This window comes from Sanguibacter sp. 25GB23B1, from assembly GCF_040012415.1.
Classification (GTDB): Bacteria; Actinomycetota; Actinomycetes; order Actinomycetales; family Cellulomonadaceae; genus Sanguibacter.
Window position 1 is genome coordinate 111,192 of sequence record NZ_JBDYKL010000001.1, and the last position, 56,093, is coordinate 167,284.

The 56,093-nt window shown below is 71.5% G+C and carries 52 protein-coding genes (2 of these 52 cut by a window edge); 23 read left to right on the forward strand and 29 right to left on the reverse strand.

The features are described from left to right. Positions 1-119: the final stretch of a hypothetical protein gene (locus ABKW26_RS00545; RefSeq protein ID WP_348590437.1), read on the forward strand. It extends 361 nt beyond the left edge of the window; 119 of the gene's 480 nt are visible here — the last part of the coding sequence; its start codon lies off the left edge, out of view; the stop codon is at positions 117-119. Positions 120-169: 50 nt separating this feature from the next. Here ABKW26_RS00545 and ABKW26_RS00550 read toward each other — a convergent pair whose 3' ends face one another. Beyond that, positions 170-394: a DUF6458 family protein gene (locus tag ABKW26_RS00550; protein WP_348590438.1), complete on the reverse strand. Its 225-nt coding sequence runs from the start codon at positions 392-394 to the stop codon at positions 170-172. A gap of 158 nt (positions 395-552) precedes the next feature. On the opposite strand from ABKW26_RS00550, the gene ABKW26_RS00555 reads away from it, so the two are divergent. Beyond that, positions 553-1,479 carry an aminoglycoside phosphotransferase family protein gene (locus ABKW26_RS00555; protein ID WP_348590439.1) on the forward strand — a complete coding sequence of 309 codons (927 nt, stop codon included), beginning with the start codon at positions 553-555 and terminating at the stop codon, positions 1,477-1,479. Positions 1,480-1,488: 9 nt separating this feature from the next. Here ABKW26_RS00555 and ABKW26_RS00560 read toward each other — a convergent pair whose 3' ends face one another. Next, complete coding sequence (locus ABKW26_RS00560) at positions 1,489-3,558, reverse strand: cytochrome c oxidase assembly protein (RefSeq protein WP_348590440.1); 2,070 nt, start codon at positions 3,556-3,558, stop codon at positions 1,489-1,491. Positions 3,559-3,678: 120 nt separating this feature from the next. On the opposite strand from ABKW26_RS00560, the gene ABKW26_RS00565 reads away from it, so the two are divergent. The 7 genes from ABKW26_RS00565 (at position 3,679) to ABKW26_RS00595 (ending at position 10,671) form a co-directional block, all read left to right on the forward strand. Next, positions 3,679-4,677, forward strand: coding sequence for a MoxR family ATPase (locus tag ABKW26_RS00565; protein ID WP_348590441.1), 999 nt, complete (start codon positions 3,679-3,681; stop codon positions 4,675-4,677). A gap of 11 nt (positions 4,678-4,688) precedes the next feature. Then, positions 4,689-5,588 (forward strand): DUF58 domain-containing protein, encoded by a 900-nt coding sequence (locus tag ABKW26_RS00570; RefSeq protein ID WP_348590442.1) that lies wholly within the window; start codon positions 4,689-4,691, stop codon positions 5,586-5,588. After that, positions 5,575-6,063: a hypothetical protein gene (locus ABKW26_RS00575; RefSeq protein WP_348590443.1), complete on the forward strand. Its 489-nt coding sequence runs from the start codon at positions 5,575-5,577 to the stop codon at positions 6,061-6,063. Before ABKW26_RS00570 ends, ABKW26_RS00575 begins: the two co-directional genes overlap by 14 nt. Beyond that, positions 6,057-7,109, forward strand: a complete 1,053-nt coding sequence (locus ABKW26_RS00580) for a VWA domain-containing protein (RefSeq protein ID WP_348590444.1) — start codon at positions 6,057-6,059, stop codon at positions 7,107-7,109. The genes ABKW26_RS00575 and ABKW26_RS00580 overlap by 7 nt, the downstream gene beginning before the upstream one ends. Next, a complete protein-coding gene (locus tag ABKW26_RS00585; RefSeq protein WP_348590445.1) occupies positions 7,106-8,134 on the forward strand; it encodes a vWA domain-containing protein in 1,029 nt (342 codons plus the stop codon). Before ABKW26_RS00580 ends, ABKW26_RS00585 begins: the two co-directional genes overlap by 4 nt. Next, positions 8,127-9,233 (forward strand): hypothetical protein, encoded by a 1,107-nt coding sequence (locus ABKW26_RS00590; protein WP_348590447.1) that lies wholly within the window; start codon positions 8,127-8,129, stop codon positions 9,231-9,233. The genes ABKW26_RS00585 and ABKW26_RS00590 overlap by 8 nt, the downstream gene beginning before the upstream one ends. A gap of 103 nt (positions 9,234-9,336) precedes the next feature. Further along, positions 9,337-10,671, forward strand: coding sequence for a D-arabinono-1,4-lactone oxidase (locus ABKW26_RS00595; RefSeq protein ID WP_348590450.1), 1,335 nt, complete (start codon positions 9,337-9,339; stop codon positions 10,669-10,671). Here the strand turns inward: ABKW26_RS00595 and ABKW26_RS00600 are convergent. Genes ABKW26_RS00600 through nirB form a run of 3 tightly spaced genes read right to left on the reverse strand, consistent with a single transcriptional unit; the run spans position 10,612 to position 14,386 of the window. Continuing rightward, positions 10,612-11,406, reverse strand: coding sequence for a CbiX/SirB N-terminal domain-containing protein (locus ABKW26_RS00600; protein WP_348590451.1), 795 nt, complete (start codon positions 11,404-11,406; stop codon positions 10,612-10,614). The genes ABKW26_RS00595 and ABKW26_RS00600 overlap by 60 nt on opposite strands. Then, positions 11,403-11,798, reverse strand: coding sequence for a nitrite reductase small subunit NirD (gene nirD / locus ABKW26_RS00605; protein WP_348590452.1), 396 nt, complete (start codon positions 11,796-11,798; stop codon positions 11,403-11,405). Before nirD ends, ABKW26_RS00600 begins: the two co-directional genes overlap by 4 nt. After that, a complete protein-coding gene (nirB, locus tag ABKW26_RS00610; RefSeq protein ID WP_348590453.1) occupies positions 11,795-14,386 on the reverse strand; it encodes a nitrite reductase large subunit NirB in 2,592 nt (863 codons plus the stop codon). The genes nirD and nirB overlap by 4 nt, the downstream gene beginning before the upstream one ends. A 159-nt stretch (positions 14,387-14,545) precedes the next feature. On the opposite strand from nirB, the gene ABKW26_RS00615 reads away from it, so the two are divergent. Beyond that, complete coding sequence (locus ABKW26_RS00615; RefSeq protein ID WP_348590454.1) at positions 14,546-15,061, forward strand: hypothetical protein; 516 nt, start codon at positions 14,546-14,548, stop codon at positions 15,059-15,061. A gap of 6 nt (positions 15,062-15,067) precedes the next feature. Here the strand turns inward: ABKW26_RS00615 and ABKW26_RS00620 are convergent, their stop codons facing one another. The 7 genes from ABKW26_RS00620 to ABKW26_RS00650 all read right to left on the reverse strand — a co-directional run bounded on the left by ABKW26_RS00620 (position 15,068) and on the right by ABKW26_RS00650 (position 24,768). Then, on the reverse strand, positions 15,068-16,312 hold the full coding sequence (locus ABKW26_RS00620; RefSeq protein ID WP_348590455.1) for an endonuclease: 1,245 nt from the start codon (positions 16,310-16,312) through the stop codon (positions 15,068-15,070). Between the two features lie 157 nt (positions 16,313-16,469). Continuing rightward, positions 16,470-18,284, reverse strand: coding sequence for an FAD-dependent oxidoreductase (locus tag ABKW26_RS00625; RefSeq protein ID WP_348590456.1), 1,815 nt, complete (start codon positions 18,282-18,284; stop codon positions 16,470-16,472). Continuing rightward, a complete protein-coding gene (locus ABKW26_RS00630; RefSeq protein WP_348590457.1) occupies positions 18,281-20,752 on the reverse strand; it encodes a molybdopterin oxidoreductase family protein in 2,472 nt (823 codons plus the stop codon). Before ABKW26_RS00630 ends, ABKW26_RS00625 begins: the two co-directional genes overlap by 4 nt. An 8-nt stretch (positions 20,753-20,760) precedes the next feature. Beyond that, positions 20,761-22,155: a nitrate/nitrite transporter gene (locus ABKW26_RS00635; protein ID WP_348590458.1), complete on the reverse strand. Its 1,395-nt coding sequence runs from the start codon at positions 22,153-22,155 to the stop codon at positions 20,761-20,763. Positions 22,156-22,338: 183 nt separating this feature from the next. Further along, positions 22,339-22,608: a hypothetical protein gene (locus ABKW26_RS00640; protein WP_348590459.1), complete on the reverse strand. Its 270-nt coding sequence runs from the start codon at positions 22,606-22,608 to the stop codon at positions 22,339-22,341. A 579-nt stretch (positions 22,609-23,187) separates the two neighbouring features. Then, positions 23,188-24,168: a hypothetical protein gene (locus ABKW26_RS00645; RefSeq protein ID WP_348590460.1), complete on the reverse strand. Its 981-nt coding sequence runs from the start codon at positions 24,166-24,168 to the stop codon at positions 23,188-23,190. A gap of 333 nt (positions 24,169-24,501) precedes the next feature. After that, positions 24,502-24,768, reverse strand: a complete 267-nt coding sequence (locus ABKW26_RS00650) for a hypothetical protein (protein WP_348590461.1) — start codon at positions 24,766-24,768, stop codon at positions 24,502-24,504. Here ABKW26_RS00650 and ABKW26_RS00655 point away from each other — a divergent pair. Beyond that, positions 24,758-25,411: a hypothetical protein gene (locus ABKW26_RS00655; protein WP_348590462.1), complete on the forward strand. Its 654-nt coding sequence runs from the start codon at positions 24,758-24,760 to the stop codon at positions 25,409-25,411. The two genes, ABKW26_RS00650 and ABKW26_RS00655, sit on opposite strands and share 11 nt — an antisense overlap. Here ABKW26_RS00655 and ABKW26_RS00660 read toward each other — a convergent pair. Further along, the gene (locus ABKW26_RS00660) at positions 25,380-26,192 is read right to left on the reverse strand and encodes a hydrolase (protein ID WP_348590463.1); all 813 of its coding nucleotides are present in this window, start codon (positions 26,190-26,192) and stop codon (positions 25,380-25,382) included. The genes ABKW26_RS00655 and ABKW26_RS00660 overlap by 32 nt on opposite strands. A gap of 46 nt (positions 26,193-26,238) precedes the next feature. After that, positions 26,239-26,688 (reverse strand): hypothetical protein, encoded by a 450-nt coding sequence (locus ABKW26_RS00665; protein WP_348590464.1) that lies wholly within the window; start codon positions 26,686-26,688, stop codon positions 26,239-26,241. A 285-nt stretch (positions 26,689-26,973) separates the two neighbouring features. Between ABKW26_RS00665 and ABKW26_RS00670 the strand changes: the two genes are divergently transcribed. Together ABKW26_RS00670 and ABKW26_RS00675 are read left to right on the forward strand one after the other, a co-directional pair. Next, the gene (locus ABKW26_RS00670) at positions 26,974-27,564 is read left to right on the forward strand and encodes a TetR/AcrR family transcriptional regulator (RefSeq protein ID WP_348590465.1); all 591 of its coding nucleotides are present in this window, start codon (positions 26,974-26,976) and stop codon (positions 27,562-27,564) included. A gap of 73 nt (positions 27,565-27,637) precedes the next feature. Further along, positions 27,638-28,597 (forward strand): DUF5692 family protein, encoded by a 960-nt coding sequence (locus tag ABKW26_RS00675; RefSeq protein WP_348590466.1) that lies wholly within the window; start codon positions 27,638-27,640, stop codon positions 28,595-28,597. A 42-nt stretch (positions 28,598-28,639) separates the two neighbouring features. Here the strand turns inward: ABKW26_RS00675 and rsgA are convergent, their stop codons facing one another. From rsgA to ABKW26_RS00700, 5 genes are all read right to left on the reverse strand, one after another. After that, complete coding sequence (gene rsgA / locus ABKW26_RS00680) at positions 28,640-29,677, reverse strand: ribosome small subunit-dependent GTPase A (RefSeq protein ID WP_348590467.1); 1,038 nt, start codon at positions 29,675-29,677, stop codon at positions 28,640-28,642. Between the two features lie 155 nt (positions 29,678-29,832). Beyond that, positions 29,833-31,398: a dihydrolipoamide acetyltransferase family protein gene (locus ABKW26_RS00685; RefSeq protein WP_348590468.1), complete on the reverse strand. Its 1,566-nt coding sequence runs from the start codon at positions 31,396-31,398 to the stop codon at positions 29,833-29,835. Positions 31,399-31,456: 58 nt separating this feature from the next. Further along, the gene (locus ABKW26_RS00690; protein ID WP_348590469.1) at positions 31,457-32,515 is read right to left on the reverse strand and encodes an alpha-ketoacid dehydrogenase subunit beta; all 1,059 of its coding nucleotides are present in this window, start codon (positions 32,513-32,515) and stop codon (positions 31,457-31,459) included. Further along, the gene (gene pdhA, locus ABKW26_RS00695; RefSeq protein ID WP_348590470.1) at positions 32,512-33,669 is read right to left on the reverse strand and encodes a pyruvate dehydrogenase (acetyl-transferring) E1 component subunit alpha; all 1,158 of its coding nucleotides are present in this window, start codon (positions 33,667-33,669) and stop codon (positions 32,512-32,514) included. Before pdhA ends, ABKW26_RS00690 begins: the two co-directional genes overlap by 4 nt. A gap of 202 nt (positions 33,670-33,871) precedes the next feature. After that, complete coding sequence (locus tag ABKW26_RS00700) at positions 33,872-34,369, reverse strand: hypothetical protein (RefSeq protein ID WP_348590471.1); 498 nt, start codon at positions 34,367-34,369, stop codon at positions 33,872-33,874. A 182-nt stretch (positions 34,370-34,551) separates the two neighbouring features. On the opposite strand from ABKW26_RS00700, the gene ABKW26_RS00705 reads away from it, so the two are divergent. The 4 genes from ABKW26_RS00705 to ABKW26_RS00720 are packed head-to-tail and all read left to right on the forward strand — an operon-like array spanning position 34,552 to position 39,183. Beyond that, entirely contained in the window at positions 34,552-35,856 is a 1,305-nt protein-coding gene (locus ABKW26_RS00705) for a sensor domain-containing protein (RefSeq protein WP_348590473.1), read from the forward strand. Next, a complete protein-coding gene (locus ABKW26_RS00710) occupies positions 35,844-36,533 on the forward strand; it encodes a response regulator transcription factor (RefSeq protein ID WP_348590474.1) in 690 nt (229 codons plus the stop codon). The genes ABKW26_RS00705 and ABKW26_RS00710 overlap by 13 nt, the downstream gene beginning before the upstream one ends. After that, positions 36,530-37,543: a DUF4097 family beta strand repeat-containing protein gene (locus tag ABKW26_RS00715; RefSeq protein ID WP_348590475.1), complete on the forward strand. Its 1,014-nt coding sequence runs from the start codon at positions 36,530-36,532 to the stop codon at positions 37,541-37,543. Before ABKW26_RS00710 ends, ABKW26_RS00715 begins: the two co-directional genes overlap by 4 nt. A 32-nt stretch (positions 37,544-37,575) precedes the next feature. Further along, positions 37,576-39,183: an LLM class flavin-dependent oxidoreductase gene (locus ABKW26_RS00720; protein WP_348590476.1), complete on the forward strand. Its 1,608-nt coding sequence runs from the start codon at positions 37,576-37,578 to the stop codon at positions 39,181-39,183. Between the two features lie 6 nt (positions 39,184-39,189). On the opposite strand, the gene hisC is transcribed toward ABKW26_RS00720, so the two are convergent. Further along, complete coding sequence (gene hisC / locus ABKW26_RS00725; RefSeq protein WP_348590477.1) at positions 39,190-40,296, reverse strand: histidinol-phosphate transaminase; 1,107 nt, start codon at positions 40,294-40,296, stop codon at positions 39,190-39,192. Positions 40,297-40,407: 111 nt separating this feature from the next. On the opposite strand from hisC, the gene ABKW26_RS00730 reads away from it, so the two are divergent. Then, positions 40,408-40,797 carry a phage holin family protein gene (locus tag ABKW26_RS00730; RefSeq protein ID WP_348590478.1) on the forward strand — a complete coding sequence of 130 codons (390 nt, stop codon included), beginning with the start codon at positions 40,408-40,410 and terminating at the stop codon, positions 40,795-40,797. A gap of 46 nt (positions 40,798-40,843) precedes the next feature. Here ABKW26_RS00730 and ABKW26_RS00735 read toward each other — a convergent pair whose 3' ends face one another. The 3 genes from ABKW26_RS00735 to ABKW26_RS00745 are packed head-to-tail and all read right to left on the reverse strand — an operon-like array spanning position 40,844 to position 43,598. Then, positions 40,844-41,614 carry an enoyl-CoA hydratase-related protein gene (locus ABKW26_RS00735; protein WP_348590479.1) on the reverse strand — a complete coding sequence of 257 codons (771 nt, stop codon included), beginning with the start codon at positions 41,612-41,614 and terminating at the stop codon, positions 40,844-40,846. A 59-nt stretch (positions 41,615-41,673) separates the two neighbouring features. After that, positions 41,674-43,368 carry a hypothetical protein gene (locus ABKW26_RS00740; protein WP_348590480.1) on the reverse strand — a complete coding sequence of 565 codons (1,695 nt, stop codon included), beginning with the start codon at positions 43,366-43,368 and terminating at the stop codon, positions 41,674-41,676. After that, positions 43,365-43,598, reverse strand: coding sequence for a hypothetical protein (locus ABKW26_RS00745; protein ID WP_348590481.1), 234 nt, complete (start codon positions 43,596-43,598; stop codon positions 43,365-43,367). Before ABKW26_RS00745 ends, ABKW26_RS00740 begins: the two co-directional genes overlap by 4 nt. A gap of 141 nt (positions 43,599-43,739) precedes the next feature. Here ABKW26_RS00745 and purB point away from each other — a divergent pair, with 141 nt between their 5' ends. Next, positions 43,740-45,206: an adenylosuccinate lyase gene (gene purB / locus ABKW26_RS00750; protein WP_348590482.1), complete on the forward strand. Its 1,467-nt coding sequence runs from the start codon at positions 43,740-43,742 to the stop codon at positions 45,204-45,206. Positions 45,207-45,261: 55 nt separating this feature from the next. Here purB and ABKW26_RS00755 read toward each other — a convergent pair whose 3' ends face one another. Then, positions 45,262-46,557 (reverse strand): FAD-dependent oxidoreductase, encoded by a 1,296-nt coding sequence (locus ABKW26_RS00755; protein ID WP_348590483.1) that lies wholly within the window; start codon positions 46,555-46,557, stop codon positions 45,262-45,264. Positions 46,558-46,622: 65 nt separating this feature from the next. After that, positions 46,623-46,826 (reverse strand): hypothetical protein, encoded by a 204-nt coding sequence (locus ABKW26_RS00760; protein ID WP_348590484.1) that lies wholly within the window; start codon positions 46,824-46,826, stop codon positions 46,623-46,625. Positions 46,827-47,029: 203 nt separating this feature from the next. Here ABKW26_RS00760 and ABKW26_RS00765 point away from each other — a divergent pair, with 203 nt between their 5' ends. Genes ABKW26_RS00765 through ABKW26_RS00775 form a run of 3 tightly spaced genes read left to right on the forward strand, consistent with a single transcriptional unit; the run spans position 47,030 to position 49,679 of the window. After that, a complete protein-coding gene (locus ABKW26_RS00765; protein ID WP_348590485.1) occupies positions 47,030-48,142 on the forward strand; it encodes a hypothetical protein in 1,113 nt (370 codons plus the stop codon). Next, positions 48,142-49,089, forward strand: a complete 948-nt coding sequence (locus tag ABKW26_RS00770) for a hypothetical protein (protein WP_348590486.1) — start codon at positions 48,142-48,144, stop codon at positions 49,087-49,089. The genes ABKW26_RS00765 and ABKW26_RS00770 overlap by 1 nt, the downstream gene beginning before the upstream one ends. Beyond that, on the forward strand, positions 49,086-49,679 hold the full coding sequence (locus ABKW26_RS00775) for a DUF4333 domain-containing protein (RefSeq protein WP_348590487.1): 594 nt from the start codon (positions 49,086-49,088) through the stop codon (positions 49,677-49,679). Before ABKW26_RS00770 ends, ABKW26_RS00775 begins: the two co-directional genes overlap by 4 nt. 92 nt (positions 49,680-49,771) lie before the next feature. Here the strand turns inward: ABKW26_RS00775 and ABKW26_RS00780 are convergent, their stop codons facing one another. The 3 genes from ABKW26_RS00780 to ABKW26_RS00790 form a co-directional block, all read right to left on the reverse strand. Next, complete coding sequence (locus ABKW26_RS00780) at positions 49,772-50,695, reverse strand: Ppx/GppA phosphatase family protein (RefSeq protein ID WP_348590488.1); 924 nt, start codon at positions 50,693-50,695, stop codon at positions 49,772-49,774. 49 nt (positions 50,696-50,744) lie between these two features. Then, on the reverse strand, positions 50,745-51,512 hold the full coding sequence (locus tag ABKW26_RS00785) for a DeoR/GlpR family DNA-binding transcription regulator (protein ID WP_348590489.1): 768 nt from the start codon (positions 51,510-51,512) through the stop codon (positions 50,745-50,747). A gap of 76 nt (positions 51,513-51,588) precedes the next feature. Continuing rightward, positions 51,589-52,647, reverse strand: a complete 1,059-nt coding sequence (locus ABKW26_RS00790; protein WP_348590490.1) for a zinc-dependent dehydrogenase — start codon at positions 52,645-52,647, stop codon at positions 51,589-51,591. Positions 52,648-52,841: 194 nt separating this feature from the next. Between ABKW26_RS00790 and ABKW26_RS00795 the strand changes: the two genes are divergently transcribed. Next, positions 52,842-54,854 (forward strand): PTS mannitol transporter subunit IICBA, encoded by a 2,013-nt coding sequence (locus tag ABKW26_RS00795; protein WP_348590491.1) that lies wholly within the window; start codon positions 52,842-52,844, stop codon positions 54,852-54,854. Positions 54,855-54,972: 118 nt separating this feature from the next. Here ABKW26_RS00795 and ABKW26_RS00800 read toward each other — a convergent pair whose 3' ends face one another. After that, positions 54,973-56,093, reverse strand: partial view of a glutamyl-tRNA reductase gene (locus ABKW26_RS00800; protein ID WP_348590492.1) — the 3' portion only. Its footprint extends 403 nt past the window's final position; the window shows 1,121 of its 1,524 coding nt (coding positions 404-1,524); its start codon lies off the right edge, out of view — the gene reads right to left on this strand; it ends in the stop codon at positions 54,973-54,975.

Here is a 56,093-nt window from a genome sequence, read left to right on the forward strand (position 1 = left end):
ACCAGGGAGTGCCCGACGACTCGCGCCTCGGGATCGACGTCACCGTCGACTACCTCAACCCCGACGGCCCCCACCTCGACATGCAGGCCGACGACGCGATCAGCCCGCCGGAGGACTGAGACGGGCGGCGCCCGGAGACGCCGCCCGCGGTGTCGGGCTGCGGGTCGTGTCAGACCGCCGGCGGGAGGCGGTCGTCGCGGCGCTCGATGACCTCGCGGTGCGTGGTGTTCGTGCGCTGCTGGTTCATGGCGAACGCGATGATGAGCGACAGGACGCCCGCGCCGAGGCAGATGTAGCCGATGACCACGAGGTTGACGCCGCTGATCGCGTCCTGGACCGCGAACGCGAGGATCGCCCCCAGGACCATGAGGAAGATACCGATTCCGAAACCCATGAGAACTCCTTCGTAGACGACGACTGATGACAGCTGGTGCTGTGACCCCCGGGGGAAACCCTTGCGCAGATCGGTGCACCGCGCGCGCTGGGAGCCCCGAGCGCGCACCCCTGGGCCGCCAGGACGGCGCACGAAACCGGACGTACCGTAGAAAGACCGTGAACACGCTCCCCGACACCGACACCCGCCACAGCACCCGCGATCTCGACCCCAGGGCGCTCGATCCAGACTCGTTCGTCGCCCGCTGGAACCTCGTCGTCGACGGCGACGGCTTCTCGACGCACAGCAGCCATCTCCTGCCGGTCCTCCACGAGGGCGTCCCGGCGATGCTCAAGGTCGCGCTCAGCGACGAGGAGCGCCGCGGAAACAGCCTCATGACCCGCTGGGGCGGCCGGGCCGCAGCCCGGGTCCTGGAGCATGACGGGCCTGCCGTCGTCCTCGAGCGCGCGACCGGGCCGCGCTCCCTCACGGCGCAGGCGACGAACGGTGCCGGTTCGCCGCGCTGGATCCTGGCGGACGCCCGCGCGACGCGCGTCCTCTGCGCCGTGGTGCACGACCTTCATGCCGTCGGTGCAGGCGACGGTCCCCGGTCGTCCGACCTCGTCCCGCTCGACCGGTGGTTCCGGGACCTCCTCGCCGGCGCCGGTTCGCACCGCGGCTTCGTGCGCCGCGCCGCGACGACCGCGCGCGACCTGCTCGACCAGCGCCGCGACGAGGTGATCCTCCACGGCGACGTCCACCATGCGAACGTCCTCGACTTCGGCGACGCGGCGGCACCGCGCTGGAAGGCCATCGACCCGAAAGGTCTCGTGGGCGACCGGGCGTTCGACTACGCGAACATGCTCTGCAACCCGACCCACGGCGTCGCGCTGATCCCGGGCCGGCTCGAGCGCCAGGTGGACGTCGTCGCCGACGCGGCAGGGCTCGCCACCGTGCGTGTTCTCCGCTGGGTGGTCGCCTGGGCGGGGCTCTCCGCGGTCTGGTTCAGCGCCGCAGGGCCGGGGTGGATGTCGTCGGCTGCGCGGGACGCCTCCGCGGCGAGCGCGCTCGCGATCGGGCGGACCGCCGAGGACCTCCTGCGCTGAGCGCAGCCGTCAGCGAGCCGTCCGGTCCCGGTCGGAGAGCTTCTTGAGCATGTCGTTGTACTCGTCCATCTCGATGTCGCCGTCGCGGTCGACCTTGCGGTCCCGGCGCGTGGCGAGCCGGGTGTCGTCCCGCGCCCACGAGACCGCGACGATGACGGCCAGGCTGATGGTCGGGAGCTCTCCGACGCCCCATGCGATGCCGCCGCCCTTCTGCTGGTCCTCGAGCGCGGGCAGCCCCCACTCGCGGCCCATGAGGCCGAACCACTCGGGCACGAGGAGGATCTCGCCGGACATGAGGGTCACGCCGAAGAACGCGTGGAAGGCCATGGTCGCGAGGAGGAGCAGCAGACGTTGCGCGTGCGGGGGACGCGACGGGCCGGGGTCGATGCCGATGAGGGCGTTCGCGAAGAAGTACCCGGCCATGACGAAGTGCACGGTCATGAGGATGTGACCGATGTGGGTGGAGAGGGCGTACTCGAACGCGGGCGTGTAGTAGAAGACGATCATCGACCCGGCGAAGTTCATGGCCGCGACGATCGGGTGGGCGAAGAAGCGCCCGTAGCGCGAGTGGATGATGACGAGCAGCCACTCGCGGGGGCCGCGGGTGCCGTCCTTGCGGATGACCAGCCCGCGCAGCGCGAGGGTCATGGGCGCACCGGAGACGAGGAAGATCGGGACGACCATGGCCAGGATCATGTGCTGGAGCATGTGGGCGCTGAAGAGGACGGAGCCGTAGACCGCCGGTCCGCCGTTGGTCACCCAGAACAGCAGGACGGTCCCGACCACCCAGGACGCGGTGCGCAGGGGCGACCAGGCGTCGCCGCGCCGGTGCAGCCGCCACACCCAGCGGAGGTAGACGACGAGCGCCGCGACGCAGGCGAAGCCGAGGAGGACGTCCCACCGCCACTCCGTGAACCACCGGGTGAACGTCAGCTCGGGCGGGAGCGCCCGGCCGGTGACGATGAACGCCGGGGTGGGGTCGACCGGTGGCGAGTTGTCGTCGGGCGGCTGCGTGCCTCCGAGGGCGACCGCGACGCCGGAGACCGCGCCCATGACGAGGAGCTCGGCGCCGGCGAGGCGCCAGAAGAGGGCGGTCGGGCTCGCGCCTGCGCGCGGACCGGCGGCCTCGGCCGTCCCGACGGCCCCGAGCTTCCCGACCACCCAGGTCCGGTGCGCCCACCCGAAGCCGCCGAGCACCACGAAGAGGCCGGTCTTGGCGAGGATGAGCACCCCGTACTCGGTCGAGAGCCCTGCGGCCCCACCGAGGCGGATGAGCGCGTTGACCGCTCCGGAGAGGGCGACGACGACGAAGCACCACGACGCGATCGGCGAGAAGCGGGCGACGAGGACGGCGAGCCCGTCGTCCGTGAGCGCGCGGCACGTGCGGAGCACGCCGATGACGAGGAGGGCACCGATCCAGACCGCCGCCCCGACGAGGTGCATGAAGAGGGACGAGACTGCGAGCTCGTGGCTCGTCGAGCCCGCCGCGTGGCCCATGAGCGACTGCAGCACGAGCGGGAGGAGGGTCAGGACGCCCGTCCACAGCGCGCCCGTCGCCGTGCGGGTGAGCATGGCCGACAGGCACACGAGCGCCGCCGTCACCGTGATGGCGAGGTAGGCGCGACCGGCGGGGATCTGCGTGAGGTACACCCCGAGCTGCTCCCCGAACGCTGGGTCGTCGAGCGAGACGCCGACCGCGTTGGAGCCGGAGAGGACCATGCGCGCGAGGGACGCGACCGTCCAGACCCCGGCGCCGACCGCGACCGTGGTCAGGGTCCGCTCGAGCGCCACGCCCGGCGGCACGACGAAGGCCGCGAGCACGAGACCGCCGAGCGTCGCGGCCACCGCGAGCTCGCCGAGGACGGTCGTGACGGGCAGGCCCCACCGCACGACGGCACCCGGGTCGAGGAGGAGCTGCGTCTCGAACGCGCCCGAGAACGCCCCGCCCACGACGACCGCGAGGAGGGCGAGCACCACCACGCCGACGAGGACCGCGACCCAGGACCTCGGCGCGTCGAGAAGGACCCGAGCAGGCCTGCGTGGGGCCGCCACGGCCCCGTCCTGCTGGCGTGTCTTCACCCCTCCAGGGTACGGGGAGGGGAGTTGTGCATGGGTACCCGGCCCCATCGCCGCAAGGGTCGAAGGACCGGGTCCGCTGGCATACTGAACCCCGACCCCGCGATGAAAGGTACGTCCCCCATGAGCTCAGGCCACGGCGGCATCACGCCCGCAGACCTCCAGAGGGCCAAAGAGCTCCTGGGCACCGTCACCCACGTGTTCGAGCAGCGGGTCGTCGGGCAGGAGTCCCTGCGGACCGCCCTCGTCAGCTCCCTCATCGCCGGCGGGCACATCCTCCTCGAGAGCGTCCCCGGCCTCGCGAAGACGACGGCTGCCGAGACCCTGGCCGCAGCGGTCGGCGGCACGTTCCACCGCATCCAGTGCACGCCGGACCTCATGCCGAACGACATCGTCGGCACGCAGATCTACAACTACGGCACCGGCTCGTTCACCACGCAGCTCGGTCCCGTGCACGCCAACCTCGTGCTGCTCGACGAGGTCAACCGCTCGAGCGCGAAGACGCAGTCGGCGATGCTCGAGGCGATGCAGGAGCGCCAGACGTCCATCGGTGGCGTCGAGTACCCGCTCCCCGACCCCTTCATGGTGCTCGCGACGCAGAACCCCATCGAGGAAGAGGGCACCTACGTGCTGCCCGAGGCCCAGATGGACCGGTTCCTCATGAAGGAGGTCCTCACGTACCCGGGGGCGATCCACGAGGTCGAGATCCTCGAGCGCGTCTCCTCCGGTCGGCAGACCGCACCGATCGACGTCGCGCCCATCTCGCTCGACGACGTCCGCTTCCTCCAGCGGCTCGTCGACGACGTCTACGTCGACGCGTCCATCAAGCGGTACATCGTCGACATCATCAACACGAGCCGCTTCTCCGGGCCCCGCCCGATCCAGGGACTGTCCAACCACATCCGCGTCGGCGCGAGCCCCCGCGGGTCGATCGCGCTCATGCGCGTGGCACAGTCGCTCGCGATCCAGGCCGGCCGCGGGTTCGTCATCCCCGACGACATCAAGGCGATCCGCTACGCCGTCCTGCGGCACCGCATCGTCCGCACGTTCGACGCGCTCGCCAACAACGTGCAGCCCGAGCAGCTCATCGACGCGATCTTCGACGCCGTACCCACACCGTAGGGTCTGCACCGATGAACGAGATCTCACGGCTCGCCCAGGTCAGGGCTCGGCTCGAGCTCCCTGTGGCCCGCCGTGCGGCAGGCCTGCTCGAGGGCCGGCACCGGTCGATCTTCAAGGGCCACGGCCAGGACTTCGACGACCTCTCCCTCTACTCCCCCGGTGACGACGTCGGCGACGTCGACTGGAAGTCGAGCGCGCGCGCCGGCATCCCCATCATCCGCAGGTTCGTGCGGCAGTCGAACCTCAACCTCGTGCTCGTCGTCGACACCGGCCGCAACATGGCGGCCGTCTCGGCCGGCGGCGAGGAGAAGTCGACCGTCGCCGTCTTCATGGCGTCGCTCGTCGCCTACCTGGCGCGGGACCGCGGCGACCGGGTCGCGCTCGTCGCCGGCGACGCCGAGCGGCTCGTCCAGCGCCCGCCGCGCGCGAGCACGCAGGACCTCGAGGTCATGCTCCACCAGCTCGCGAACACGTTCGACATCGACGCACCGGCGAGCAACCTCGACCGACCGCTCGAGCGCGCGATGAACGCGTTCCAGCGTCGATCGCTCATGATCATCATCACCGACGAGGCGCGCCCGGAGCCCCAGCACGAGCGGCTCCTGCGCCAGCTCCGTGTCCGCCACGAAGTCATGGTCCTCGCCGTCGCCGACGCCTCGGCCCTGACGATCACCGGCGGTCCCACGAAGAAGCCGGTGCGCGACGTCGACGACGACCTCCACCTCCCCCCGTACCTCCAGCAGCGGCGCGGGCTCCAGAACTCCGCCGACCAGGTGGTCCACGCACGCCGCCAGCTCGTCGCGGACCTCCTGAGGCGCCAGCAGATCCAAGGGATGATCGCGGACAGCAGCACCGACGTGGTCGACCGCTTCATCGATCTCCTGGGGAGGCAGAAACGTGCCCATCGATGACATCGTCGACCCCGTCGCGTTCAGTGCGTGGTGGGCCTGGACCGCGGTCCTGCTCATCGTCGCGGTCACCGTCTGGCTCATCGTCCTCTTCGTCATCACCCGCCGGCGCAGCGACGAGGACCGCGTGCTCGAGTCACCGCCGCCCGCGACGTACGCGGCCGGCAGCGACCCCTTCGTCGACATGCGCGTGCTCTACCTCGCGAAGGTCGACGAGGTGGAGCGCGCCTTCCACGCCGAGGAGATCGACGTGCGCGAGCTGCACCTGCGGCTCAGCTCGATCGTCCGCGAGTTCGCTGCCAAGCGGCGCGGCGTCGACACGTCCGTGATGACGCTCACCGAGCTCGAGCACCTCACCGGTGCGGGCCGACTCGCCAACCTCATCGCCCGCTACTACCAGCCGGCGTTCGCCCGCACCACGGAGGAGACCGGCATCGAAGGGCTCGACGGCGCACGGACGGTGATCTCCTCATGGTGATCCTCGCAGCGGAGCAGGTCTCCTCCTCCATCCGGTGGCCGTGGCTCGTCGCGGTCGTCCTCGTCCTCGTCGCCGCCGCGGCGGTCCTCGCCTGGTACTTCGCCCGGAACCCGCGGAGCGCCCGGCCGGAGGAGGCCGTGTGGGTCGCCAACTCCGAGTACCTCGAGCAGATCCCGGAGTTCCGCACCTGGGTCAGGCGCTACCGGGCGCTGCAGTGGCTCGGCGTGACGGGGCTCGTCGTCGCGGCGGTCGGTGCCGCGGTCATGGCCGCGCGACCCGTCGACGTCTCCGTCGTCAACCAGAAGCTCGGTACCCGCGACATCGTCCTGTGCCTCGACGTCTCGGGCTCCATGCTCGAGTACGACCTCGAGATGGTCCAGGTGTTCTCCGAGCTCGTCGACAGCTTCGAGGGGGAGCGCATCGCCCTGTCGATCTTCAACTCCACCTCCCGGACCGTGTTCCCGCTGACAGACGACTACACGCTCGTCCAGGACCAGCTCACCGAGGCCGCGGAGGCGCTCGACCCGGCGGTCACGTACTCGGACGACGAGCAGGCGCTCGACCGGTACATGCTCTTCACCGCCGGGACCACCGGCACGATGGAGGGCTCCTCGCTCATCGGCGACGGCCTCGCGAGCTGCGCCCTGCAGTTCGACGAGTCCGAGACCGAGCGGTCGCGCTCGATCATCCTCGCGACCGACAACGACCTCATGGGAGCCCCCATCTACTCTCTCCAGGAGGCGGTGGACCTCACCGTCGAGCGCGGCATCTCCCTCAACGGCCTCTACGGAGCGTCCGAGTGGGGCGGCAGCGAGGGCCTCGAGCGTGAGTACCGCGAAGCCATCGAGGGTGCGGGCGGCATGTACTTCTACAGCGACGACGCCCAGGCCGTCGAGCAGATGGTCCGCGACGTCCAGGCCCAGCAGGCGGTCGACCTCGACGCCGCCCCGGAGGTCACGTCCGCCGACAAGGCCGGGCCGTGGTTCCTCTGGGCGGTCCTCGGCGTGACGCTGCTCGTCGCCGTGCAGTGGAGGTTGCGCGAATGATCCTCCAGCCGCTCCTTCCCGTCCCTGCCCTCCTCGCGATCTTCCTCCCGCTGCTCGGGTTCACGGCGTTCCTCGCCGTCCGCGCAGCCCGTCGACCGTCCGGCACGGGACACCGCGAGGCGTGGGCCTGGCTCCGACGCTTCGGCATCGTCCTCACCGTCGCGCTCATCGGGCTCGCGCCGAGCCTGCCGAGAACCGGGACCGACACCTCGATCACGGCGGTCGACGTCTTCTTCGTCGTCGACCGCACCGGCTCCATGGCCGCCGAGGACTACGACGGCACCTCGCAGCGGCTCGACGGCGTGCGCGCCGACATGCAGAGCATCGCTGCCGACATCCCCGGGGCGCGCTACTCGATCATCTCGTTCGACTCCCAGGCGAGCCGGCAGCTGCCCCTGACGACGGACGCCCGCTCGGTGACCGCGTGGACGCAGACCCTCGAGCGCGAGGTGACCATCTACTCCCAGGGCTCGCTCGTCGACCGCCCCCTGAGCGAGCTCACCCGTGCCCTCACCGGCGCGTCCGAGCAGGACCCGTCGAACGTGCGTCTCGTGTTCTTCATGACCGACGGCGAGAACACGGCCGAGGGCGACCGCCGGTCCTTCGCCGACCTCGCCCCGCTCATCGACGGGGGCGCCGTGCTCGGCTACGGCACCGAGGAGGGCGGGCGCATGAAGGAGTACGACCCCATCTTCAACAACGGCGGAGACGTCGAGGGCGACTACATCAAGGACACGACGAAGGACGGCGCCCCTGACGCCCTCTCGATCATCGATTCCGCCCAGCTCCAGGCGATCGCCGACGAGATGGGCATCCCGTACGTCCAGCGCACCGCACCGACCGAGACCGCCCAGCTCGTCGCGGACATCGACCCGCAGCAGATCGCGGCGGACGGTCGCCGCACGCTCACGTCCTACCAGATGCTCCTCTGGCCGTTCGCGCTCGTCCTCGCCGCCCTGCTCGCGCTCGAGGCGTGGGACGCCGGACGGCGGCTCGGCCATACCGTGGGGGTCCACCATGCCTGACAGGTCCGACCAGTACGCACCCCAGCTGCCGACCAAGGTCTCGACGCGCATCACCACGCGCCCGGACCGCAAGGCGGCTCGTCGCGCCGAGCTCGAGCACCAGGCCGAGGAACGCCGCAGGGTCCTCGAGTACGACCGCGTCGCCCGCATCCGGTCCACGCGGCTGCGCAAGCGCAAGCGCCTGTTCTGGTGGACGTTCCCTCTCGTGCTCGTCGCCCTCCTCGCAGCGGGCAAGGCGCTGTCCGTCCCGATGATCGCGAACGCGGCGGACGACCGCTACGACGAGGAGGACTTCGAGGGCGCAGCGTCCCGCTACCACTGGTTGCAGACGTTCAACGTGGCCGAGCAGTGGAAGGTGCACTTCGACGAGGGCACCTCGCTCCTGCGCGACGACAACCTCCAGGGCGGCATCGACGAGCTCTTCACCGCGCACGACCTCGCTCCGGAACCGCCTGCCGACCTCGCCGACCTCCCCGCCGGCTCGTTCGTGCCCGTGTGCGCCGTCCAGACGAACCTCGCCGTGGGCCACGAGCTCCAGGGCGACGTCACCCAGGCTGTCGCCGACGGCCACGTCGAGCGGATGAAGCGTGAGCAGGGAGCGCTCGACGCTCTCGGCACCGACGTCCCCACCGACGGCACGGCACCGGACCCCGAGCTCTACAAGGACCTCGCCATCGAGTCCTACCTCGAGGCCGAGGAGCTCTACCAGGACGCCAACGAGATCCGGATCTGGAACGAGTGCCCGGACGACGACGAGGCGCGCGAGCGCAACGTCGAGAAGGAGACGGCAGCCCGCGAGAAGCGCGAGGCGCTCGAGAACCCGCCCCCGCCCGAGGGCGGTGGCGAGGGTGACCCGCAGGAGCCCGAGGAGCCGGAGGACCCGCAAGATCCCGAGGACCCTCAGGACCCGCAGACGGGTGAGCCCGAGGACCCTCAGACCGGTGAGCCCGAGGATCCGCAGACCGGTGAGCCGCTGACCCCCGAGGAGCAGCGCCGGGAGGACCTCGAGCAGCGCAACCAGCAGGGCGAGGAGGAGCGCCGCGACACCGAGGGGTGGCTCAACGACGGCGAGGGCGGCGGCACCGAGCAGAACTGGTGAGCGGCACGGCGCGCGCGGCCGCACCAGGCAGGGCACGCTGGAGCATGGCACGCCCAGGCGCGGCACGGCTCAGGCACGGCGACGACGGACAGGCAGGAAAGCGATGACGCAGGCGGTATCCGGGACCAACTGGGCGAGGAACCTCACGTACGCGGCGACGGACGTGCGCCGGCCGACGACCCTCGAGGAGGTCCAGGGGACGGTCACGTCGGGCGGTCCCGTGCGCACGCTGGGCTCTCGGCACTGCTTCAACGACATCGCCGACACGACCGGCACGCACCTCCTGCTCGACCGCTTCGAGCCGCTGGGTGCCGCGCCGCTCACGGTCGACCAGGACACAGCGGGAGCCACCACGGTCACGGTGAGCGGCGGGACGCGCTACGGAGACCTCGCGACCGCTCTCGCGGCGAGCGGCTACGCGATCCACAACCTCGCCTCGCTCCCCCACATCTCCGTCGCGGGGGCGATCGCCACCGCCACCCACGGCTCCGGCGACAGCAACCGTGGCCTCGGCGGAGCGGTCCGCAGGATGGACCTCGTGACCGGGACCGGCGAGCTCGTCCACGTCGGCACCGGCACCGGCACCGGCACCGCTGACGGCAGCATCCCGCTCGAGGCCGCCGTCGTGCACCTCGGCGCGCTCGGTGTCGTCGCGCGCGTGACGCTCGCCGTCGAGCCGGCGTTCGAGGTCCGCCAGGACGTCTTCGAGGGACTCTCCTGGGATGCGCTCGCCGAGGACCTCGACGCGATCACCGGGGCCGCCTACTCCGTGAGCCTCTTCACGCGCTGGGCGGACTCGGGCATCGACCAGGTCTGGCTCAAGAGCCGCACCGACGCGCCAGCGCCGGCTCCGGCCGGAGGCGTGCCGGCGTACGCCACGGACATCTTCCACGGGGCACGGCGCTCGCTCGTCCCGCTGCACCCCCTGCCGGGCATCTCGGCGGTGAGCTGCACCGAGCAGCTCGGCGTCGCCGGCCCGTCGCACGAGCGGCTCCCGCACTTCAAGATGAACTTCACCCCGTCGAACGGCGAGGAGCTGCAGACCGAGTACCTCGTGCCGCGTCAGCACGCCCTCGCGGCCATCGACGCCGTCCGCAGCCTCCGCGAGCACGTGGTGCCGCTCCTCCAGATCACCGAGATCCGGACGATGGCGGCCGACGGGCTCTGGCTCTCCCCGAGCGGCGACCACGACTGCATCGGTCTGCACTTCACGTGGCTGCCCCGCCAGCGTGAGGTCGAGGCGGTGCTGCCGCTCCTCGAGGAGGCGCTCGCGCCCTTCGACGCGCGCCCGCACTGGGGGAAGCTCTTCACCACCGGTGCCGACCGGCTGGCCGAGCTCTACCCGCGGCTCGGCGACTTCCAGGAGCTGGCGAGCCGGCTAGACCCGCACGGCGTCTTCCGCAACGCGTACCTCGACCGCCTGCTGCCGCGCGACTGAGCACGCGCAGTCATACCGGTCGAGGACGATCTCCGCGAGCACGGGCTCCGGCGCGAGCGGGGCACTGACGAGGTCGGCACCCGCACCGAGGAGCCGGTCGTAGAAGAAGCCGGGTGCGAGGAGGTAGGACGCGACGACGACCGACGCCCCGGTCCCAGCCACCGCCGCCCGTGCGTGGGACGCGGCGTCCTGGACGCTCGGCCAGGCGATCGATCCGTAGCCGATCGTCACCGGAGCGGCGCGTCGGGCGCGCAGGGCAGAGGCGACGTCCTCGACGTCGCGCGTGGCACCGGCGTCGCTCGAGCCGGCCGCGGCGAGCACGACCCAGTCGTGGTCGGTCGCGCCCGCCTCGTCGAGGCGTCGGCACAGGAGGTCGACGAGCCGGGCGTCCGGCCCGAGGTGCCGCGCTGCGACGGCCGGCGTCCCGGCGACGGCCGCCGCGATGTCGACGTTCACGTGGAAGCCGCCGGACAGCAGGAGCGGGACCACGACGGCCCCCATCGTGCCGTCGTCCGGACGGTCTGCGAGCGCCCGCGCGAGGACCTCCTCGACCTGCGGGTGCTGGACGTCGACGAAGGTCTCGTGCACCTCGAGGCCGGGCCGGAGCGTGCGCACGTCCGCGAGGATCGACGCGATCGCCGCCCGTCCGTGCGGGTTGTCCGTCCCGTGGGAGCACCCCACGAGCGCGGGCGCGGTCAGGAGCGTCGGTGCGCTCACGAGCATCGGCGCGCTCACGCGGTGCGCCCGATGTAGACGACACCGTCCCCCACGAGGACCGGCCACGTCCGCAGGTCCTGCGGCTCGGCGCCTATGGGCTCGAGGCAGCGGCCGTCGCGCAGGTCGAAGATCTGCTTGTACATCGGCGACGCGACCGTCGGGGCGTCCCCGCGGGTGCCGACGAGACCCCTCGCCATGACGTACGCACCGGAGAAGGGATCGAGCTGCTGGACGGCGTGGACCGTGTCGTCAGCAAGACGGAAGACCGCGACCTGCTCGCCGTCGACGAGTGCGGCCGCGCCGCGCTCACGGACGAGGTCGTCGACCTGGCACACCGCCAGCCAGCGGGCTGGCTCGAGGTGGACAGCGGTGCCGAGGTGCGGCTGGTCGAGCTGGGCATCGAGCGTCATGACCGGACCTCCAGGGTGGTTCCTGCGATGAGAACTGCGCCGGCCTCGCGCTCGGCGGGCGTCGCCGGTCGCGGCTGACCGCGCTCGGCCACGTACGCGAAGGACGGGTCGGGGGTCTCGGGGGCGTTGATGAAGGACCCGAAGCGGCGGAGCTTCTCAGGGTCGTCGAGCGTCGCCTTCCACTCGTCCTGGTACGTACCGACGTGCGAGGCCATCGCGGCGTCGAGGTCGGCGCAGATGCCGAGCGAGTCCTCCATGACGACCTGGCGGACGCCCTCGAGGCCACCCTCCACCTCTTCCATCCACGGCGCGGTGCGCTGCAGTCGGTCGGCGGTGCGCACGTAGTACATGAGGTAGCGGTCGATGGTCTGCACGAGCGTCTCGGTGTCGAGGTCCTCCGCGAGGAGCTGGGCGTGGCGCGGGGTGAAGCCGCCGTTGCCGCCGACGTAGACGTTCCAGCCCTTGTCGGTCGCGATGACGCCGACGTCCTTGCCGCGCGCCTCCGCGCACTCACGGGCGCAACCGGAGACACCGAGCTTGATCTTGTGCGGCGAGCGCAGCCCGCGGTAGCGGTTCTCGAGCTCGATCGCGAGCCCGACGGAGTCCTGGACGCCGAAGCGGCACCACGTGGACCCGACGCAGGACTTCACGGTGCGCAGCGACTTGCCGTACGCCTGGCCGGACTCGAAGCCGGCGTCGACGAGCTTGGTCCAGATGGCCGGCAGCTGGTCCATGCGTGCACCGAACATGTCGATCCGCTGACCGCCGGTGATCTTCGTGTAGAGCCCGAACTCCTTGGCGACCGCACCGATGGCGATGAGGCCCTCGGGCGTGATCTCTCCGCCGGCGATGCGCGGGACGACGGAGTACGAGCCGTCCTTCTGCATGTTCGCCATGACGTGGTCGTTCGTGTCCTGCAGCGTCGCCATCTCGCCGGCGAGGACGTGCTCCGGGCCGGTCGAGCCGAGGATGTTCGCGATGACGGGCTTGCAGATGTCGCAGCCGCGCCCGCCCCGTCCGTGCCGGGCGATGATCTCGCTGAAGGTCCGCAGCCCGGTGACCCGGACCGCGTCGAAGAGCTGTGCGCGGGAGAGGTCGAAGTGCTCGCAGAGCGCCTTGCTCACCTCGACGCCGGTCTTCTCGAGCTCGGTCGTGACGATCTTCTTCACGAGCGGCAGGCAGGACCCGCAGCTCGTGCCCGCCTTGGTGCACGCCTTGACGGACGGCAGGTCCGTGCAGCCGTGCTCGGTGATCGCGCCGCGGATGGTGCCTGCGGAGACGTTGTTGCACGAGCAGACGTTCGCGTCGTCGGGGAGGTCTCCGCCCGGGGCCGGGGCCGACCCCTCGGGCAGGAGGTAGGCGCCCGGGTCGCCGGAGAGCTCGCGGCCGACGAGCGGTCGCAGCCCGGCGAAGGCCGAGGCGTCGCCGACGAACACGCCGCCGAGGAGGGTGCGGGCGTCGTCGGACAGCACGAGCTTCTTGTAGACGCCGGCGACCGGGTCGGCGTAGACGAGCTCCATCGCGCCCTCGGCGCGGGCGAACGCGTCGCCGAAGCTCGCGACGTCGACCCCCTGGAGCTTGAGCTTCGTCGCGGTGTCCGCTCCCGGGAAGGTGGCCGCGCCACCGAGCAGACGGTCCACGACGACCTCGGCCATGGCGTAGCCGGGTGCGACGAGGCCGATGCAGCGACCCTCGATGCACGCGACCTCGCCGACCGCCCAGATGTGCGGGTCCGCCGTGTGGCAGGAGAGGTCGACGACAGCACCGCCGCGGGGGCCGATCTCCAGCCCGGCGTCGCGGGCGAGGTTGTCGCGAGGACGCACACCCGCAGCGACGACGACGACATCGACGTCGAGGCGGCCACCGTCGACGAAGTCGAGCCTGCCGATGTTCCCCGTGCCGCGCGCCGGCTTCATCTCCTTCGTGGCGGTGCTCGCCCGGACCGCGATGCCCATGCCGTTGATGAGGCGCTTGAGCGCCTGGCCTCCGCCGAGGTCGATCTGCGCGTCCATGAGGTGGGTGCCGAACTGGATGACCGTGGCCTGGGCATCGAGCGCCTTGAGGGCGCCAGCGGCCTCGAGGCCGAGGAGCCCTCCACCGATGACGGCACCGCGGACGGGGCGCGCGAAACGGCTGCGCTGGTCCTCGACCCAGCCGCGCAGCGCGGCGACGTCGTCGATCGTCCGGTACACGAACACGCCGGCGAGGTCGTTGCCCGGGATCGGCGGCATCGCGGCGTCGGAGCCTGTCGCGAGCACGAGCTCGTCGTAGTCCCACGTGCGGCCGAGACGGTCGGTGACCTGCTTCGCCTCGCGGTCGATCGCGTCGATGCGGCAGTCCCGCACCAGCGTGACGTGCTCGTCCTTCCACAGCTCCGGGTCGCCGAGGTTGAGCTCGTCGGCGTCCCGCGCGGAGAAGTAGGACGTGAGGGCGACGCGGTCGTAGGGGTAGCGCGGCTCTTCGGCGAAGACGGTGACCCGCCACGCGCCGGCCTCGTCCCGGGCGCGCAGGGCCTCGACGAGGCGCTGCGCGACCATGCCGCCGCCGACGACGATCACGTGCTTGCTGGGTGCGAGGTTCTCTGCCATGACGAGAACGCTACGAAGACGGGGTTTCTCCCGAGCACGCGGGGAGTTTCTCTGCCGTAACACTCTTCTCACTCGTCACACCGGGTCCCCGTGAGGTGTGAGCGCGCCACACTGTGGATAGCGCTTTCCACAGTGTGGGGAAGTCCGTAGCATGACGGCATGCCAGACTCCCTCGACCTCGCCCGCTGGATCACGCACCCCGCCTGGGCGGCCCACGCCACCGCCGAGCGCCACGCGGCGGACACCGGCACCCCCGAGCCCCTGGCACCCGCCGGGCTGCCGACCCTCTTCCACTCCCTGTCCGTCCCCACCGACGCGGTCGCCGTGACGATCGACGTCCGAGCGACCCTGGCTCACCGCGTCACCGTCGACGGGCTCCCGGTCCCCGGCCCGTCGATGGGAACCCTCGATCTCACGCACCACGTCCGCGGCGGCGCCCTGCACGTCGTCATCGAGCTCGAGAGGCACGCTCCGAGCACCGGTGCGCCCGCCGTCCGCGCGTGCGTCTCGGTCCTCCACGCCGACGGCTCCCGCGAGCACCACCCCACCGACCAGGCCTGGGGCGCCCGCCTCACGACCCCGTGGGGCACGTCCGCCTCCGCCGCCGTCCTGCCGTCGCCCGCCGGTGACACGCCCGCACGGAACGGTCACCGGCAGGCCGTGCTCACCAGGTGAGCACCTTCACCAGATGGCGTCGGCCCACTCCGGGTGGTCGATGAACGGGTTGCGGTTGCCCTGGTAGGTCTCGAAGATGATGTCGTTGCGACGCTTCTCGAACGCGTCCGGCGGGTCCTCGGCGTTCCACTCCAGGAGCACGGAGAGCCGCCCGACGTTCGGAGCCGAACCGTTGGACACGGCGTCGTTGACCTCGAGGTCCGACCAGCCGTCCCCACCCTCGTACCGCACCGACATGTAGAGGATCATGCGTGCGACGTCGCCCTTGACCGCGTCGCGCGGCTCCCACGAGTTCGAGTCGGAGTAGTTGCCCGGCGCCTCGCTGTTCTGCGTCCCACCCTCGTCGAAGTCGAGGTTGCCGCGGGCGGAGTTCACGGTGACGTCTGTCGGTCGCAGGTGGTGCAGGTCCGTCCCCGGACCGGCCGCCGTGCCGAAGCCGCCGTGGGACTGCGGCCACACGTGCTCGCGGTTCCACTGGTTCGCGCCACCACCGTTGTTCGTCTTGCTCATGGAGAACCCGCCGTAGAGGGTGCGGACGTTCGCCGGGTTCGACGGGTCCTGGTCGGTCACCCGCAGCGCGGTCCACACCGTCGCGTACGAGACGGTCCGCGTGCCCGTCGAGATGATCTCGTGCAGCTCGGCCTCGAGCCGGGAGCCGGACAAGCCCATCGCTGACGCGTAGTACGTCGCGTCGTGCTCGGTCGACCCACCCGCGCCGCCACCAGGCTCGCCGCCGTCACCATCCCCGTCGCCACCCCCGTCGTCCCCGCCGCCCGTGCCCACGGCCGCGAACGCGCTCGTGCCCGTCACGCCCGGCCGGGAGAAGTAGGCAGAGAGAGCGCCGGTGACGTCGATCTGCGTGCCGAGGAGGCCGGGGTTGCTCTTGAGCCCCCACGCTGCCCGCGACGCGCTGGGAACCTGGACGTAGATCATCCTCGTCGTGTCCGTCTGGGACGGCGAGTCCGCGAGCGCGAGCGCGTAGTCGGACGGGAAGCCGCTGCGCACGACCGTCGTAGAGGCGGTGGGCTGGCCGACGACGTACCCGCGGACCGTCGCCGTCGATCCGTTCTGGCTCGCGCGGGCCGTCGCGACGGTGACCGGGGTCGCTGCCTGCGCGACGCTCGGTCCGCCGAGCGCCGCGCCGAACGGGGACGGGGCGAGTGCGACGGGCGACAGCGTGAGGAGCGCGACGAGGAGGGTGAACGGGACGAGGAGCGCTCGGTGGCGCTGCTGGCGGGTCGGTGCGAGCATCGGTGCTCCGGTCTGTCGTGGGACCGGCACGCTCAGGCGCCGGTGCTCCGCGGGAGACCCGACCGCTGTCCGGTCCCGCGACCACCTTCCCGGGCCGGAGGCCCTCCGTCCAGGGGCGAAACGCACTGTTTGCCTGCTGGTAACCGCGGCGACGCCCTCAGGACGTCGCCGCGGCCTCGCTCAGGCGGCCGGGCACGCGGTCGGTCTCCGAGCCCGCACCGGTTCCGGGCCGATCCGCGTCGATCGGGGAGGGCTCGCGCCGGTCGGCACCGCGCTCGTCGGCACCGCGCTCGTCGGCACTGGACTCTCCGGTGCCCGGTGTGCTCGCCGAGAGCCAGTCGACGAGGCCGCACACCACCTGGGTGCACCCGCCGCACCCGGTGGTGGCGCGCGTGGCCTTCGCGACGTCGGCCACGGTGGTGGCGCCGCCGTGGAAGCACGCGACGATGTCGCCCTTGCTCACGCCGTTGCACCGGCAGACGGTGGTGCGGTCGGGCATGTGCGTGGGGTCCGTCGCGGTCGCGGCGGCGGAGGCCACGGGCTGGAGGAGCAGGTACGCCGGGTCTGCGGGGACAGGGGTGCGCCGCGTGTACGCGGCCGTGAGGTCGGCACCGATCTGGGGTGCGCCGACGCACGTCGCGCCGACGACGAGCCCGCCCGCGACGGTCACCTCGACGTGCCGGCCGGCGTCCGGGTCGGAGAGGCGGACGGTGCGCTCCCCGGGCGACGGGGTGCGACGGGCACCGCAGGTGCCCATGCTCACGACGTCGAGCCCCGCGGCCTTGAGGCGGACGACGTCGGTACCGCGTGTCGTGTCCCCGGAGCCGGGAGTGCCGTCGACCCGTCGGGACAGGACGCTGGGGCCGTCGGGACGGCCCGGGTCGAGGCTGAGCCGCAGCGCGAGGCTCGGCCGGTGCGGGGCGAGCCGGGCACCGCCGAGGCGCACGCGGCCGAACTGGCTCTCGTCGACGACACGGGCGGCAAGATGGGTCGCGAGACGGCGGGACTGGTCCCAGCCCTGGGCGATGAGCCCGCTCGCGCCCTCGGGAGGCTGCGCGCAGTCACCGATGGCGAAGATCCGCGGGTCCGCCGGGCTGCTCAGGGCGTCGGTGACGACGATGCCTCGGTCGACCGGGAGGCCGGCCGCTGTGGCGATGCCGGTCTCGGGGACGGTCCCGCACGCGAGGACCACGAGGTCCGCGGGGAGCGTCTCGCTCGCCAGGTCGTCCGGCCTGCTCGTGACCCCGACACGGATGCCGGTGACCCGCCCGTCGGAGGTGAGGACCTCGTCGGTGCGCGCGTCGACCCGGTGGTCGACGCCGAGCTGCGCGAGCGTGCGCGCGGCGACGAGCGCCGCGTCGACGCCGAGCTGACGGTCCATGAGGCTCGTCCCGCCGTGCACGACCGTCACGGCGAGACCGCGCCGCGCGAGGCCGCAGGCGGCCTCGAGGCCGAGCACGCCGGCCCCGATGACCACGGCGCGTCGCGCGTTGACGGTCGCGGCGACGATCTCGCGCGCGTCATCGAGGGTCCGCAGGGCGTGCACGCCGGCGGGCAGGCCCTCGCTCAGCCCGCGGACGGCCGGGATGCGCGCCGCCGAACCGGTGGCCAGCACGAGCACGTCGTACCGGTAGGTGGTGCCGTCGTCCGCCAGGACCTGCTGCGTGCGACGGTCGACGTGCAGCACCTGCGCCCCGCGCCGGACGGTCGCCCGCTCGTGCGTGAGCGCCGGGAGCGCGAGGGACGCGACATCCACCTTGCCTGCGACGACCTCGCTGAGGAGCACCCTGTTGTAGGGCTCGTAGCCCTCGGTGCCGAGCACGGTGACCTCGAAGCTCGCGTCGCCGTCCCGCGAGAGGAGGTCGTCGATGAAGCGCGACCCCACCATCCCGTTGCCGACGACCACGACGCGGGTGCGGCGCGCGGGGGTGTCGGTGGCGGGGCTGCCACCAGTGCTGCGTTCGGCGCTCATGTGCGGACCTCCGCGGGGTCAGAGGGGACGAGGGAGGCAAGGGCGGCGAGGGCTGGCACAGGGTCCGGGGGCGGGACGAGGGTGCCCGCGAGGCTGACCTCGACGGCGCAGACCTTGAACTCGGGCATCCCGGAGATCGGGTCCGTCGCGTCGGTCGTGATCCGGTTGACGCTGCCGGTGCCCGCCCAGTGGAAGGGCATGAACACGGTGTCCGGCCGGGCGGTCGTCGTCAGGCGGGCCGGTGCGACGACCGCTCCGCGGCGCGACGCGACCCGGACGGTCGCACCCTCGTCGATGCCGAGGCGCTGGGCGAGAACAGGATGGATCTCGACGAAGGGCTCCGGTGCGGCTGCGGCGAGCTCGGCGACCCGTCGGGTCTGCGCGCCCGACTGGTAGTGCTGGAGCACCCGCCCGGTGACGAGGTAGATCGGCGCGTCCGGACGCACGTCGTCGCTCGGTCCCACGTGGTCGACAGCGACCATCCGTGCGCGACCGTCCGGGGTCGGGAAGCCGTCGAGGAACAGTCGCGGCGTCCCGGGGTGCAGCGGCCCCGGAGCGGAGCCATCGGGGCCGCTGGCCCCCTCTCCGCTGATCACACCCGTGCGCGCAACGCTCCCACCGTCCGCCGAGCTCGGGCTCTGAACTCGACCTCGGGCGCTCGAGGGCCCGAGATCGAGACGGATGCCCGAGCTCGGCGAGCCTGCTGGAGCGGGAGCGGGAGCGGGAGCAGGATGCAGCGCAGCAGGCAGTGGGGGTGGCAGCGCTGGTACCGGCCAGAAGAGGTCCGGGTCGGCGTCGAGGCGCTCGTGGCTGAGGCCGGAGTAGTCGGCGACGCCCCCGGCGCTGGCACGGGCGAGCTCGTCGAACACCTCGGCCGGGTCGGTACCGAAGTGGACCGGCGACCCGAGGCGCTCCGCGAGCGCGGCGAAGATCTCGAGCTCGGAGCGGACCCCGTCCGGGGCGGCGACGGCCCGGCGACGGCGGATGATCCGGCCCTCGAGCGACGTCATGGTCCCTTCCTCCTCGGCCCACTGGGTGACGGGCAGCACCACGTCGGCGAGCCGGGCGGTCTCGGAGGGCACGAAGTCGCACACGACGAGGAAGTCGAGGTCGTCGAGGTTCGCCGAGACCTTCCGGGAGTTGGGTGCGCTGACGACGATGTTCGAGCCGTGCACCATGAGCATCCGGGGGCCGGCGGGCTTCGCCACCCGCCCCGGGCCGGCGGGCTCGGCGGGCTGACCGAGCCGGCGCAGGAGCTCGACGGCGGGCAGGCCCGGCCCGGGGAGCGACTCGGGATCGACTCCCCACACGCCGGCGACGTGCGCCCGCGCGGCCGGGTCGTCGATCTTGCGGTAGCCGGGGAGCTGGTCGGCCTTCTGCCCGTGCTCGCGACCGCCCTGGCCGTTGCCCTGACCGGTGACGGCACCGTAGCCGCTGCCGGGACGCCCCGGGAGGCCGAGGGCGAGGGAGAGGTTGATGGCGGCCGTGACGGTCGCGGTCCCCTGGGTCGACTGCTCCACGCCGCGGCCCGTGAGGACGTAGGCGCCTGCGCCGCCGTGCAGCGGGCTGGCTCCGGCGAGCAGCCGTGCGACGCGGCGCAGGTCGTCGGCGGCGATCCCGCAGACCTGCTCGGCGCGCTCGGGCCACCACGCGGCGACGGACCGCCGCACCGCGTCGGCTCCGGTCGTGCGCTCAGCGAGGAACCCGTCGTCCGCGAGACCCTCTGCCCAGACGACGTGGAGGAGAGCGAGGAGCACCACGAGGTCGGTGCCGGGAACAACCTGGAGGTGCACGCCCGAGCCGTCCTCGGTGAGGCTCGCGGTCGCGCTGCGCCGCGGGTCGACGACGACGAGGCCGCCGTTCTCCCGCGCCCCGGCGAGGTGCTGGACGGACGGCGGCATCGTCTCGGCGAGGTTGGAGCCGAGAAGAAGGACAGCCTCGGCGCCGCCGAGGTCGGCGAGCGGGAACGGCAGCCCGCGGTCGATGCCGAACGCCCGGTTGGCGCCCGCAGCCGCGCTGGCCATGCAGAACCGGCCGTTGTAGTCGATGTTGGCGGTCCGCAGCACGGTCCGCGCGAACTTGCCGAGGGCGTAGGCCTTCTCGTTCGTCAGCCCTCCGCCACCGAACACGGCGACGGCGTCCGGCCCGTGCTCGGCGGCGGTCTGCCGGGCACGGGCCGCGACGAGGTCGAGCGCCTCGTCCCACGTCGCGGTGTGCAGCTCGCCGTCCGCTCCCCGCACGAGCGGGGTGGTGATGCGGTCCGGCGTGCCGAGCACGCTCGCGCTGGTCCAGCCCTTCTGGCACAGCCCACCCCGGTTGGTCGGGAACTCCCTGCCCTGGACGGTGACGCTCGGCAGGCCGAGGTCCACCGGCCCGGCCCCTGCTGCTGCGGGGGCCGGCTCCAGCGTCATCGCGCACTGCAGCGCGCAGTACGGGCAGTGGGTCGGGGTTGCTGTGGTGACTGTCATGGACCTGCTCAGATGCTCTCTGCGGCCATCGCCGAGCCGCGTCGCTGGTACACGGCCCACGTGGTGAGGGCCATGACGAGGTAGACACCGATGAATCCCCACAGGGCGGGGACGAGGGTGCCGGCGACCTCGTTGGAGAGCGCGAACCCGCGCGGGATGAGGAACCCGCCGAAGGCACCGATGGCGCCGGCGATGCCGATGCACCCGGCGGCAGACTTGCGGGCCTTCGCCTTGGCCTCGAGGTCGACGACGCCCGCCTGGAAGACGGCCGGGATCATCCGGTACGTCGAGCCGTTGCCGATGCCCGTCGCGATGAAGAGCAGGAGGAAGGAGCCGAGGAAGATCGGGAAGCTGTGGCTGCCGAGCGCCTGGATGGCACCGAACGCGCCGATCACCATGACGAAGAACGACGCGATCGTCACGCGTGCACCGCCGATCTTGTCGGCGAGGATGCCGCCGTAGGGCCGGGCGAGCGAGCCGACGAGCGCTCCGAGGAACGCGATCGAGAGCGTGACCTCGGGGAACTGGTTCTTGAGGAGCGTCGGGAACGCACCGGCGTAGCCGATGAAGGAGCCGAACGTGCCGATGTAGAGGAAGGAGATGATCCACGTGTGCCGGTTGCGGGTCGCTGCCGCGAAGGTGCGGTAGTCGGCCCGGGCCGAGGTGAGGTTGTCCATGTAGCGCCACGCGAGGAACGCCGCGAGGAGGATGAACGGGATCATCATGAGGCCCGCGCGCTCGAGCGCGATGCCTGCGCCGGCGACGATGACGAGCGGGACCGCGAACTGCACGGCGGCGGTGCCGAGGTTGCCGCCTGCGGCGTTGAAGCCGAGCGCCTTGCCCTTCTCCTTCTCCGGGTAGAAGAACGAGATGTTCGCCATGGAGGAGGCGAAGTTGCCGCCGCCGACGCCCGCGAGCATCGCGATGACGAGCAGCACGCCGAAGGACGTCTCGGGCCGCTGCACGGCCCAGGCGAGCGCCACGGTCGGCAGCAGGAGCAGGAGCGCGGAGACGATCGTCCAGTTGCGCCCGCCGAACATCGGGACGGCGAAGGTGTACGGGATGCGCAGGGTGGCACCGACGAGGCTGGGGACGGCGATGAGCCAGAACTGCTCGTCGACCGTGAGGACGAACCCGGCGTTGCCGAGCTGCGGGACGACGATGCTCCACGTGGCCCACACGGCGAAGCCGAGGAACTCGGCGAACACGGAGATCCACAGGTTCCGCTTGGCGATCTTCTTGCCGCCGTCGTGCCAGAACGTCGGGTCCTCCGGGTCCCAGTGGTCGATCCACCGTCCGGTGCGCGGGGTGCGCGCCGGGGGCGCGGCAACAGCGCTGGTGGAGCTGGGAGCCTCGGTGTCAGTGGACGTCTGGGGCGAGACTGTCGACGGCGGAACGGTCATTGCGGCCTCCTCGGTAGCCGGCCCGGACGGTCGGGCACTATCCAGAAGGCTAGGGATCGCGTGTTTCGCCCGGATGCGTCGGGGAGTTAATCGACCGTAACCGTCTCCGCACACGTCGTCGGCGGCGTCTGTGAGAACAGGACGGGCGTGCCACACCGGTCTCGTGTCACAAACGACGGTCTGTCACCTCTTTATCGGGTGACGAGGTGCTTCGGCGGTCGTCCTCGCGGCGCAGGGGGCCGGGAGGACGCCGCGGCCGACGGTCCTGTCCTTGCTCGCGCGCAGGACCGCGAGCGCCGTCGCTGCGGACGCGTCGAGCGAACCTGTGTCGCTGGGTGATGCGCTGCCTGCTAGTCGGGCTTCGTTGTCGGCGAAGACCAGCGCCTCGGCGAGCGGGTTCACAGGTGCGACCTCCCCGTAATTGAGGGCCTCCCACTCAAAGTGCCCAGTCATGGACGCTGGGGGTCTGGCGCAGGCGCGGCCGAGCGGGCAATCGCGCTGTGGCCTGTCGGTGCAGCGCCGACGTGCGCGAGGGAGATCCGCTGACCAGGACCCGCTGCTCGAGGGGGTGGTGGCTCGGTAGAGAGCGGTGTGCGACAAGCTGATCTTCGGTGAAGTGGGACCGGCGGCCACCGAGGGCCCGTTGTCGCCGTTGGTGGAGCCAAGGGACTTGGAGGCGGCCTACCGAGGCCCGCACGAATGCGCCGATTCTGGCGGTGGGTCCGGGGCCCCCGGGCTCACAGCCAGAGTCCCGCGTCAGGGGTCACAGACGCCCATTGGGGCATCAGATGTGTTCTTCATCCGTTCCTCGGTCCAGTACTCCGACAGGTCAGCGTCTGGGCTCGGGTTCTCCGTGGATTGCGAGCCTGAGGAGGGTGGCCGAGCGGACGAGTGAGAAGTCGGCGAGGCTGGGTCGCATGAACGTTCACACCCTGTGGTTGCGACGATCGATGCGGCGGCTAGGACCGTCACGCAGACCTTTATCTGGAGCGGGTGCAGCTTCGACATCTCGGGCCCTCCAAGCGCGTTGGGTCAGGTCATCTCGTAGTACATCGCCCTGGTTTCCATCGTAAACGGAGTCGCGACGAGGTATCGCGGCGATCCTGAGAGGGTTTTGCGCGAAGTCACAGCGGACACGTAGCCGAGGTCATCGTTGATGATCTGACGGAGCCAGGGGCCACCTGACGCACCTTCGTTCATGAGACACGCGATCTTCGCGTCGGAGTTGAGGGGGGAGAAATCGGTCGTGGGTCCTTCACAGTAATAAGGCAGCTCTCCGTCGTAGGGCGCCTGAGCGGGCCAGCCGAAGACTCTCATCTCTGGCTCAGTCGTGCTGTACCCGTACGAGACCCCATTCCCGCCCACCTTCTCGACGAGCTCGACCCCGTTGCGCGGGAAGAAGGTGATGAACGCCTGGTCGTAGCTCCAGTTTTCGTCCTGAATCCACGCGTTGTGTGTGCGTCCGCCCTTCCAGTTCCACAGCCCGTGGGGCTGGGACCCATTGTAGTAGGCAGGGATGAACACGATCTTGCTGTGCCAGCCTTTACCGGGAGTGTAAAGGCAGTGCGCTGCCGTGACGATCATGTTCTTGTTTGCGTGGTTGACCGTCGCGCCGGAGCAGACGTAGTCTTTGCCATCGAGATGGTAGAAGATCTTGCCAGCAGTCTTGGGGACGTGCTTGACGGGAGGGAAGGCCCGGGAATCGTAGGACTCGACGGTGGGAGCTACCGGGTCGACAATCGTGCCGGGCTCCTCGACCAGGGGTTCTGTTGTTTGCCCGCTGCGGGCTTCTGCTCCATCCTCGTCGGTGGCGATCAGATCCATGGGGATCGCGTTCGCGAGTTTCTCCGGCGTCCAGTAGCCAGCGGGATCAATGCTGGTTGGTGCCACGCGGCTACTACTGATGTCCGGCGCGAGGATCTCCTGGCTCCCCGCATAATCATCGGCTGGCACAGGAGGAGGTGAGGCCCCGGCCGGTGCTGTACTGACTGCCAGAATGGCTGACGACAGCATGACGAGGGCGAATGTACTTCTGGTTCTCACAAGCGCGATCCTGACTATTTGGCCCAGGATCTGAGCGTGCGGCTGAGCCGTTCACAATGGATCACGTCCGTCGCCCCTGCCCTGAGTGCGGAATCTGGCACGTGAAGGCTATCGCCTCGAGGACGTCGAGGCTAGTGCCTTCGCAAGTGCTGTTTGGCGGACCGGGCACAGCGAATTGACTCCATGGTGCAGCGAGAGCAAGAACCAACCTGGGCGCTTCTTCACGAAGCGCTGGAGCGGCCTCAGGGTGGATCGCGCGCTGATCGTAAATTAGCGGTGCGACACGACCGTGCGCTGGCGCGCCTAGACCTCTCGAATGATTGCGAGGTCGGCAGGATCGGCCGTGCGGACGTTGTTCAGCGCGCGACTCACCGGGTACGTGCGCATGGAGGCAGCCACCTCCGCGGAGACGCCGTCAACCATCGAGACGAGCGCGTCCGTCGAGGAGACCTTCTCCGGTGCGGCTGCGCGTTCTAGGCCCGCGCACAGGTTGGTATCGTCAGGGCTCTCGGCATCGGTGCCGGGCCCGGCCCACGGCCGTGACCTGAAGGACCAGTGCATGACGCTCATCGACCTCGTCGGCTGGGTCGGTTCCGCCATCCTCGTGTGGTCGTTGCTGCAGTCGCGCATCCTGCGCCTGCGGCTCCTCAACCTCGTCGGGTCGGCGATCCTGCTGACGTTCAACGCGATCATCGACGTGTGGCCCATGGTGGGTCTCAACGCCGTCCTCTGCCTCATCAACCTCGTGTACCTGCAGCGGATGCTCGGCTCGCGCCACTCCGCCGCGTCGTACTCCGTCGTCGAGGTGCGCCCCGACGACGCCTACCTGCAGCACCTGCTCGCCCAGCACGCCACGGACATCGAGAAGTTCAACTCGGGCCTCGATGTCGCCCGGCTCCTCGCCGAGCAGGCGGAGACCGGCGAGGCGTACCTCGTGCTGCACGGTGACGAGACCGTCGGGTACGTCCTCCTGCACGACATCGGCGGCGGCGTCGCGCAGATCGACCTCGACTACGTGACCGAGCGCTACCGCGACTTCACCCCGGGCGAGTTCGTCTTCCGCCGCTCCCACCTGCTCGCGGAGCACGGGTACACGTCCGTCGTCACGCGGCGCGGCGTCTCGGCACCGTACTACGAGAAGATCGGCTTCACGGCGATGGGCGACGTGTTCGAGCTCGCGCTCACTCCGGTTCCTCCCCGCGCAGCCACCTGATGTAGCGCTCGAGCGACCGCTCGACGACGGCGTGACCGTCGGCCTCGACAGTGCGGAACGCCCCGTAGACGCGCTCGAACGCGAGCGGCAGGACCACGTCGAGGATGCGCCGGACCATGCGCTCGGGCAGCGGGATGAAGTTGGGGAAGCTCCGCATGACGTGGACGGAACGGTCGGCACCGACGGCGATGGTGTCGCCGGTGAGGAGCGCCCCTCGCCCGTCGGCGCCCGCCACCCAGTGCACGAGCCCGCTGCCGGCGAAGTGCCCACCCGTCTGGTGCATCCGCACGCCCGGGAGAAGCTCGACCTCGCCCTGCCACAGGCGCACGACCGGGTCCGGTCGTCGGACCCACTGCTCGTCCGCGGCGGCCACGTAGACCGGGGCGTCGTCGAAGGCGTGGCTCCACTGCACCGACGAGCCGGTGAGGTGCGGGTGGCTCGCGGTGACGACGTGGACGCCACCGAGGGCGGCGACCGCCGCGACGCCTTCGGGGTCGATGAACCCCGGCGGCTCCCAGAGGAGGTTCCCGGCGGGCGTCCGCAGGAGCAGGCCACGCTGACCGATACCGAGCCGTGGCGTGCACTCGACCGCATAGAGGTCGGTCTCGAGCTCTCGGACCTCGATGCGATGACCGGCTCGGGCGAGCTCGTCGCGGGTGGTCCACCGCTGGCCGCCCGGCGGGACCCACTGGCGCTCGTCCTCGCAGATCGCGCAGGACTGCGGCGGCTCCGGTGTGTCGGCGTGCTCGATCGCGCACGTCGCGCAGGTCCAGATCGTCATCGCAGGATCCTCCCCGGGGAGCAAGGGACGCCTCCCTCCCCCGAGCCTAGCCGCCGTAGGGTGCCCAGTCGGCGAGCTGCGCCGTGAGGTCGTCGTATGCCGCGACTGCGGCGACGGCGTCGCTCGTACATGTTGCCGCGGCAGCCGCACAGGTGGACCCAGCTGTTGTCGCTGCCTCCGAGAGCGTGGTCGCCGCCGTCTCCGTCTGCGTGACGAGCTCTGCGAGCTCGGCGGGCGGCTCCCCGACGTACCCGTTCGTGCCGAGGGTTCTCCCGTCGTGAATCGACGCGGCGAGCGCATCCGCCGAGAACCCCATCGAGTCCAGCACCATCGCACACGTCGTCTCTACGCTGGCGGGCTCGCAGGCCCAGTCCTCCCACGACAGGAACGCGCGCTCGACGCCCGACGTCGTCCGAGACACGAGCATCACCCACTCGTCCTCGGGCGAGCCCGGCAGGACCTCACCGGGGGACGGCACCTCAGATGCGCTGCTCACCGGCGTACCGCCGCTCTCGTCAGCACCGGCACAGCCGGACAGAGCACTCGCCGAACCCAGTGACACCACTGCGATCAGAGCCGTGCAGATCCGTTTCATCAGCCCACCATAGCGACGGAACGCGCCCCCGTACCGTGGCGACGGCGCCGGGTGCGGCCCGAGCAGGCGAGCCTCGGGACTGGTGACCAAGGTCCCGTTGACGGTCTGTCAACGAGGTCTAGCGTCGAGGACAGGCGCTGGTCAGCGCCGCGACCGGAGGGTCGCTCACCGTCGAGACGAGGGCAGATGTCGAAGCACCCCGACGAGCGCAAGGACGAGATCCTCGCCGCCACCCGCTCGCTCTTCGCCGAGCGTGGCATCGCCCGCACCTCCATCTCGGACGTCGCCGAACGGGTCGGCATCACGCGCGGTCTCGTCTACCACTACTTCACGGACAAGGACACGCTCGTCGACGTGGTGCTCGAGCAGCACATCGACGAGTTCGTCGCGAGCATCCAGGAGTGGGACGCCCAGCGCGAGGTCGGCAACATCGAGCTGGCTCTCGCCGACTGCATCACCATGTTCCGCAAGCACGTCCGAGGGGCCACGAACCCCGTCGGCGGTCTCCCCCGCATCGAGGACGCCCGCCTCTACAACCGCTTCATCGACCGCGCCGTCGGCGCGATGGTCGACTGCTTCCGCACGACGACCGTCGAGGCGTACGCCCAACGGCACAAGATCGAGATCGAGAACGTCTACGAGACGTTCTACGTCCTCATCTACGGGCTCATCGGGCTCACGCGGTCCCACCCGACGATCACGGACGAGCGGCTCAAGGACATCGTGCGCCAGACCCTGCGACTCGACCAGGGAGGCGACGAGAGCACCCCCACCTGACCCACCCCGTCCCGGGGACACCGCAGCAGGGGGAATCCGCTCAACCGCTCGTTCACGTCAAGGGAGACATCCGATGTTCCTGTTCGACACCATCCCGTGGTACTCCGCACTCATGTGGGTCGCGGTCGTCGCCGCGCTCATGCTCGCCAACGAGATCGCCCGCCAGAGCAAGTGGGCCGGCCTGTGCCTGTTCGTCGCCCTGCCGCTCATGCTCACCGTCTTCGTCTGGCCCAACACCGCCGGAGCAGGGTCCAGCACCGGGACGTGGTTCCACTGGGTCAAGGTGTACTCGGCGCTCGCCGGGTGCCTCGGCTTCATGGCGCTGCGCTACATCCCCCGCGTCGCGAAGAACAAGTACGCGCTCATGTTCCCCGCCGCGATCCTCGCGCTGAACATCTTCGAGGCCGTCATCCGTGACTTCCAGGTCTACTCGATGAACGGCCTCATCGACGGCGTCATGATGGTCGGCGGCCCGTGGAACATCATGAACGGCATCGCCGGCATCCTCAACCTCGTGACCATCTGCGGCTGGGCCGGGATCTACATCACGCGGGACAAGAACAAGGACATGATCTGGCCCGACATGCTGTGGTTCTGGATCATCGCGTACGACCTGTGGAACTTCGCGTACGTGTACAACTGCGTCGGCGACCACTCCTTCTACGCCGGTGCCGCGCTCCTCGTCTCGTGCACCATCCCCGCGTTCTTCCTCCGCAAGGGTGCCTGGCTCCAGCACCGGGCCCAGACCCTCGCGTTCTGGATGATGTTCACGATGGCGTTCCCGGCGTTCGTCTCGAGCTCGAAGTTCGCGGTCGACTCGTCCCACAACACGACCGCTCTGTTCCTCGTGAGCTTCGTCGCCCTCGTCGCGAACATCGCCGTGGCCGTCTACCAGGTGTACCGGATCGTCAAGAACAAGAAGAACCCGCTCACCGACGAGCTGTACACCGACCTCGCCGCCTACAGGAAGCTCGACGCAGAGCGCCCCGTGGAGGACGCATCGTCGAGCAGCGCCCCGGTAGCCGTCGCCTGACGGGAACCATCACCGGGACGGTCACGGGTCAGGGTCCCTGGCTCAGCGTCCCTTGGCGCTCATCGCCTCGCGCGCGGTGCGCGACCGCTGGCGCCCCTGGGCGCGCAGGGCACTCCTGTCCTGCGCGCCCTTGCGGGCGCTCTGGTGGGCGATCTCCCGCAGCAGGTGGCGGTAGGACGTCAGCCGTGCGGCAGGGAGCTCACCGCCCTCGACGGCCTCGAGCACGGCGCACCCTGGCTCGGTGACGTGGGAGCAGTCGGCGAAGCGGCACTGCTCGGCGACCGTCGTGACGTCGTCGAAGGCCCGGTCGAGGCCCTCCTCGTCGGCGACGAGGCCGACGCCGCGGATCCCGGGGGTGTCGACGAGCACGGCGACACCGGGGACGACGACGAGCTCGCGGTGCGTCGTCGTGTGCCGGCCGCGACCGTCGCCACGCACGGCGGCCGTCACGAGGACGTCGTGCCCCGCGAGCGCGTTGACGAGCGTCGACTTGCCGGCGCCCGACGGGCCGAGGAGCACGAACGTCTGCCCGGGGCTCAACCGGGTGCGCAGGTCGTCGAGACCAGCTCCCGACTCCGCGCTGACAGCGAGGACATCGACACCGTGGGCGACCGCCTGCACGTCAGCGACCTCGTTCCCGTGACCGAGGTCGGCCTTCGTGAGGACGACGAGCGGTGTGGCGCCGGACGCCCACGCGAGCGTGACCATCCGTTCGACCCGGCGGACGGAGGGCTTCGGGTCCATGGGCTCGACGACCACGACGACGTCCACGTTGGCGGCGAGGACCTGCTCGGCGGACGTCTGCCCGGCGTCCTTGCGCAGCAGCTCCGTGCGGCGGGCGAGCGTCGCGACGACGGCGTGGCCGTCCGTGAGCACCCAGTCGCCGACCGCCGGCGTCTGGCCCGCGGCGGTGACGGCCAGGGTCTCGGTCTCGGTGGCGATCCGCACGAGCCCCCGCTCGACGCGGACGACCCGGCCCGGGGTGGCGGACTCGCCGAGGTCGGCGAGCTCGGGATGGTCGCGCAGCTCGGCGGTGCGACGGTCGTCCCACCCGAGGGTGGAGAGCAGGGTGTCGGTCATATCGACGATTCTGGGCCTGCCTCCCCCTGTGCCGCCACGTATTTCCCGTGAGCGCCGACGGAACCGAGCTCGGGCACCTGACGCGACCTCGGGCACTCAAATGCCCGAGGTCGCGTCGAGTGCCCGAGGTCGCTGCCCGTCGTGCAGGCGGACGCTCAGCCCCAGACGAGTCCTTGCGCCGGGTCGTGGAGCACGGCGGCGACGTCGGCGAGCAGGCGTGCGCCGAGCGCGCCGTCGACGAGCCGGTGGTCGACGCTCAGGGCGAGCTGCGTGACGAAGCGCTTCTTGATCTTGCCCTTGTGCACCCACGGCTGCTCACGGATCGCGCCGAACGCGAGGATCGCAGCCTCCCCGGGGTTGAGGATCGGGGTCCCGGTGTCGATGCCGAAGACGCCGACGTTCGTGATCGTGATGGTGCCGTCGGACATGTCGGAGGGGCTCGTCTTCCCGGCGCGCGCCGTCGCGGTCAGGGCGGCGATCCCCTGCGCGAGGCCCTTGAGGCCGAGGCGGTGCGCGTCCTTGATGTTCGGCACCACGAGGCCCCGCGGGGTCGACGCCGCGATGCCGAGGTTGATGTAGTGCTTGTAGACGATCTCCTGCGTGGCGTCGTCCCAGCTCGCGTTGACCTCGGGGTGCCGGTTGACCGCGACGAGCAGAGCCTTGGCCGTGATGAGGAGCGGCGTGACGCGCACGTCGGCGAACTCGCGGTCCTCGCGCAGCCGGGCGACGAGGCGCATCGTCTTCGTGACGTCGACCGTCTGGAACACCGTGACGTGCGGGGCGGTGAACGCGCTCGAGACCATCGCCTCGGCGGTGCGCTTGCGCACGCTCTTCACCGGCACGCGGGTCTGGCGACCGTCGGAGGACACCTGGCCGGACGCGAGCCACGGTGTGTCGTCGTCGATGTACGTGGCGAGGGTGCGGGGCTGCGCCTGGGCGCTGTAGGCGAGTACGTCCTCTCGGGTGACGATCCCGCCGGGGCCGGTCGCGTGGACGCTCGAGAGGTCCACACCCATGTCCCGGGCCAGCTTGCGGACCGGAGGCTTGGCCCGGACGGCGAGCGTGCCGGGGCGCGGCGCCACCTGGGTGACGGACTGCACCACGGGAGTCTTCGCGGCACCGCTCGGGGCACCGACGGTCGGGACGGGTGCGAGCGGCGGCGCGGACGTCTTCGCGGGCGCGGGCTCGGTCTCGGCGGCGACCTGCAGGGGCGAGTGCCCGGCCGGAGCGCTGGGCGCCGCGGGTGCGCCGGGAGCGGGCTCCTGCGCACGGCGCGCCCGACGGGTGGTGCTGCCGGCGGCGATCCCGTACCCGACGAGGACCGCACCGCCCTCGGCGTCTGCACCGCCTGCGGTGTCTGCTGCTCCTCCGGCCACGGCCGCGCCGTCCGTCGGGGCAGCATCGCCGGTCAGGGCTGTGTCGTCGGTCGCGGGGCGCGAGCCTCCCGGAGCGCTCGGCTCGGTCGCGACTCCATCGGGGTCGGTGTCGATGACGATGATGGGCACGCCCACCTCCACCATGGTCCCGACCGGCTGGAGGATCTCGGTGACGACGCCCGCGTACGGGGACGGCAGCTCGACGAGGGACTTGGCCGTCTCGATCTCGACGATCGCATGGTTCACCGCGACCGTGTCGCCCACGCCGACGTGCCACGTGACGATCTCGGCCTCCGTGAGGCCCTCACCGGCGTCCGGCAGGTTGAAGCGCTCATAGGTGGGCATGGGGCTCCTTCGGCAAAGCAGTGTGGTCGGGTCGGGTCGGGTGTGCGGACGGTCTTCGCTAGAACGCTAGTGCGCGATCCACCGCGTCGAGCACCCTGTCCAGCCCGGGGAGGTACTCGTGCTCGATCTTCGCGACCGGGTACGGCGTGTGGAAGCCGCCGACGCGCAGGACCGGCGCCTCGAGGTCGTAGAAGCACTGCTCGGTGACGCGGGCCGCGATCTCGGCACCGGAGCCGAGGAAGGTCGGTGCCTCGTGGACGACGACGCAGCGGTGCGTCTTGCGCACCGACTCGACGACCGTGCTCGTGTCCAGGGGCGAGATCGACCGGAGGTCGACGACCTCGATGCTCGTGCCCTCCGACGCGGCGGAGGCCGCGACCTTGAGGGCGGTGGCGACCGTCGGGCCGTAGGCGACGAGCGTGAGGTCCGTGCCGACCCGTGCGACGACGGCCTTGTTGAGCGTGTCGAAGGCGTCCGCCTCGGCGGGGACGCTCACGCCGCTGCCGCCGGAGGCGTAGGGACCGGCCGACAGGTCGACCGCGCCCTTCTCCCAGTAGCGCCCCTTGGGCTCGAAGAAGAGCACGGGGTCGGGTGAGGCGATGGCCTCCTGGATCATGACGAACGCGTCCTGCGGCGAGCCGGGAGACACGACGCGCAGACCGGGGGTGTGCGCGAAGAGCGCCTCGGGGCTCTCGCTGTGGTGCTCGACGGCACCGATCCCGCCGCCGTAGGGCACGCGGACGACCACGGGAACGGTCAGCCGTCCGCGCGACCGGTAGTGCATCTTCGCGAGCTGCGTGGTGATCTGGTCGAAGCCGGGGAAGATGAAGCCGTCGAACTGGATCTCGCACACGGGACGGTAGCCGCGCAGCGCGAGGCCGATCGCCGTGCCGATGATGCCGGACTCGGCGAGCGGCGTGTCGACCACGCGGTCCTCGCCGAACTCCTTCTGCAGGCCGTCCGTCACGCGGAAGACGCCGCCGAGCGGGCCGATGTCCTCGCCCATGAGGAGGACCTTCGGGTCCCCTGCGAGCGCGGCGTTCAGTCCGGCGTTGATGGCCTTGGCGAACGGCAGCTGGGTGGTCGACGGCGCGTGCGTGGTGCTCTGGGCGGTCATCGGGCGCCTCCCTGGTCGGTGAAGGACGCCTCGTAGTCGGCGAACCAGGCGCGGTCCTCCGTGACGAGGGAGTTCTCTGTGGCGTAGACGTGGTCGAACATCGACGACGCTGCAGGGCGTCCGAGCCCGCGGACGTAGGTGCGGATGCGCGCACCGAGCTCGTCCGCCTCGACGGCGAGGGCTGCCTCGGCCTCGTCGTCCCAGATGCCCTCCGTGCGGAGCAGAGCGCGGAGGCGGTCGATCGGGTCGCGCTCGCGCCAGTAGTCCTCCTCGGCGGAGGTGCGGTAGCGGGTGGGGTCGTCGGACGTGGTGTGCGCGCCCATCCGGTAGGTGACGGCCTCGATGAAGGTGGGGCCGCCGCCGGAGCGGGCGCGCTCGAGCGCCTCGTTCGTCGCGGCGTAGCAGGCGAGGACGTCGTTGCCGTCGACGCGGATGCTCGGCACGCCGAAGCCGTGGCCGCGACGGTAGAGCGGGACGCGGGACTGCTTCGAGGTCGGTACGGAGATCGCCCACTGGTTGTTCTGGCAGAACAGGACCACCGGCGCGTTGTTCACTGCGGCAAAACCGAGGGCCTCGCTCACGTCGCCCTGCGACGTGGCGCCGTCGCCGAAGTAGGCGATGACGGCCGTGTCCTTGGCGGGGTCGCCGGTGCCGACGAGCCCGTCGCGCTGGACGCCCATGGCGTAGCCGGTCGCGTGGAGGGTGTGGGAACCGATGACGAGCGTGTAGAGGTGGAACTGGTGCTCCTCGGAGTCCCAGCCGCCGTGGTCCACGCCGCGGAAGAGCTGGAGGAGGTGCGGGAGGTCGACGCCGCGGGTGTACGCCACCCCGTGCTCGCGGTACGAGGGGAACGCCATGTCCTGCGGGGCGAGCGCGCGGCCGGAGCCGATCTGCGCGGCCTCCTGGCCGAGGAGCGGGGCGTAGAGGGCGAGCTCGCCCTGGCGCTGGAGCGCCGTGGCCTCGGTGTCGAAGCGGCGGACGAGCATCATGTCGCGGTAGAAGCCGCGGAGGTCGTCGTCACCGAGGCCTGCGACCCGCGCCCGGTAGGGCGCGTTCTGCTCGGACGTCACGCGGCTCCCGTCGGGTGCCACGAGCTGCACCGGGGTGTCGTCGGTCGTCTCCGGCGCCTGCGTCGGATGCATCAGATCGGTCACACGCTCTCCTGACGGTCACGGCGCCCGTGGGGGGCGTCCTGCGACGGTACCTGCGGTGCCGGGCCGCCCGGCACCACTAACCTACGTCTCCGTAGGCTACGCCAGCGTAGGCTACGGAACCGTAGGTTGAACACCTCCGATCACCGCGAAACGCCCGTCGCTCTTTGGAGGAACCCTCCAAAGAGCTCCGCGCGGGTGCCGATCAGTACTTCGGGCCGTACGGGTTGCCCGACGGCGGCTGCTGGCGGTACCCACCCTGGTCGAAGCCACCCTGGTCGAAGCCACCCTGATCGAACCCGTTGCCGGACCCCGGGTTGTACCCGCCCGAGAACCCACCGTGGTCGTACATCCCCGGCTGCGCCGAGTACGAGCCACCGAGCTGACCTCCGCCGAACTGTCCCCCGCCGAACTGAGGCACCGGGTACGGGCTGCCGGTCGCCGCCTGCAGTGCGGCGCGCGTCGCGGCGAGCTCGCGCTCGATCGGCCACTGCTTGAACGCGAAGAGACACAGGAACACGATGTTCGCGATCGGCACGAACATGATGAAGATCCACGGCCACGGGTGACCCGACTTCGCGACGATCCGCGCGTAGACCCAGAGCATGAGCCCGAGGATCGCCACGTAGAACAGGACGATCAGGAGAAGGGCGGCGCCGGGCAGGTCGCTGCTCTGCGTGGCTGCGGTGTAGATCGTGTCCATCGAACCTCTATCGTCGAACGGGCTGGGGTGTCGGCACACGCTACCGAGGAGGCGCCCTGACAGCCAGCCCCTCCGAGCGCCGGAGCAGGCTCGGAGCCCGCCGCCACCGTGGGTTGTCCCTACCCTCGTCCCGTGGGACGGCAGGCTGGGGGGCGTGCGCCGCCGTCACCTACGGTTGCCGCATGGACCACACCGCACCGGCGCTCACCAACGGTCGGGCCCTCCTCTCAGCGCCCGTCGCACCCGCCACGTGGGCTGCCGTGTCCCAGGCGACCATCGGGTTCCCGTTCCTCCTGGCTGCCGGGATCCCCCTGATCGTCCTCGCGCCGCTCGGCCTGGCACTCGTGCCCGTGCTCGGTGTCGGGGTCCCCGTCCTGCTCGTGGCTCTCGTCGCCGCCCGCGGGTTCGCCGGCGTCGAGCGGGCCCGGCTGCGCTCAGTCCTCGGCATCGCGATCGAGCGCGGCAGCGCTCCCCGCCCACGCAGCCTGCGCTCGTGGGCGGGCCTGTGGTCTGCTCTCACCGAGCCGGCCGCCTGGTCGGCCGTCCTCTACGCGGCCCTCGGGCTGGCACTCGTGAGCGTCGAGGTGACGGTCGCGTGGGGCCTGGGTCTCGTGCTCGCGCTCATCGCCTCACCCCTCGTCGCCTGGGACGGCGGACTGAGCCCCTGGCAGGTCGGGCTCTTCGTCCTGGGGCTCGTCGGTCCGTGGCTGTGGGCGGCCGCCTGCCAAGGGCTGGCGCTCGTCCACGTCCGGCTCGCACGGGCCCTCCTCGTCCGGTCGACCACCGACGTCGAGCGCGCCGAGGCCGCAGCCTCCGCCGCCCGGGAGGACGCCGACCGCGCGCAGCAGCGCGCGGAGCACCTCGACCAGACCCGCACGCGTGCGGTCGGGGCGGCCGACGACGACCGGCGGCGCATCGAGCGCGACCTCCACGACGGCGCTCAGCAACGCCTCGTCGCGCTCGGGGTCGAGCTCGGGACGGCGAGACGCGCCGCCGCCTCCGACCCCGCCGTCGCGACTGCCGCGCTCGACCACGCGCACCAGGAGATCAAGGAGACGCTCACCGAGCTGCGGGATCTCGTCCGGGGCATCCACCCGGCGGTGCTCACCGACCGCGGCCTCGACGCGGCTCTCTCCGCGATCGCTGCCCGGCACCCCGTCCCGGTGACCGTCGACGTCCCGGACGCCGCTGCGCTGGCGGCAGCGAGCCCTGGCGCCCAGGCAGCCGCGTACTTCGTCACCGCCGAGGCGCTCACCAACTCCGCACGGCACGCCGCCGCGGCGCGCGTCCTCGTGCGCGCCGAGGTCGACGGCGACGTCCTGCGCCTCGAGGTCGCCGACGACGGTCGCGGCGGCGCGCTCGCGGCGCCAGGAGGCGGGCTCGACGGTCTCCGCAGCCGGGTCGAGGCGCTCGACGGCACGTTCCTGCTCGACAGTCCCGAGGACCGCGGGACGCGCATCACCGTGGAGGTACCGTGCGCATCGTGATCACTGAGGACTCGGTCCTCCTGCTCGACGGGCTCACGCGTCTGCTCGTCGCCGAGGGGCACGAGGTCACGGGGTACCGGTCGGCGGACGAGCTCGTCGCCGCGTTCGCGCACCTCACCCCGGACGCGCTGCCCGACATCCTCGTCACCGACGTCCGCATGCCCCCGACGCACACCGACGAGGGCCTGCGTGCCGCCGTCCACCTCCGGAGCCTGCACCCCGGGCTGCCCGTGCTCGTGCTCTCCCAGTACGTCGAGCAGCGCTACGCGAGCGAGCTGTTCGCGCGCGACGTCCGGGCGCTGGGCTATGTCCTCAAGGACCGGGTGGCCGACGTCGACGACTTCCTCGACGCGCTCGGCCGCGTCGCGGCAGGCGGCACGGTGCTCGACCCGGAGGTCGTCTCGCAGCTGCTGGCTCGCACCACCGGCACCGGTGTCGACCGGCTCACCGCACGCGAACGGGACGTGCTCGGGCTCATGGCCGAAGGACGCTCCAACGGGGCGATCGCCGAGCACCTCGTCGTCGGGACCGCAGCCGTCGAGAAGCACGTGACGTCCATCCTCACCAAGCTCGACCTCGCACCCGACGCCGACGACCACCGCCGCGTGCTCGCCGTGCTCCGCTGGCTCGAGCACGCACCCACCCAGCACGACCCAGGTCAAGGAGACCGCTCATGAGCGCGCCCGTCGTGGATGCCCAGCCCACCCCGCCCGCGGGCCCGGACGTCCCCGGCGATCCGCGCGATCCGCGTTCCCGGCCGACACCGCACGACCCGCGGGGCCCCGGCGCTCGCGTCCTCCTGTGGGTCGGGCTGACCCTAGGTGTGCTGGCCATCGCACAGGTCGGGTACCAGGCGATCGACTGGATGTCGTCGGGAACCCGCGTCACGACCCAGGTCTACACAGCGGCCGCGGTCGTCGAGCTGACGACCGACGGAGACGTGACCGTCATGGTCGGTGACCCGGGCAGCGTGACGGTCGAGGCACGGACGCGGACCGGGTTCCAGCGCGCGAGCCACGATGCCGTCGAGTCCGCCGACCGGCTCGCCGTGGAGCACGACTGCCCGCAGTGGTGGAACAACGGCGTCTGCCGGATCGACCTCACCGTCCGGGTGCCACGGGACACGGACGTCGTGGTGCGGTCCAGCAGCGGAGCCGTCCGAGCCGAGGGGGTCGACGGTCATCTCGACCTGCGGACGTCGGACGGTGACGTGCGGGTGCTCCGGGCCGGCGGCTCGGTCGACGCGGAGTCGAGCAGCGGTCGCGTGCAGGTCGACGACGCCGGCGGTCACGTCGTGGCTGTGTCGGGTGACGGTGACGTGACCGTGCGCAACGTGGGCGGTCACGTCACCGCGACGTCCAGCAGCGGTCGTGTCGTCGTCGCCGGGGCGGACGGCGACGTGAGCGCGGTGAGCGGTGACGGCGACGTCGAGACGCGAAGGATCGGCGGCTCCGCCGTCGTCACGACGTCCTCCGGCGAGATCGAGGTCGGCGGGGTCATGGGCGACGTCGAGGCGATGTCCGGTGACGGTGACGTGGTCGTGCGTGGCACCGGCTCGCCGGTGGCCCTGAAGATCAGCACGGGCGACGGGCGGTCGACGGTCGAGGCGCCGACGGACCCGACGTCGTCCCAGACGGTGTCGATCCGCTCGAGCAGCGGTGACGTCTCCTACCTCGACGCGAGCTAGCACCGCATCCTCCCGCAAGGGAGACTGCACTCATGGCGGACTACGGGCACGACCTCCTCTTCGGCTCCTTCATCACCCCGACGAACGCCCAGCCCCAGGTGCCGGTCGAGCTGGCCGAGGTGTCGGAGGACGCCGGGCTGGACCTCGTGACCTTCCAGGACCACCCGTACCAGCCGGCGTTCCTCGACACGTGGACCCTGCTGGCCTACGTCGCCGCTCGCACGGAGCGCATCCGGCTCAGCCCCAACGTCGTCAACCTGCCGCTGCGACCGCCGGCAGTGCTCGCGCGCGCGGCCGCGAGCCTCGACCTGCTCAGCGGAGGCCGGGTCGAGCTGGGGCTGGGAGCCGGCGCGTTCTGGGACGCCATCGAGGCGATGGGGGCGCGACGGCTGACCGCCGGGCAGGGCGTGCGCGCCCTCGACGAGGCGATCCAGATCATCCGTGGGATCTGGGCGCCCGAGGAGCGCGGCGGCGTCCGGGTCGACGGCGAGTTCCACCACGTCACCGGAGCGAAGCGCGGGCCCGCGCCGGCCCACGAGATCGGCATCTGGCTCGGTGCGTACAAGCCGAAGATGCTCGCCCTCACCGGCCGCTCCGCCGACGGGTGGCTGCCGTCGCTCGGCTACCTCCAGCCTGGAGACCTGTCGGCCGGCAACGCCGCGATCGACGACGCGGCGACCTCCGCGGGCCGGTCGCCGCACGACGTCCGACGCCTCCTCAACATCACCGGCTCCTTCGGCGGGGCGTCTCGCGGACCGCTCCAGGGCCCGGTCGACCAGTGGGTCGAGGAGCTCACCGAGATGGTCCTCGCGGAGGGCATGAGCGCGTTCCTCCTCGGCACCGACGACGCCACCGACCTCCGCCGGTTCGGCGAGGAGGTCGCACCGCAGGTGCGTGCTGCCGTCGAGGCCGAGCGCGTGTCGCCCTCCGCGTCGTCGCCCGTGCCGGACGTCACGGAAGCGGGCGGGCGGGCGGACGCTCCGACGGGCGCGCGCCCCACAGGGACGTCAATCATCGGGCAGACCTCGACGGTCCTGGGCGTGACGCCCACACCCGACGACGGGACACGGCTCGCCGCCACACGCCCCTGGGACGAGTCGACGCGACCGCACCGGTCTCCGGCGCCTGCCCGGACGGAGTACTCGGAGACGGGCCGGGCCGCCGGCCAGCACCTCGTGGACGTCCACGACCACCTGCGCTCCGAGCTCGCGGCCGTCCAGGACGTCGTCGGCCAGGTCCGCGCCGGCCTACGGTCGATCGGCAGTGCCCGCTCGGAGATCAACACGATGACGATGCGCCAGAACAGCTGGGCCCTCGGCGCCTACTGCGCCGCGTACTGCACCGTCGTCACGCAGCATCATTCGCTCGAGGACCGTTCTGTGTTCCCGCACCTGCGCTCCGCCGATGCCGAGCTCGCCCCCGTGATCGACCGGCTCACCGAGGAGCACCTCACCATCCACGAGGTGCTCGAGGGCGTCGACCGGGCGCTCGTCGCGCTCGCAGCGGACCCGGACGCCCTCGACGCGCTGCAGGAGGCGGTCAACCTCCTCAGCGACACGCTGCTCTCGCACCTCGCGTACGAGGAGGCCGAGCTCGTCGAGCCGCTCGCCCGGGTCGGCTTCTACCCCGGGCAGCTGTGACGGGCCTCAGCGCCACCCGGCGGTGACGGCGAGGAGGATCTCCGTCGCCTCGGCCTCTCCGACGCTCACGCGGATCCCCTCGCCGGCGAAGGGGCGCACGATGACGCCCGCGCCGGCCGCCTCGGCGGCGCACGCGGCGGTCCGCTCACCGAGCGGGAGCCACACGAAGTTGGCCTGGGTCTCCGGGAGGTCCCAGCCCTGGGCGCGCAGGCCCGTGAGCATCCGGGACCGCTCCTCCACGAGCGAGTCGACGCGGCCCAACAGCTCGTCCTTCGCCAGGATCGACGCGAGCGCAGCCCGCTGCGCGACGTGCGAGACGCCGAACGGCGTCGATGCGGACCGGATGCCGGCGGCGAGCCGAGGACGCGCCACGGCGTACCCGACGCGGAGCCCAGCGAGCCCGTAGGCCTTGGAGAAGGTCCGCAGCACGACGACGTTGGAGTGCGCGGCGAGAGCGGCCAGGCCGTCGACCGCGTCGTCCATCCGGACGAACTCGAGGTAGGCCTCGTCGACGATGACGAGCACGTCGGACGGGACCACGGCGAGGAACGCGAGGAGCTCGGTCTGCGTGACCGCGGAACCCGTGGGGTTGTTGGGCGTGCACACCATGACCACACGGGTCCGCTCGGTGATGGCCGCGGCCATGGCGTCGAGGTCGAGGCGTCCGTGCTCGGCGAGCGGGACCTGCACCGAGGTGCCGCCCGCGACGCTCACGACGATGGGGTACGCCTCGAAGGACCGCCACGGGTAGACGACCTCGTCGCCGGCGTCGACGACCGCCTCGATGACGTGGGCGAGCACGGCGACCGAGCCGTTGCCGACGACGACCTGCGCGGGGGTGATGTCGCCCTTCGCGTCGCGGGCCTCTGGGCTGAGGGTGCGCGTGAGCTCGGCGGCGACGGCCTCGGTGAGCTCGGTGGCGAACATGTCCGGGTACCGGTTGATGTCCGAGGCCGCGTCGATGATCGCGGCCTGCACGGAGGGCAGCGGCGGGTACGGGTTCTCGTTCGAGGAGAGCTTGTACGCCGCGGCTCCCACCTGGGGTCGGGCGCCGGGCACGTAGGCCGGGAGTGCGCTGATGGCAGGACGGAGGGGGACGCGTCGCGAGCTCACGCCGCAAGTCTTGCACCTCCCGCGTGCGGGGCGACGACCGCGCGCTCACGGGCCACGCCCGAGATGCCCAGAAAGAGGACAAGTGCACGGAGGCGATGGGAGGATTCGGAGATGAGCTTCTTCGTGCGCGTCCTCGTCAATGCCGTGGCCATCTGGTTGGCGACGCTCCTGCTGGGCAGCCACTTCGAGGTCGTCGGTGGTGACGGCACGGGCGGTCGTGTGGTCGTCTTCCTCGCGGTCGCCCTCGTCTTCGGTCTGGTGAACGCCGTCGTCAAGCCGATCGTGGCGCTCTTGTCCTTGCCGCTCTACATCCTCACGCTGGGTCTGTTCACGCTCGTCGTCAACGCCCTGATGATCCTGCTCACCGCGTGGATCACCGAGCAGACCGACTGGGGGCTGCGGGTGGACGGTTTCTGGTGGGCGGTCCTCGGGGCGTTCGTCGTCTCGCTCCTCAGCCTGTTCATCTCTCTCGCGGTGCCCGACCGCGCCGAGCGCCGCTGATCCCCACCCTCCCCGCGGTGCTGCCCAGGAGACGCGGGGAGGCCGGTCAGAAGCTCGAGAAGTCCGGGACGCGCCGCTCGACGAAAGCCGACAGCGCCTCGACGGCCTCGGGCGAGCGCAGCCGCTGGGCGAACACGTCGCCCTCCTCGGTGATGACGCGGCGCAGCTCGTCACGTCCGGGCGCGCGCATGAGCCGTTTGCTGTCCGTGACGGCGCCCGGCGCGAGCGCCGCGAGGGCACGGGCCGCCTCCTGGGCGCGGGCCAGCGCCGCGGCGCCGTCGTCGAGAGCCTCGCTCGCGATCCCCCAGTCCGCGGCCTGCTGACCGCTGAAGGCCTCGCTGAGCAGGAGGAGGCGCGCGGCCCGGGCGTGCCCGACGAGGCGAGGGACGACGAGGCTCGAGCCGTACTCGGGGCACAGCCCGAGGTTGACGAACGGCATCCGCAGGACGGCGTCCTGCGCGACGTACACGAGGTCGCAGTGCAGCAGGAGGGTCGTCCCGATGCCGACGGCCGGCCCGGCGACCGCAGCGACCACGGGCTTCTCGAGGTCGAACAGCGCCCACATGAAGGTGAAGACCGGGTTGCTCTGGTCGGCCGGCGGCGTGTGGAGGAAGTCGCTGATGTCGTTGCCGCTGGTGAAGCAGTCGGGGCCGCCGGTGAGGACGACCACGCGGACCTGCGGGTCGGCGTCGGCTGCTTCCAGCGCTCGGGCGAGCGCGGTGTACATGGCGGGCGTCAGGGCGTTCTTCTTGTCCGGCCGGTCGAGGCGGAGCGTGAGGACGCCGTCCTCCAGCCGGGAGAGCACCTGCTCGGTCATCGACACCACTCCTTCGGGTCTGTCTGCTCGGCGCTGAGCGAGGCCAACGTATCGCACGCTCAGCGGCCGCTGCCGTGTGCGGCCTCGAGACCGGGCCGGGCCCGCCGGGTGGCCTCGTCCCAGTCGATCGCACCGTCCTCGGTCCGGGGCATCTCCGGCTGCGCCCACGGGTTCGCCCCGGCGGATCCGTCCAGGTCCGGCCATGTGACGGCCCCGGGCAGCGTCGGCGTCGCAGTGAACATCGGTGGTACCGCCCCGGGGGCGGGGGCCTGCGCCGTCGGGGGTCCCGGGCTGAACACCGTGATCTCGACGTCGGGCAGCGGGAGGGTCGTCGATCCGGCGAAGGCGGGCCCACCGAGCACGGCCTGCTGCTGCTCGACGGCCACGAGCACCGCAGGGTCGCCCTGCACGACCGCCGCACCGAGGACCTCCCGGTGGGTGCTCATGCTGTGCGGAGACCCGGTGTAGCCGTCGGGCAGGTCGGCGCTCACCGTGACGCGGTCGGTGGTCCCCCGCGAGACGGACGCGTCGGCGCTCGAGACCCACTCCTGGTTGTTCTCGACGTGAAGGGTCGGTACGGGCGACGACTGCGTGAGCGTCGCGGTCGGGCTGCCGAAGGTCGTCACGGATCGCAGGTCGTAGCGCTTGCGGAAGACCGGGTCGTCGGAGAGGCGCATCGCGACGATGCCGCCCTGGCTGTGCCCGTAGAGCCCGACCGCGGCACCCACGGGCGCGCCGGCCTGCTGCAGGGCCGACTCGACGAGCGTCATCCCCTCGCTCCGGCCGCCCGCCATGAGGTCGAGGTTCGCCTCGCCCGAGAACGGGCTGTCGGAGCCCAGGCCCCAGTCGTCGGTCCCTCGGACGAACACGGCCCACGTCTCGGTCCCGTCGAGGTGGGTGCTGCGCAGCACGCTCACGCTGCGGTCCGGGAGGTCGCCGACCGCGTCGGCGGCGTCGAGGGCCGAGGTGATCGGGGGGACGGTCCTGGTCGACTGGACGAGGTGGCCCGGGCGGTAGTCGAGCGCGGGTCGAGGTGTCACAGGGGCTCCCAGCAGGCCTTTGAGGCGCTGCGAGCCCGGGCCGGTCCAGCGGGCGAACCAGCCCGCCCCTGCTCCGAGGACCATCGAGGCGTCGTCCGCACCCGGGGTCGAGAAGGGGTCACGACGCGGGTTCAGCCCACCGACGACCGCCGCGCCGCCGCCGACGACGCGGTCCCGCCACGACGTCGCGTCCGACCTGGCTGCGCCGATCGTCGCCGTCGATGCGAACGCGAGAGCGGACTGGAGAGCGAAGGGCGACAGGAGCGACCAGGTCGACACGCCGCCTGCGGCGTCGAGCAACCCCGCCGCCACCGTCTCCTCGGCCTCGCTGTACCGGTCCGCGGCACCGAGCGTGCTGACGGAGAGGTCTTCGAGGTCCGTCTTCTGGAGTGCGAGGGCCGTCCGGGCGAGAACCAGGCTCGTCTCCGCCTGGTCGAGGTGGAGCGCGGCGTTCGAGCCGGGGTTCTGGTCGAGGGTCTCGGCCAGGGGACCCCACCCGAAGGTCTCGAGCATCGTGAGGTCGCCGATGCGGGCGATCATGTGGGTGCACCGCAGCCGAGCGGACGCGAGGTGGCTCGCGGCCGTGGCCACGAGCCGGGCGGCCTCGGCCATGCTGACGGTGTCGGCATCCATCCGCGTCACGCCACCGATCACCGTGATCTGCGTGATGCTGCTCGAGCCTCGACCGGTGCCGTCGGCGCTGTCTGCGCTCACGCGTCGGCTGCCACGAGCGACGCGCGGGCGTTGCTCAGGGCGAGGTCGATGATCGTCAGCTGGAGCGCCGCCGCCGTGAGGGCCTCCTGGTAGAGGGTCGCCGAGGTCGATGCCCAGTCGACGAGCGCTGCGCTGCTCAGGGCGGCCGCGGCGTCGGCGACGTCCTGCTCGGCCAGCGTCAGGGTGGCCGCGAGGCCGCTGAAGCCGCTGAGGTCATGGGTGAAGGTCATGTCCGGACGATAGGTTCCAGGACGCGGGCCGGACGGACGGTGGAACCGGCGCTGGGGATGCGGCCCGTGGTCCCCGCCCTGTGCACAGCAGCCTGCGGACGTTCCGCCGCTGCGGCAGCCTCCCGTGGAAGAATGTCGCCCATGCCCACCAGCTCCCCGCTCCCTGCCTCGTCGCGCGCCAGCCTCGCGGACGTCACGCCCCCCATCGCCCTCGGACCGCTCGACGGGCGGTACCGCGCGACGGTCGCCCCGCTCGTCGACCACCTGTCCGAGGCGGCGCTCAACCGGGAGCGGCTGCACGTCGAGGTCGAGTGGCTCGTCGCGCTCACCGACGGCACCCCGGACGGCCCGGTCGTTCCCGGTGCGCCCCGCCTGAGCGACGCGGAGAAGACGTACCTGCGATCGGTCGTCAGCGACTTCTCCGCGGTGGGCATCGCGGAGATGGCCGACATCGAGCGCGAGACCGTCCACGACGTCAAGGCGGTCGAGTACTTCCTCAAGCGCCGTCTCGCGGCCGCCCCCGGCATGGTCGGTGCGGACACCGTGCTGCCGTCGGTCGGCGAGCTCGTCCACTTCGCGTGCACGAGCGAGGACGTCAACAACCTCTCCTACGCGCTCATGGTCCAGGGCGCCGTCCGCGACGTGTGGCTGCCTGCCGCGAGCGACCTCGTCGAGCAGATCTCCGCGATGGCACGCGAGCACGCGAGCGTCCCCATGCTCAGCCGCACCCACGGCCAGCCCGCCACGCCGACGACGGTCGGCAAGGAGCTCGCCGTCCTCGCGCACCGCCTCGGCCGCCAGGTCCGCCGCGTCGAGGGCGCGGAGTACCTCGGCAAGCTCAACGGCGCGACGGGCACGTACGGCGCCCACGTCGTCGCCGTCCCCGGCACCGACTGGCCTGCGGTCTCGAAGGCGTTCGTCGAGCACCTCGGCCTCACGTGGAACCCGCTCACCACGCAGATCGAGAGCCACGACTGGCAGTCCGAGCTCTACGCGGACGTCGCCCGCTTCAACCGCATCCTCCACAACCTCGCGACCGACGTGTGGACGTACATCTCGCTCGGCTTCTTCACGCAGATCCCCGTCCCGGGCGCGACCGGCTCCTCGACGATGCCGCACAAGGTCAACCCGATCCGGTTCGAGAACGCCGAGGCCAACCTCGAGATCTCGAGCTCGCTCCTCGACACGCTCTCCGCGACGCTCGTCACGAGCCGTCTGCAGCGCGACCTCACGGACTCCACGACGCAGCGCAACATCGGCCCCGCGTTCGGCCACTCGCTCCTCGCGATCGACAACGTGCGCCGTGGCCTCAAGGCGCTCGCCGTCAACCACGACCTGCTCGCGGAGGACCTCGACGGCAACTGGGAGGTGCTCGGCGAGGCGATCCAGTCGGCCATGCGCGCCGCGTCCGTCGCGGGCGTCACCGGCATGGAGAACCCCTACGAGCGCCTCAAGGACCTCACGCGCGGCCACCGCATCGACGGCGACGACCTGCGCACCTTCATCGCCGGCCTCGGTCTGCCCGACGACCTCGCCGAGCGCCTCTCAGCGATGTCCCCCGGCTCGTACGTGGGCCTGGCGGAGAAGCTCGTCGCCGACTACCTGTAGCCGCTCTTCCCGCGGGTCGCTCGGCTCGTCCGGCGTGCGGGCTCGCAGGTAGCGTCTACGCGCCGCCTGCGAGCCTGCGCCGGACCGCCTCCGCCGTGCGGGCCCCGGACACGAGCGCGCCCTGCAGCGACGCGGTGTCGCGGTGGTCACCGCAGACGAACACCCCGCCGCCGAGGTCGACCTCGTGGCGGGTGACGAGCGGGACCGGCTGCGCCGGCAGTGCGCCGGGGACCACATGGCGTGTGATCTCGCGCCACGTCGAGGTGCTCACGCCGAACATCTCGCCGGCCTGGCGCCGCACCTCGGGTTCCGCGGGCGGCTCCGCAGCAGCCCCGGCGCCGAGCAGGCACGTGACCTGGACGAGGTGCTGGCCCGGCGGGGCGTACGTCGGGGCGGCGTTGCTCATGACGGCCGCGTTGACCACGGGACCGGGCCGACGACCGCCGCGCCGTCGCCCGTCCACGACGATCGCCGCGTCGGTGCGCGGCGGCTCGTCGGCGGCGTACCAGTGCGTGACGAGGCCCTTCATGGCCGGTGCACGCACTCCGGCGAGCGCCTCCGCGGTCACGGCGTCGGTCGCGATGACGACGACCCGGGCGTCGATGGTCCCGCCCTCCCCGCCCCCGCTCCTGCCGGTGCGCACCCGCACTGCACTGTGGCCGGTCTCGCCTCCCGTCCGCTCGATCGACTCGACCCGCGTCCCGAGCGCCACGTCCGGCAGGTCCCGCGCGAGCTGGGCGGGCAGCTCGCCCATCCCGCCGGCGGGGACACCGGGGGTGCCGAGCAGGAACATCCGCACGAGGAGGCGCACGAACGCCGCGGACGTCGTGCCGTCGTCCTCGGCGAGGACCCCGGCGAGGAACGGCGCGAGCACCTCGTCGCGGATCGTCCCGTCGACGCCCGTACGGTCCAGGGACTGGGCGAGGGTCTCGTCAGGTCCGTCGACGAGACGACGCGCGGGGCCGAGCGCCGGAGCCGCCCAGCGGGCGAGCGCCACGATCTCTCGCGGCCGGACGTAGCCGCTGCGCAGGGTGCGGCCGAGGAGCCGTGGTGCTCGACGCGGGTCGGCGAGCAGCGCGAGGCGGTCGTCCCGGCGCACCACGACGCCCGGCAGCAGCGGGCGCAGGTCGAGCGCGTCCACGTCGACCCGTGCACGGACCGCCGGATAGGCGGGGTTGAGGAGCTGGAACCCCCGGTCGACGGTGAAGCCGTCGATCCGGTCCGAGCGCACCCGGCCACCGACAGCATCCCCCGCCTCGACCACCCGCACCGCGACACCGTGCTCGTGCAGGGTCCGCGCACACTCCAGACCGGCGACGCCGGCCCCGACCACCACGACGTCACAGTCCATGCGGGTCACCGTCCATGAGGCCAGCGTACGGACGACTCCCGGACGTGCCCGGCGGGGCGCAGCCGTCACTGCTCGTCGAGCGGGCCGCCGTTCATCTCGTCCCAGATGTGGTTGGGGTCGGAGTAGGCCGAGGCGTCGCCGAAGAACGTGTCGTACCGCGCCCGCGACCGGTCTGCGCTCGGTGGTCCGTGCCCCGGTGGCCCGTGCGCTCCGGGCCCGTGCACGGCAGGGGCTCGCGGCTCGCCCGGCTGGTCGTCTGTCTCGCTCACGGCTCCCCTGTTCCCGGCCGCGGGACGTCCCACCGGCCGCGCGACGCCGGATGGGGAGATATCCCCATCCGCTCGCCAACATACCCAGGATCCGCAGAGATCAGCCGAAGTTAAACGCTTCAGCGGGACGCTCGCGCGCGGGTCGCGGCGACCTCACCGTGGGATGTCACGGCGCGCTCGACGATCCGTGGCATCCTCTCGCTATGCGCTCTCCCTCCCGCACGCGACGCTCGGCGGTCCCGCGCACCTCGCCCGCTCGTCGCTCCGCGGGACGCGCTGCCGGCCTGGTGCTCGTGCTCGCCCTCGCGGCCGGGTGCGCTGCTGCCGTCGACGGCGAGCCGGTCGCGGGCCTGAAGAACTCCCAGATCGGTCCGCCCATCGAGACGGACACGGTCTCGCTGCGTCACGACTACGACGAGTCGCCCCAAGAGATCAACGACTACTGGACCGACGACCGTCGCAAAGACGCGAAGCCGAAGGACACCACACCGTCGGACACCGACGACACGGTCGTCGACACCCCGCCGGACCCCGCGACCGGGATCATGGTCGACCCCACCACCGGGCCGGTGAACCCTGCCGGGCCGCAGCTGCCGAACGCGAGCGCCGGTGACGTCTTCGAGGCGACGGGCCTGGCGGCCTCGACCCTCGGGCGCCTCTACATCAGCTTCGCGGACGGCGACTACGTCTGCTCCGCGACGGTCGTCACCTCGGCGTCCAAGAGCACCGTCGCGACCGCCGCGCACTGCCTGTGGGACTTCGCGGGCGACACCGAGTGGGGCAGCAACGTCATGTTCGTCCCGAACGACGCCGACGACAGCAGCGTGGCCCCGTACGGCCGCTGGGCCGCGACCTCCGCCCACGGCCCGCAGGAGTTCGCGGACTCCGCGTCCGTCGACGAGAACGGCGCGATCAGCGGGGACGGCTGGGCGTACGACTTCGCGTTCCTCACCATGGCACCCGACGAGACGTCGGGGCAGCTGATCCAGGACGTCACCGGCGGCCAGGGCATCGCGTTCGGCGTCCCTGCGGAGGAGCTCGTCGTCGTCGGGTACCCGTCGGCCGACCCGTTCGACGGCACGTCCGAGCGGTACTGCGCGAGCGAGGACTGGTTCACGTCGCTGCGCGGGGCGTACGGGATCGAGTGCGACATGACGCAGGGTGCCTCCGGGGGCGCGTGGCTGACGAACTACGACCCCGTCACCGGCGCCGGCTACCTGGTCGCCACGACGTCGTTCCGCGGGTACGACGACATCGGTGGCATGCCCCTCGGAGCCAGCGCGCTCGACGTCTTCACCGCGGCAGGAGGTCTGTGATGCGCGGCCGGACCCTGGCACGCGGGCTGCTCGCCACCGGGCTCGTCGTCCTGCTCGCCGGCTGCGCGAGCGAGCCGGTCGACGGCGAGGCGTTCCCGGACTGGGACGTGGTCGACTCCCGGGCTGCCGAGCGCTTCGACGCCCAGCTCGTGCTGCTCGACTCCGCGATCGAGGGTTCCAGCCCGTTCCGCTCCGACTCCTCGACGGACGTCACCGGCGTCTCCTACGTCCACGCCACCTACGGCGACAAGGACACGGGCTCGCAGTCGGTCGTCGCGATCCGCGGGAACCCTGCCTCGATCTTCATCCAGCAGACCGATGCCGACGAGGGCTACACGATCGACACCCTCCACATCGGCGGCGAGACGGTCGACTACCTCCTGCTCGGCGACGGGTACGCCCCGCTCGCGCCGACCTCCTGGGCCCAGGTGCCGACCATCTACGGGCACCCCGGTGAGGACGACCTCGTGGCCGGCCTGCGCACCATGTGCTTCGTCGACGGTTTCCAGACCGTGTGCGAGGTCCGCGAGGCGATCGAGCGCACGGCAGAGTCCGAGCGGGGCGACGCGATGCGCCGCTTCGTCCGCACCGAGGACGACGGGAGCGTGCTGTCCGAGACGGAGGTGACGCTCGCCGCCGTCCTCGAGGACGGCATGATCCTCAACCTCCCGCCGGAGATCGCCGACGAGCTCTCGGACGAGATGCTCGAGTCGTTCATCCCGGTGAGCCTGTGGCAGGACGCCGAGGGCCGGCTCCTGAAGATGGAGCTCAACGGCACCGTCCGCGGTACCGACGGCGCGGAGGACCTCGTCCTCCAGGTCGGCTTCGAGATCACCGGCAAGGCCACCCGCACGGACTTCCCCGCCGCACCCGCACCCGCCGACGTCACGGTCGTCCCGGACGACGAGGTCGACGCGTTCTACACCGAGATGGGAAACCTGACATGAGCACGCCCGCGCCGTACGGCCAGGTTCCGGACTCCCCCGGGTCGCAGGTCCCGCAGCCTCCCGTCCTGCCGCCTCCCCCGGCGCCGCAGGCACCAGCGCCGAGCCCGACCGTCCCCACCGGCAGCTACGGGCAGACCCCGCAGCACCAGGACCACGGCCCGTACCAGCAGCAGGCTCAGTACCCGCAGCAGGCTCCATACCTGCAGGGTGGGCCCGCACCGACCACGCCGCGCACGACGAGCCGCGGTCGGATGACGACGATCGTCGTGACGGCCCTCGTGACTGCCGCGCTGTCGGTGACGGCGACCCTCCTCGCGACGGGTGCCTTCACGGCCGCGCCGCTGTTCGAGCAGGAGGCGCTCGAGTCGGGTGTCCGGGACGTCCTCACCGACGACTTCGAGCTGACCGACGTCGACGACGTCGAGTGCCCGGCGGACGTCGTCGCGCAGGGGGGTGAGCAGCTCGAGTGCACGTTCACGTCCGGCGGCGAGGACCTGTCCGTGCCGGTCGAGGTGCTCAACGACGACGGCCAGTACCGCGTGGGCGGCCCGCTCACCGAGGACGAGGCGGCGGACGCGGACGAGGGCTAGCTCACCGACGATCGCTGCACAGCCCGTGACGATCCTTCCGAGCGGCTCCCGCAGCCCGCTCGCACAGACTCGGACGAGGTCCCCGCTCTGGCTCAGAGCTGGTCGAGCCGCCTCAGCAGCACACCCTCGCGCAGCGCCCACGGGCACACCTCGACCTCGTCGACGCCGAGGGCCTTCATGGTCTGGTGAGCGACGACCGCGCCTGCGACGATCTGATGGGTCCGCTCTGCGGTGATGCCCGGGAGGGACTGGCGCTGCTCGGCCGGGATCGCCGCCAGGCGCCCGACCCAGTCCTTGAGGTCGGAGCGGCGCATGCGCCACGCGTCCGCAGGTCCGACCGCGTCGACCTCGGTACCCGCGAGGCGCGCGAGCGACCGGAAGGTCTTGGAGGTCGCGACGACATGGTCGGGGGCGGGCTGGTCGGCGAACACTCGCTTCACGGCAGCGAGCTCGCGCTGGACCACGTCGCGCAGCTCGGTCATCTCGCCGGCCTGCGGAGGGTCGTGACGCAGGTGGGCGCGGGTCAGCCGCCCTGCACCGAGCGGCAAGGACATCGCCACCTCGGGGACCTCGTCCGTCCCCGCAGCGATCTCGAGCGAGCCGCCACCGATGTCGAGGACCAGCAGCCTGCCCGCGCCCCAGCCGTACCAGCGGCGCACCGCGAGGAACGTGAGGCGTGCCTCGGACTCCCCGGACAGGACCCTCAAGGGGGCGCCGATGCTCTGCTCGAGGACAGCGAGCACCTCAGGGCCGTTCGTGGCCTCGCGCAGGGCTGAGGTCGCGATCGCAACGGTCTCGTCGACCTCGTGGGCCTGCGCGGCCGCAGCGGCGATCGCCACCGCCTCGGTCAGCGCCGCGACCCCTTCGGTGCTGATGGCACCGTCGTCGCCCAGGTAGCGCATGAGACGCACGACGGTGCGCTGCGAGGCGGCCGGCACAGGGCGCGCCCCGCGGACCGCGTCCACGACAGCGAGGTGGACGGTGTTGGATCCGATGTCGATGACTCCCAGGCGCACGCCCCGAAGACTAGCGCGGAGCGCCTCTCGGCGGGAGGTGCCGACCGCGTCAGGCGACGACGACCTCGATGCCGGCCTCGCGGAGCACGTGGAGCGGGAGCTCGCGCGTAGCGGAGTCCGTCACGACGACGTCGACGTCCTCGAGCCCGGCGAAGCTCACCGTCGCGTCGAGGCCGAACTTCGTCGAGTCGGCGAGCACCACGACGCGCCGCGCGGCGCGCACGACGGCGCGCTTCACCGCAGCCTCCTCAGGGTCCGGGGTGGAGACGCCGTGCTCGAGGCTGATGCCGTTGGCACCGAGGAAGGCGACGTCGACCCTCAGGTGCTCGAGCGCCTGGACCGTCTCGATGCCGACCGCCGCCTGGGTGGTCGTGCGGACACGGCCGGGGAGCAGGTGGAGCTCGACGCCCGGGAGCGTGGCGAGCCGGGAGGCGATCGGCACCCCGTGGGTGAACGCGGTCAGGCGCGCGTCGAGCGGGAGGAGGTCGGCGAGCCGACCCGTCGTGCTCCCGGCGTCGATGAGGACGCTGCCGCCGTCGGCCGGGAGCAGGCCCAGGGCGGCGCGCGCGATGCGCTCCTTCTCCCGGGCCTGCGTGGCGTCACGCTCGTCGAGGCCGCTCTCCGTGACCGGCAGCGATGCCGCTCGGACGGCCCCGCCGTGCACACGACGCACGACGCGAGCCGTCTCGAGCGCGCTGAGGTCTCGCCGCACGGTCTCCGTCGTGACGGCGAAGTCCTTCGCGAGCTCGTTGACGGACGCGCGTCCACGCGCCTGGACGAGCTCGGCGATGGCCTGCTGGCGCTCCTCTGCGTACACCCTGCTCCCTCGGACCGACCGACATGTTACCGACAGTTACCTACACGCTACCGGGCGATGCTACGCGTCGGTCGGGTCAGGGCTCGACGGTCACCTTGATCGCCTCGCCGCTCCGGACCAGGTCGAACGCGCTGAGCACGTCGGTGAGGGGGATGTGGTGGGTGATGAGGTCCTTGACCGGGACCTGGCCCGTCGAGATGTACTGCAGGGCGCGCTTGTTGTGCTCCGGGGCGGAGCCGTTGGCACCGTGGATGTGGAGCTGGCGGTAGTGCACCACGTTGGAGTCGCACGCGATGACCGGGTCCGTCTTGGGCAGTCCGCCGAAGAAGGAGATGCGGCCGTTGCGGGCAGCCATGGCGATCGCCTGCTCCTGGGCGACCTTCGCTGCGGTGGCGGTGATGATGACGTCGGCACCCCGTCCGCCGGTGAGCTCCATGACGCGGGCGACGACGTCTTCCTTGGAGCCGTCGATGACGGCGTCGGGCTTCGCGACGTCCGCGGACATCCTCAGGCGGTCGGCGTTGACGTCGACGAGGTAGACCGCGCCGACCTTGTGGACGCCGCGGGCGACGCGGATGTGCATGCAGCCGATGGGGCCGGCACCGAAGACGACGACCACGTCGCCCTCCTCGATCCCGAGCTGCTCCTGGGCATTGATGGCGCAGGCGAGCGGCTCGGCGGCGGACGCCTCGTCGAAGCCGACGTTGTCGGGGACGCGGTTGAGACCGTCGACCTTGAGCACCTGGCTCGGGACGATCATGTACTCGGCGAAGCCGCCCTCGTACTGGTAGCCGACGGAGGTCTGGTTCTCGCAGACGGCCATCCAGCCCTTGCGGCACTCGTAGCACTCGCCGCACGGTACGGCGGCGATGACCTGGACGCGGTCGCCCACGGCCCATTCCTGGCCGTACGTGCTGGCGACGTCGGCGCCGACCTCGACGACCTCACCGGCGATCTCGTGGCCGATGGTGCGAGGAGGGCTGAGGTTCTGGTGGCCGTTGTGGAAGATCTTCACGTCGGTGCCGCAGGTGGAGCAGTTGCGGACGCGGAGCTTGACCTCACCCGGGCCACACTCGGGCTCCGGCCGGTCTTCCAGACGGACGTCCTCGGGCGCATAGAAACGCAGAACCTTCATTGGTCCTCCTCGTGTTGGGGCGGCGACGCGCGTCGTCGTCGACTCTCGCATCATAACCACATCTTCGGGCAGATATGAAGTTGGAAGTGGTTGGCAACCCACCCGTATGTACGGTTTACTAGGCATCAGTCGTGACCTCGGTCACTGTCCTCACAGTCGAGGTCGGGGCCCGTCACACATCTCAAGGAGGAGATATGTCAACAAACACCGATGCGCGCCCGGCTCGGGGGGGCCTGCGCGTCGCTGTGCAGAAGCTCGGGACAGCTCTGTCCAACATGGTGCTGCCCAACATCGCCGCGTTCATCGCATGGGGGCTCATCACCGCCCTCTTCATCGAGGTCGGGTGGATCACGCTCATCGGCGGCTGGGTCGGCTACGACGGCGGCTACGGCTTCGTCGAGCACTTCGGCGGCTGGGGCGCCGGCGCCGACGGGACCGGCATCGTCGGCCCGTCGATCACCTACCTGCTGCCGATCCTCATCGGCTACACGGGCGGCCGGATGATGTACGACGACACCGTCCGCGGTGGCGTCGTCGGCGCCATCGCCACGATGGGCGCCATCACCGGGGCCGACGTGCCGATGTTCCTCGGCGCCATGGTCATGGGCCCCCTCGGCGGCTGGTCGATGAAGCGGCTCGACGCCCTCTGGGAGCACAAGATCCGTCCCGGCTTCGAGATGCTCATCAACAACTTCTCGGCCGGGATCTGGGGCATGCTCCTCGCGATCGTCGGCTTCGTCGTCGCCGGCCCCTTCGTCTCCGCCTTCTCCGCGGCCGCCGAGAAGGTCGTCGACTTCCTCGTCGAGAACAGCCTCCTGCCGCTCACGTCGATCTTCGTCGAGCCCGCCAAGATCCTCTTCCTCAACAACGCGATCAACCACGGCGTGTTCACGCCGCTGGGCACCAACGAGGCCGCCACCGAGGGCCAGTCGATCCTCTTCCTCATCGAGGCGAACCCCGGCCCGGGCCTCGGCCTGCTCCTCGCGTTCGCCGTCTTCGGCACCGGCCTGGCACGGGCCTCCGCTCCTGGCGCCATCCTCATCCAGTTCGTCGGTGGCATCCACGAGATCTACTTCCCGTACGTGCTCATGAAGCCGAAGCTCATCCTCGCCGTCATCGCCGGCGGCATGACGGGCGTGGCGACCAACCTCGTCTTCAGCTCCGGGTTGCGTGCCCCGGCCGCACCCGGCTCGATCATCGCCGTGATCATCCAGTCGCCGGTCAGCAGCCTCGTCGGCGTCATCCTGTCCGTCGTCTTCTCCGCCGCGGTGACGTTCGCGGTCGCGTCGGTGCTGCTCAAGCTCGACAAGTCCGACTCGGACGACCTCGCGGGCGCTACGGCAGACATGGAGTCGATGAAGGGCAAGCGCTCGGTCGCCTCCTCCGCGCTGCTCGGCGCGAACGGTGCAGCCACCCGCACGGGCACCATCAGCAGCATCGTCTTCGCGTGCGACGCCGGCATGGGTTCCTCCGCCATGGGGGCCTCCGTGCTCCGCAAGAAGGTCCGCGCTGCCGGCTTCGAGGACGTCACGGTCGTCAACAAGGCCATCTCCAGCCTCACGGACACCTACGACCTCGTCGTCACCCACCAGGACCTCACCGAGCGCGCCGAGCAGCGGACACCCAGCGCGGTGCACGTCTCGGTGGACAACTTCATGTCCAGCCCACGCTACGACGAGGTCGTGGAGCTCCTCCAGCGGACCAACGGGGCAGCGGCCCCGGCCGGCGCGCACGCAGCCGAGCACCCCGCACCGACCGGCACATCCGTCCTCGCCCTGGAGTCGATCGTCCTCGCCGGGCAGGCCACCACCCGGGACGAGGCGATCTCCGAAGCCGGACAGCTCCTCGTCTCCACCGGAGCGGTGCCGAGCGCCTACGTGGACTCGATGCACGACCGCGAACGGTCCGTGTCGACCCACATGGGCAGCGGCCTGGCGATCCCCCACGGCACCAACGAGGCCAAGGGCCTCGTGCGCCGCACGGCGATCTCCTTCGTCCGCTACCCCGAGGGCGTCAGCTGGGACGGCAAGCCGACCGAGTTCGTCGTCGGTATCGCAGGCATGGGCAACGACCACCTCGAGGTGCTCGCGAAGATGGCACAGATCTTCGTCGACCCGCAGCAGGTCGCCCAGCTGAGGGCCGCGACGACAGCACAGGAGGTGCAGACCCTGCTCGAAGGGGTCGACACCCGCGTCAGCCGGGACTGAACCGGTGCCACACCCGCACCACAGGTAGGACCCGACCGTGGGCCGCACACGACGACCGTGTGCGGCCCACGGTGCTGTCCGAGAAGGTGGGCTGTCCGGACCACGGTGCTGATCGCGGTCAGCCCGCGCGCGTGCCGCCCTGCGTCGCCTGGCGATCGGTGAGGGAGAGGACCGTGGCGTCCTGGACCTCGCCGTCCAGCGCGGAGTCGGGATCGGTGAGGTCGGCGACGATCTCGTCGAGCGGCTCTCCGCTGCGGGCCGCCTCGCGGATACGGACGATGCCCCGGTGGAGGAGCGCACCCGCGAGCCGCCGCAACGAGCGCGCGTGCGCCTCGACGTCTGCGGGCGTCGAGAAGTCGCGCGCCGAGCGTTCGAGCTCGGCCTCGAGCTCGGCCTCGATCCGCGTGCGCAGGGCGACGACGACCTTGTCCGCCGAGCGCACGGCCTCGCGGTCCGTGTAGTCCTCGACCGCGTCGCGCACGATCGCCCGTGCCTTGAGCACGGGCTCCGACGAGGTGGACGGTGCGTGCGCGCGGATCGTCGCGAGGTCCATGAGCAGCACGTTGTCGATGTCGCCGACGCGCGGGTCGACGTCGTGGTGGAGGGCGAGGTCGAGGACGACGAGGGGGCGCTGCGGCCCTTCCTCCCCCGCTCGCTCGCTCGCCCGCTCGCGCGCGGTGACCACGGCGGCACTCTGCAGGACGTAGTCGAGGACCGACGAGTCGGTCGACGCGCTGGCGTGCGGGTCGGTCGCGTCACCGGCGAGCGTCACCGCGTGCGGGCCGGCGGGGCTCGGCGCGGGACGGGGTGCGGGGCGCTCCTCCATGAGCTGCGCGGCGGGCTCGAGAGCGTGCGCCCCGGCGCGACGTCCGCCGGCTCCGCTGCACGAGACCACGAGGTCGGCTGCCTCGAGCGCCTCGACGAGGTCGGAGACTGCGGTGACGCCGCGGTCGGCGGCGAACTGAGGCGCGCGGCCGGAGGCTGAGTACACGGAGATGTCGGTGCAGCCGCGCGAGCGGAGGGCGGCGATGCTGGCACCCGCGTAGGCACCCGTCCCGACGATGACGGCGCTCGTCTGGCGCCACGGCGGGATGCTCGGCTCGGCGAGGTCGAGCCCCACGGACACGACCGACCGGCCGTCGGCGCCGAGGTGCGTCTCGTGGCTGATCCGCTTCGACGTGCGCGACGCACGCTGGAAGAGACGTTCCAGCCGCGAGCTCGTGGTGCGCTCGACGTGCG

What these genes read in the sequence shown, in the direction of transcription:
- ABKW26_RS00550 (WP_348590438.1), bottom strand. Translation starts at nt 394, where the DNA reads ATGGGTTTCGGAATCGGTATCTTCCTCATGGTCCTGGGGGCGATCCTC.
- ABKW26_RS00565 (WP_348590441.1), top strand. Translation starts at nt 3,679, where the DNA reads ATGAGCTCAGGCCACGGCGGCATCACGCCCGCAGACCTCCAGAGGGCC.
- ABKW26_RS00570 (WP_348590442.1), top strand. Translation starts at nt 4,689, where the DNA reads ATGAACGAGATCTCACGGCTCGCCCAGGTCAGGGCTCGGCTCGAGCTC.
- ABKW26_RS00580 (WP_348590444.1), top strand. Translation starts at nt 6,057, where the DNA reads ATGGTGATCCTCGCAGCGGAGCAGGTCTCCTCCTCCATCCGGTGGCCG.
- ABKW26_RS00585 (WP_348590445.1), top strand. Translation starts at nt 7,106, where the DNA reads ATGATCCTCCAGCCGCTCCTTCCCGTCCCTGCCCTCCTCGCGATCTTC.
- ABKW26_RS00590 (WP_348590447.1), top strand. Translation starts at nt 8,127, where the DNA reads ATGCCTGACAGGTCCGACCAGTACGCACCCCAGCTGCCGACCAAGGTC.
- ABKW26_RS00595 (WP_348590450.1), top strand. Translation starts at nt 9,337, where the DNA reads ATGACGCAGGCGGTATCCGGGACCAACTGGGCGAGGAACCTCACGTAC.
- nirD (WP_348590452.1), bottom strand. Translation starts at nt 11,798, where the DNA reads ATGACGCTCGATGCCCAGCTCGACCAGCCGCACCTCGGCACCGCTGTC.
- nirB (WP_348590453.1), bottom strand. Translation starts at nt 14,386, where the DNA reads ATGGCAGAGAACCTCGCACCCAGCAAGCACGTGATCGTCGTCGGCGGC.
- ABKW26_RS00615 (WP_348590454.1), top strand. Translation starts at nt 14,546, where the DNA reads ATGCCAGACTCCCTCGACCTCGCCCGCTGGATCACGCACCCCGCCTGG.
- ABKW26_RS00620 (WP_348590455.1), bottom strand. Translation starts at nt 16,312, where the DNA reads ATGCTCGCACCGACCCGCCAGCAGCGCCACCGAGCGCTCCTCGTCCCG.
- ABKW26_RS00625 (WP_348590456.1), bottom strand. Translation starts at nt 18,284, where the DNA reads ATGAGCGCCGAACGCAGCACTGGTGGCAGCCCCGCCACCGACACCCCC.
- ABKW26_RS00630 (WP_348590457.1), bottom strand. Translation starts at nt 20,752, where the DNA reads ATGACAGTCACCACAGCAACCCCGACCCACTGCCCGTACTGCGCGCTG.
- ABKW26_RS00635 (WP_348590458.1), bottom strand. Translation starts at nt 22,155, where the DNA reads ATGACCGTTCCGCCGTCGACAGTCTCGCCCCAGACGTCCACTGACACC.
- ABKW26_RS00640 (WP_348590459.1), bottom strand. Translation starts at nt 22,608, where the DNA reads ATGACTGGGCACTTTGAGTGGGAGGCCCTCAATTACGGGGAGGTCGCA.
- ABKW26_RS00645 (WP_348590460.1), bottom strand. Translation starts at nt 24,168, where the DNA reads ATGCTGTCGTCAGCCATTCTGGCAGTCAGTACAGCACCGGCCGGGGCC.
- ABKW26_RS00655 (WP_348590462.1), top strand. Translation starts at nt 24,758, where the DNA reads ATGACGCTCATCGACCTCGTCGGCTGGGTCGGTTCCGCCATCCTCGTG.
- ABKW26_RS00650 (WP_348590461.1), bottom strand. Translation starts at nt 24,768, where the DNA reads ATGAGCGTCATGCACTGGTCCTTCAGGTCACGGCCGTGGGCCGGGCCC.
- ABKW26_RS00660 (WP_348590463.1), bottom strand. Translation starts at nt 26,192, where the DNA reads ATGACGATCTGGACCTGCGCGACGTGCGCGATCGAGCACGCCGACACA.
- ABKW26_RS00670 (WP_348590465.1), top strand. Translation starts at nt 26,974, where the DNA reads ATGTCGAAGCACCCCGACGAGCGCAAGGACGAGATCCTCGCCGCCACC.
- ABKW26_RS00675 (WP_348590466.1), top strand. Translation starts at nt 27,638, where the DNA reads ATGTTCCTGTTCGACACCATCCCGTGGTACTCCGCACTCATGTGGGTC.
- rsgA (WP_348590467.1), bottom strand. Translation starts at nt 29,677, where the DNA reads ATGACCGACACCCTGCTCTCCACCCTCGGGTGGGACGACCGTCGCACC.
- ABKW26_RS00685 (WP_348590468.1), bottom strand. Translation starts at nt 31,398, where the DNA reads ATGCCCACCTATGAGCGCTTCAACCTGCCGGACGCCGGTGAGGGCCTC.
- ABKW26_RS00690 (WP_348590469.1), bottom strand. Translation starts at nt 32,515, where the DNA reads ATGACCGCCCAGAGCACCACGCACGCGCCGTCGACCACCCAGCTGCCG.
- ABKW26_RS00700 (WP_348590471.1), bottom strand. Translation starts at nt 34,369, where the DNA reads ATGGACACGATCTACACCGCAGCCACGCAGAGCAGCGACCTGCCCGGC.
- ABKW26_RS00705 (WP_348590473.1), top strand. Translation starts at nt 34,552, where the DNA reads ATGGACCACACCGCACCGGCGCTCACCAACGGTCGGGCCCTCCTCTCA.
- ABKW26_RS00715 (WP_348590475.1), top strand. Translation starts at nt 36,530, where the DNA reads ATGAGCGCGCCCGTCGTGGATGCCCAGCCCACCCCGCCCGCGGGCCCG.
- ABKW26_RS00720 (WP_348590476.1), top strand. Translation starts at nt 37,576, where the DNA reads ATGGCGGACTACGGGCACGACCTCCTCTTCGGCTCCTTCATCACCCCG.
- ABKW26_RS00730 (WP_348590478.1), top strand. Translation starts at nt 40,408, where the DNA reads ATGAGCTTCTTCGTGCGCGTCCTCGTCAATGCCGTGGCCATCTGGTTG.
- ABKW26_RS00735 (WP_348590479.1), bottom strand. Translation starts at nt 41,614, where the DNA reads ATGACCGAGCAGGTGCTCTCCCGGCTGGAGGACGGCGTCCTCACGCTC.
- ABKW26_RS00745 (WP_348590481.1), bottom strand. Translation starts at nt 43,598, where the DNA reads ATGACCTTCACCCATGACCTCAGCGGCTTCAGCGGCCTCGCGGCCACC.
- purB (WP_348590482.1), top strand. Translation starts at nt 43,740, where the DNA reads ATGCCCACCAGCTCCCCGCTCCCTGCCTCGTCGCGCGCCAGCCTCGCG.
- ABKW26_RS00755 (WP_348590483.1), bottom strand. Translation starts at nt 46,557, where the DNA reads ATGGACTGTGACGTCGTGGTGGTCGGGGCCGGCGTCGCCGGTCTGGAG.
- ABKW26_RS00765 (WP_348590485.1), top strand. Translation starts at nt 47,030, where the DNA reads ATGCGCTCTCCCTCCCGCACGCGACGCTCGGCGGTCCCGCGCACCTCG.
- ABKW26_RS00770 (WP_348590486.1), top strand. Translation starts at nt 48,142, where the DNA reads ATGCGCGGCCGGACCCTGGCACGCGGGCTGCTCGCCACCGGGCTCGTC.
- ABKW26_RS00775 (WP_348590487.1), top strand. Translation starts at nt 49,086, where the DNA reads ATGAGCACGCCCGCGCCGTACGGCCAGGTTCCGGACTCCCCCGGGTCG.
- ABKW26_RS00790 (WP_348590490.1), bottom strand. Translation starts at nt 52,647, where the DNA reads ATGAAGGTTCTGCGTTTCTATGCGCCCGAGGACGTCCGTCTGGAAGAC.
- ABKW26_RS00795 (WP_348590491.1), top strand. Translation starts at nt 52,842, where the DNA reads ATGTCAACAAACACCGATGCGCGCCCGGCTCGGGGGGGCCTGCGCGTC.